Source organism: Microcoleus sp. Pol7_A1, from assembly GCF_036701085.1.
Lineage (GTDB): Bacteria > Cyanobacteriota > Cyanobacteriia > Cyanobacteriales > Microcoleaceae > Microcoleus > Microcoleus asticus.
Map to the genome: position 1 here is coordinate 1 of NZ_JAUBQD010000050.1, position 56,048 is coordinate 56,048.

44 protein-coding genes are annotated in these 56,048 nt (G+C 45.8%); 23 read left to right on the forward strand and 21 right to left on the reverse strand.

The window, feature by feature from the left end; translation table 11 throughout:
- Nucleotides 1-461 (forward strand): WD40 repeat domain-containing protein (locus QUA20_RS23490; RefSeq protein ID WP_445304703.1); only part of this gene is annotated, 461 nt, incomplete at its 5' end.
- 213 nt (nucleotides 462-674) lie between these two features.
- Here the strand turns inward: QUA20_RS23490 and thrB are convergent.
- From thrB to QUA20_RS23510, 4 genes are all read right to left on the reverse strand, one after another.
- Nucleotides 675-1,742: a homoserine kinase gene (gene thrB, locus QUA20_RS23495; protein ID WP_333191587.1), complete on the reverse strand. Its 1,068-nt coding sequence runs from the start codon at nucleotides 1,740-1,742 to the stop codon at nucleotides 675-677.
- A 90-nt stretch (nucleotides 1,743-1,832) separates the two neighbouring features.
- Nucleotides 1,833-2,327, reverse strand: coding sequence for a tetratricopeptide repeat protein (locus QUA20_RS23500; protein ID WP_333191588.1), 495 nt, complete (start codon nucleotides 2,325-2,327; stop codon nucleotides 1,833-1,835).
- Nucleotides 2,328-2,330: 3 nt separating this feature from the next.
- Nucleotides 2,331-2,897: a Uma2 family endonuclease gene (locus QUA20_RS23505; protein ID WP_333191590.1), complete on the reverse strand. Its 567-nt coding sequence runs from the start codon at nucleotides 2,895-2,897 to the stop codon at nucleotides 2,331-2,333.
- A gap of 222 nt (nucleotides 2,898-3,119) precedes the next feature.
- The gene (locus tag QUA20_RS23510) at nucleotides 3,120-4,355 is read right to left on the reverse strand and encodes a VWA domain-containing protein (RefSeq protein ID WP_333191591.1); all 1,236 of its coding nucleotides are present in this window, start codon (nucleotides 4,353-4,355) and stop codon (nucleotides 3,120-3,122) included.
- A 72-nt stretch (nucleotides 4,356-4,427) separates the two neighbouring features.
- Here QUA20_RS23510 and QUA20_RS23515 point away from each other — a divergent pair, with 72 nt between their 5' ends.
- The 3 genes from QUA20_RS23515 (at nucleotide 4,428) to QUA20_RS23525 (ending at nucleotide 6,639) form a co-directional block, all read left to right on the forward strand.
- Nucleotides 4,428-5,087: an ATP-dependent Clp protease proteolytic subunit gene (locus tag QUA20_RS23515; protein WP_333191593.1), complete on the forward strand. Its 660-nt coding sequence runs from the start codon at nucleotides 4,428-4,430 to the stop codon at nucleotides 5,085-5,087.
- Nucleotides 5,088-5,288: 201 nt separating this feature from the next.
- Nucleotides 5,289-5,882 (forward strand): ATP-dependent Clp protease proteolytic subunit, encoded by a 594-nt coding sequence (locus tag QUA20_RS23520; RefSeq protein ID WP_172188328.1) that lies wholly within the window; start codon nucleotides 5,289-5,291, stop codon nucleotides 5,880-5,882.
- 130 nt (nucleotides 5,883-6,012) lie between these two features.
- Nucleotides 6,013-6,639: a J domain-containing protein gene (locus tag QUA20_RS23525; protein WP_333191596.1), complete on the forward strand. Its 627-nt coding sequence runs from the start codon at nucleotides 6,013-6,015 to the stop codon at nucleotides 6,637-6,639.
- On the opposite strand, the gene QUA20_RS23530 is transcribed toward QUA20_RS23525, so the two are convergent.
- Nucleotides 6,633-7,580: a serine/threonine-protein kinase gene (locus QUA20_RS23530; protein ID WP_333191598.1), complete on the reverse strand. Its 948-nt coding sequence runs from the start codon at nucleotides 7,578-7,580 to the stop codon at nucleotides 6,633-6,635. The two genes, QUA20_RS23525 and QUA20_RS23530, sit on opposite strands and share 7 nt — an antisense overlap.
- Before the next feature lie 443 nt (nucleotides 7,581-8,023).
- Nucleotides 8,024-8,755 carry a DUF7873 family protein gene (locus QUA20_RS23535; protein ID WP_333191600.1) on the reverse strand — a complete coding sequence of 244 codons (732 nt, stop codon included), beginning with the start codon at nucleotides 8,753-8,755 and terminating at the stop codon, nucleotides 8,024-8,026.
- Between the two features lie 474 nt (nucleotides 8,756-9,229).
- Between QUA20_RS23535 and QUA20_RS23540 the strand changes: the two genes are divergently transcribed.
- The gene (locus QUA20_RS23540) at nucleotides 9,230-9,481 is read left to right on the forward strand and encodes a hypothetical protein (RefSeq protein WP_333191602.1); all 252 of its coding nucleotides are present in this window, start codon (nucleotides 9,230-9,232) and stop codon (nucleotides 9,479-9,481) included.
- Between the two features lie 3 nt (nucleotides 9,482-9,484).
- On the opposite strand, the gene QUA20_RS23545 is transcribed toward QUA20_RS23540, so the two are convergent.
- Nucleotides 9,485-10,378, reverse strand: a complete 894-nt coding sequence (locus QUA20_RS23545) for an EI24 domain-containing protein (protein WP_333191604.1) — start codon at nucleotides 10,376-10,378, stop codon at nucleotides 9,485-9,487.
- Nucleotides 10,379-10,467: 89 nt separating this feature from the next.
- On the opposite strand from QUA20_RS23545, the gene QUA20_RS23550 reads away from it, so the two are divergent.
- Entirely contained in the window at nucleotides 10,468-11,259 is a 792-nt protein-coding gene (locus QUA20_RS23550) for a 2-phosphosulfolactate phosphatase family protein (RefSeq protein ID WP_333191606.1), read from the forward strand.
- Between the two features lie 253 nt (nucleotides 11,260-11,512).
- Here QUA20_RS23550 and QUA20_RS23555 read toward each other — a convergent pair whose 3' ends face one another.
- From QUA20_RS23555 to QUA20_RS23570, 4 genes are all read right to left on the reverse strand, one after another.
- The gene (locus QUA20_RS23555; RefSeq protein WP_333191608.1) at nucleotides 11,513-12,931 is read right to left on the reverse strand and encodes a lipid-A-disaccharide synthase-related protein; all 1,419 of its coding nucleotides are present in this window, start codon (nucleotides 12,929-12,931) and stop codon (nucleotides 11,513-11,515) included.
- 459 nt (nucleotides 12,932-13,390) lie between these two features.
- Complete coding sequence (locus tag QUA20_RS23560) at nucleotides 13,391-18,586, reverse strand: PAS domain S-box protein (RefSeq protein WP_333191609.1); 5,196 nt, start codon at nucleotides 18,584-18,586, stop codon at nucleotides 13,391-13,393.
- A gap of 415 nt (nucleotides 18,587-19,001) precedes the next feature.
- A complete protein-coding gene (locus QUA20_RS23565; RefSeq protein WP_333191611.1) occupies nucleotides 19,002-20,294 on the reverse strand; it encodes an ATP-binding protein in 1,293 nt (430 codons plus the stop codon).
- A 183-nt stretch (nucleotides 20,295-20,477) separates the two neighbouring features.
- A complete protein-coding gene (locus QUA20_RS23570) occupies nucleotides 20,478-22,796 on the reverse strand; it encodes a tetratricopeptide repeat protein (RefSeq protein ID WP_333191613.1) in 2,319 nt (772 codons plus the stop codon).
- A gap of 158 nt (nucleotides 22,797-22,954) precedes the next feature.
- On the opposite strand from QUA20_RS23570, the gene QUA20_RS23575 reads away from it, so the two are divergent.
- From QUA20_RS23575 to QUA20_RS23585, 3 genes are all read left to right on the forward strand, one after another.
- Nucleotides 22,955-25,522 (forward strand): glycosyltransferase, encoded by a 2,568-nt coding sequence (locus QUA20_RS23575; RefSeq protein ID WP_333191615.1) that lies wholly within the window; start codon nucleotides 22,955-22,957, stop codon nucleotides 25,520-25,522.
- Between the two features lie 126 nt (nucleotides 25,523-25,648).
- The gene (locus QUA20_RS23580) at nucleotides 25,649-29,155 is read left to right on the forward strand and encodes a glycosyltransferase (RefSeq protein ID WP_333191617.1); all 3,507 of its coding nucleotides are present in this window, start codon (nucleotides 25,649-25,651) and stop codon (nucleotides 29,153-29,155) included.
- Nucleotides 29,156-29,228: 73 nt separating this feature from the next.
- Nucleotides 29,229-30,557, forward strand: a complete 1,329-nt coding sequence (locus QUA20_RS23585) for a GH39 family glycosyl hydrolase (protein ID WP_333191618.1) — start codon at nucleotides 29,229-29,231, stop codon at nucleotides 30,555-30,557.
- A 132-nt stretch (nucleotides 30,558-30,689) separates the two neighbouring features.
- Here QUA20_RS23585 and QUA20_RS23590 read toward each other — a convergent pair whose 3' ends face one another.
- Nucleotides 30,690-30,989 (reverse strand): contact-dependent growth inhibition system immunity protein, encoded by a 300-nt coding sequence (locus tag QUA20_RS23590; protein WP_333191619.1) that lies wholly within the window; start codon nucleotides 30,987-30,989, stop codon nucleotides 30,690-30,692.
- Nucleotides 30,986-31,525 carry an RNase A-like domain-containing protein gene (locus tag QUA20_RS23595; RefSeq protein ID WP_333191620.1) on the reverse strand — a complete coding sequence of 180 codons (540 nt, stop codon included), beginning with the start codon at nucleotides 31,523-31,525 and terminating at the stop codon, nucleotides 30,986-30,988. The genes QUA20_RS23590 and QUA20_RS23595 overlap by 4 nt, the downstream gene beginning before the upstream one ends.
- 262 nt (nucleotides 31,526-31,787) lie before the next feature.
- Between QUA20_RS23595 and rfbF the strand changes: the two genes are divergently transcribed.
- The 5 genes from rfbF to QUA20_RS23620 all read left to right on the forward strand — a co-directional run bounded on the left by rfbF (nucleotide 31,788) and on the right by QUA20_RS23620 (nucleotide 36,538).
- A complete protein-coding gene (rfbF, locus tag QUA20_RS23600) occupies nucleotides 31,788-32,564 on the forward strand; it encodes a glucose-1-phosphate cytidylyltransferase (RefSeq protein WP_333191621.1) in 777 nt (258 codons plus the stop codon).
- Nucleotides 32,565-32,763: 199 nt separating this feature from the next.
- Complete coding sequence (locus QUA20_RS23605) at nucleotides 32,764-33,828, forward strand: acyl-CoA dehydrogenase family protein (RefSeq protein ID WP_333191623.1); 1,065 nt, start codon at nucleotides 32,764-32,766, stop codon at nucleotides 33,826-33,828.
- Between the two features lie 84 nt (nucleotides 33,829-33,912).
- Entirely contained in the window at nucleotides 33,913-34,644 is a 732-nt protein-coding gene (locus QUA20_RS23610) for a cyclase family protein (RefSeq protein ID WP_333191624.1), read from the forward strand.
- A gap of 47 nt (nucleotides 34,645-34,691) precedes the next feature.
- On the forward strand, nucleotides 34,692-35,438 hold the full coding sequence (locus QUA20_RS23615) for a DUF1995 family protein (protein ID WP_333191626.1): 747 nt from the start codon (nucleotides 34,692-34,694) through the stop codon (nucleotides 35,436-35,438).
- Between the two features lie 329 nt (nucleotides 35,439-35,767).
- Complete coding sequence (locus QUA20_RS23620; RefSeq protein ID WP_333191627.1) at nucleotides 35,768-36,538, forward strand: metallophosphoesterase family protein; 771 nt, start codon at nucleotides 35,768-35,770, stop codon at nucleotides 36,536-36,538.
- 183 nt (nucleotides 36,539-36,721) lie between these two features.
- Here the strand turns inward: QUA20_RS23620 and QUA20_RS23625 are convergent, their stop codons facing one another.
- Entirely contained in the window at nucleotides 36,722-37,573 is an 852-nt protein-coding gene (locus QUA20_RS23625; RefSeq protein WP_333191652.1) for a M48 family metallopeptidase, read from the reverse strand.
- A gap of 379 nt (nucleotides 37,574-37,952) precedes the next feature.
- On the opposite strand from QUA20_RS23625, the gene QUA20_RS23630 reads away from it, so the two are divergent.
- The gene (locus QUA20_RS23630) at nucleotides 37,953-38,477 is read left to right on the forward strand and encodes a DUF4330 domain-containing protein (RefSeq protein ID WP_333191629.1); all 525 of its coding nucleotides are present in this window, start codon (nucleotides 37,953-37,955) and stop codon (nucleotides 38,475-38,477) included.
- 389 nt (nucleotides 38,478-38,866) lie between these two features.
- Here QUA20_RS23630 and QUA20_RS23635 read toward each other — a convergent pair whose 3' ends face one another.
- Nucleotides 38,867-39,772 carry an alpha/beta hydrolase gene (locus tag QUA20_RS23635; RefSeq protein WP_333191630.1) on the reverse strand — a complete coding sequence of 302 codons (906 nt, stop codon included), beginning with the start codon at nucleotides 39,770-39,772 and terminating at the stop codon, nucleotides 38,867-38,869.
- A 529-nt stretch (nucleotides 39,773-40,301) separates the two neighbouring features.
- Between QUA20_RS23635 and QUA20_RS23640 the strand changes: the two genes are divergently transcribed.
- A complete protein-coding gene (locus QUA20_RS23640; RefSeq protein ID WP_333191631.1) occupies nucleotides 40,302-40,919 on the forward strand; it encodes a hypothetical protein in 618 nt (205 codons plus the stop codon).
- Here QUA20_RS23640 and QUA20_RS23645 read toward each other — a convergent pair.
- Nucleotides 40,887-41,819, reverse strand: a complete 933-nt coding sequence (locus QUA20_RS23645; RefSeq protein WP_333191633.1) for a hypothetical protein — start codon at nucleotides 41,817-41,819, stop codon at nucleotides 40,887-40,889. The genes QUA20_RS23640 and QUA20_RS23645 overlap by 33 nt on opposite strands.
- Nucleotides 41,820-42,213: 394 nt before the next feature.
- Between QUA20_RS23645 and QUA20_RS23650 the strand changes: the two genes are divergently transcribed.
- The 4 genes from QUA20_RS23650 (at nucleotide 42,214) to QUA20_RS23665 (ending at nucleotide 46,648) form a co-directional block, all read left to right on the forward strand.
- Nucleotides 42,214-42,432: a hypothetical protein gene (locus tag QUA20_RS23650; protein ID WP_333191634.1), complete on the forward strand. Its 219-nt coding sequence runs from the start codon at nucleotides 42,214-42,216 to the stop codon at nucleotides 42,430-42,432.
- 784 nt (nucleotides 42,433-43,216) lie between these two features.
- Nucleotides 43,217-44,125 (forward strand): MBL fold metallo-hydrolase, encoded by a 909-nt coding sequence (locus QUA20_RS23655; protein WP_333191654.1) that lies wholly within the window; start codon nucleotides 43,217-43,219, stop codon nucleotides 44,123-44,125.
- Between the two features lie 236 nt (nucleotides 44,126-44,361).
- Nucleotides 44,362-45,576, forward strand: a complete 1,215-nt coding sequence (locus tag QUA20_RS23660) for a bifunctional riboflavin kinase/FAD synthetase (RefSeq protein ID WP_333191636.1) — start codon at nucleotides 44,362-44,364, stop codon at nucleotides 45,574-45,576.
- Between the two features lie 163 nt (nucleotides 45,577-45,739).
- Complete coding sequence (locus QUA20_RS23665) at nucleotides 45,740-46,648, forward strand: MoxR family ATPase (RefSeq protein ID WP_333191638.1); 909 nt, start codon at nucleotides 45,740-45,742, stop codon at nucleotides 46,646-46,648.
- Nucleotides 46,649-46,805: 157 nt separating this feature from the next.
- On the opposite strand, the gene QUA20_RS23670 is transcribed toward QUA20_RS23665, so the two are convergent.
- Nucleotides 46,806-48,005 (reverse strand): glycosyltransferase, encoded by a 1,200-nt coding sequence (locus QUA20_RS23670; protein WP_333191640.1) that lies wholly within the window; start codon nucleotides 48,003-48,005, stop codon nucleotides 46,806-46,808.
- Nucleotides 48,006-48,700: 695 nt separating this feature from the next.
- On the opposite strand from QUA20_RS23670, the gene QUA20_RS23675 reads away from it, so the two are divergent.
- On the forward strand, nucleotides 48,701-49,027 hold the full coding sequence (locus QUA20_RS23675) for an MgPME-cyclase complex family protein (protein ID WP_333191642.1): 327 nt from the start codon (nucleotides 48,701-48,703) through the stop codon (nucleotides 49,025-49,027).
- A gap of 65 nt (nucleotides 49,028-49,092) precedes the next feature.
- Nucleotides 49,093-49,761: a hypothetical protein gene (locus QUA20_RS23680; RefSeq protein WP_333191643.1), complete on the forward strand. Its 669-nt coding sequence runs from the start codon at nucleotides 49,093-49,095 to the stop codon at nucleotides 49,759-49,761.
- 67 nt (nucleotides 49,762-49,828) lie between these two features.
- Here the strand turns inward: QUA20_RS23680 and QUA20_RS23685 are convergent, their stop codons facing one another.
- The 3 genes from QUA20_RS23685 to QUA20_RS23695 all read right to left on the reverse strand — a co-directional run bounded on the left by QUA20_RS23685 (nucleotide 49,829) and on the right by QUA20_RS23695 (nucleotide 53,371).
- Entirely contained in the window at nucleotides 49,829-51,970 is a 2,142-nt protein-coding gene (locus tag QUA20_RS23685; RefSeq protein WP_333191644.1) for a tetratricopeptide repeat protein, read from the reverse strand.
- A gap of 54 nt (nucleotides 51,971-52,024) precedes the next feature.
- On the reverse strand, nucleotides 52,025-52,318 hold the full coding sequence (locus QUA20_RS23690) for a hypothetical protein (RefSeq protein ID WP_333191645.1): 294 nt from the start codon (nucleotides 52,316-52,318) through the stop codon (nucleotides 52,025-52,027).
- A 111-nt stretch (nucleotides 52,319-52,429) separates the two neighbouring features.
- Nucleotides 52,430-53,371: an NAD-dependent epimerase/dehydratase family protein gene (locus tag QUA20_RS23695; RefSeq protein WP_333191647.1), complete on the reverse strand. Its 942-nt coding sequence runs from the start codon at nucleotides 53,369-53,371 to the stop codon at nucleotides 52,430-52,432.
- A 415-nt stretch (nucleotides 53,372-53,786) separates the two neighbouring features.
- On the opposite strand from QUA20_RS23695, the gene dnaG reads away from it, so the two are divergent.
- A complete protein-coding gene (dnaG, locus tag QUA20_RS23700; RefSeq protein WP_333191649.1) occupies nucleotides 53,787-55,814 on the forward strand; it encodes a DNA primase in 2,028 nt (675 codons plus the stop codon).
- Between the two features lie 40 nt (nucleotides 55,815-55,854).
- Here the strand turns inward: dnaG and QUA20_RS23705 are convergent.
- Nucleotides 55,855-56,048, reverse strand: a 194-nt coding sequence (locus QUA20_RS23705; protein ID WP_333191650.1) for a hypothetical protein, incomplete at its 5' end; no start/stop codon positions are given.

The following is a 56,048-nucleotide window of genomic DNA, read 5'->3' on the forward strand; positions in this document are numbered from 1 at the left end:
CGGCCTTGAGCGTCGCGTTTAGTCCAGATGGCTTGACTTTGGCTTCTGCAAGCAGTGACCACACCATCAAACTGTGGCACCTGCAAACCCAAAAACCCATCGCTACCCTCACCGGGCATAGCAATTCGGCCTTGAGCGTCGCGTTTAGTCCAGATGGCTTGACTTTGGCTTCTGCAAGCAGTGACCACACCATCAAACTGTGGAACCTGCAAACCCAAAAACCCATCGCTACCCTCACCGGGCACAGCGATTCGATCTGGAGCGTCGCCTTTAGTCCAGATGGCTTGACTTTGGCTTCTGCAAGCAGTGACAAAATCGTCAAGCTATGGATTTGGGATGTTGATAAACTAATGGCATTAGGCTGCAATTGGATTAGCGATTATCTTAGAACCAACCCGAAAGTGACAGAAGAGGATAAACAGATGTGTTCTGATTACCTCAACCAAGAGTCAATCAAATAGGATTTAGGGAAAAAATGCGGCTGTGGTTCCGGCAGAAGAAGGCGAACTTTGCGAATTTGTCTTAATCCTGGCGATAAAGATACAGCAGGGGAACCGATTTCAATCTTTCCTGCGGTTAATTGATAATTGATGGTTCTGATGCCGTATAGTGCGGTTATTTTTGCCCCTACAAAAGGCGCTTATATAGATGTTGTGCGTCCAGGATTGGAATAATTAAGTCGAGACTTGTGCTCCTTGGGTGTCGAGATCGATCGCCCTTACATCAGCCTTTACCCCAAATTCCATCCAAGCAGCCGCCATTTCCCTCACAACCGCATCAGCATTAGTAGCATCCGTTAAAGCCAAAAGCGTCGGCCCGGCACCGCTAATGACCATTCCACAGGCCCGTGCATTCAGGGCCGCTTGTTGCACCGCTTCATATCCCTTAATCAGAGATTGCCGGTAAGGCTGGTGAATTTTGTCTTGGAGGGCGCACCGCAGCCAGTTTTCATTGCCCGTTTCCAAAGCCCGCAACAGCAAACCGAGGTGTGCGGCATTAAAAATCGCGTCAGCCCTGCTGTAATCTGCGGGCAAAACTCGGCGCGCTTCGGCTGTAGAAAGTTCAAAATCGGGGATGGCTACGACGGGCACAATATTCGGATGCCAGGGAATATCGCAAATCTGCCAAGAACCCCCCCCCTGCCCCCCCTTGCTAAGGGGGGGTGATGGTAGAATTTCCGCATCTAAATCTAAGGGTGATTGTTCTGTTAGCCCCGCTTCACGGAGGGGGAATTCTTCTCTTAGCCCCCCCTTAGTAAGGGGGGGTTGGGGGGGTGTATTGCTAGCAGCGAGGCGACATCCTCCCAGTAAAGCGGGGACAACGTTGTCGGGATGTCCTTCAAGTTCGATCGCCAACTGCATCACTTCCACCTGACTCAAAGGCGCACCGGCTAATTGATTTGCACCGACTAACCCGCCGACAATAGCTGTAGCGGAACTTCCCAAGCCTCTAGCCAGCGGCACTTGCATATCTATATGTATGGCTACGGGCGGCGGCGATTTTTGGAGGCGATCGTATAACTTGAGAAAAGCTTGATAAGCGAGATTGCTGTCGTCTGTCTTGACTTTGGCGGCTTCTTGGCCTGTAACTGTAATTTTTAGTTTCTCGGTTGCTGAGGGTTCGAGTCGGGAGAATTGGAAGCGGTTGTAGAGGCTTAAAGCGGCACCGATGCAGTCGAATCCTGGGCCTAGGTTGGCGGTTGTGGCGGGTACGGTAACGGTGACGGTGGAGATTACGGACATTTTTTGAATAGTTAATTTGGAGTGTTTAACCGCAGATGAACGCGGATGAACGCAGATCGAAGGATATTATACTATGTTTTCAAAAGCACTCTATTTTTGCAGACTTTCAAGATGCTGTATGGCATCTTGATAATCGTTGGTATTGCCATCTTTTTGATAGAGTTCGGCTGCTTTATGATAATCGGCGATCGCCCCCGGCTTGTCTTCTAAGAACTCGCGGACTCTGGCGCGGTTGTAGTAGGCGTCGCCGTAGTTGGGGTTGATTTTAATGGCGCGATCGAAATCTGCTTTTGCTGCTGGATAATCTTTGAGGTTGCGGGCGCGAATTATGCCCAGTTTGTTGTGGGCTTTGGCGTAGTTGGGGTTGAGGCGGATGGCTTCGGTGTAATCGGCGATCGCACCTTCAATGTCTCCAGCCTCTGATTTGGCTAAAGCACTATTGAATAAATCTTCAGCAGGATTTTGAACAATCGTTTTTTGAGCTATTAATATTGCTGAGGATTTAGCAGATACAGCCGGGAATATATTACCAAATATAGTAAAGATTACTAGAGTAGCAATTAAATTGTAAAATGATGATTTCATAATTTAGGCAAAGATTTGAGCGACTGAACAACTAAAACCGGGCAACAAAGGCGAAGTTAGTTCATCATTGCTCAACAGCGTAGCAATCAGCCTTAAACTTGCTTGTTCCCTGCGATAAACTTCTATTTGCTGCAATTGCCAATTCACAACCCAGTATTCCTGTACTCCTCGCACTGAATAGAGTCTGAGTTTCAAATCTCGATCGCGTCTCTGATTGTCTGCACCGGGGGATAATACTTCAACAATTAACTCGGGTGCGGCGGTTAAATGGCCTGCTTCGTCTAGCAAGATAGCCAAGCGTTCATTGCTCGCCCAAACTACATCAGGTATGACATTATCAGCATCAGTGAAAATAAGACCCGGATTGATGGCGGCTCGTCCCAAACCAGTAGACATCGACCAAGTATCAAGGCAAGAAAAAAATCTGCCACAAGTCTGTTGATGCCCCCAATGGGGTGCTCTAGTTATAAATAGCTCCCCATCAATAATTTCATAGCGATCGCCGTTATCGGGCAATAGTTCTAAATCGGCGGTAGTCCAGCGTACTTTATCAGATATTGTCTGGTTCATACAAGCACTCTTGATAGGTGATACAAACATTCTAAACGATCGAGCTTCTACACGCTCCACAGCTTGAAACAATCGGGCTACACTGACTTTCGCTTTCTGCTGGCGAAACTCAGAATATTGAAACCCGCGGCCAGGCGGGTTTCGTTTTTGTAGAGGCGATTTCGCATCGCCAAATTGTCCGATCGCCCAATTTAAAATTATTTAAAATTTTAAATCGCCGGATTACTTCAAAATAGTTTTAGAAGCAATCCGAGTTTTCTTGCGATCGGCTTCACTCAATTGTTCGCCAGCCTGCAAACGAGTAGCAGAGGTTTGGAGCACAGTTGCGGCACTTTTATCGCCCATTTGCAGAGCAGTTTTCGCAGCAGTTTGCAGCATCGTAGCCGCGCCGGCTCGATCGCCCTGTTGCAATCTAGTTTCTGCCAGTTGAGTTTGGCGGTATTTAGCCAAAGCTAAAATGTGCTGCTGCACAGTCGGGTTAAGTGCTGGCTGATAAACTTTTAAGACATTAGCAGAAACTGCAACGGGATCGGAAAGCAAACTTTGACCGACAGTCGGATCGTCGTAGCGAATTTGCAATTGCCCGATCGCCTGTGTACCTTCGGGCAACTGTCCAATATAAATATTAGCCAAAACTACTCGCTCTATATCCTTCATTAAATCTCCCAGGCGCACCATAAAACGATCGCCCTCTTGCTGTACTGGCAATTCGATCGTATCCGGGGCAACTTGGGCGATCGGTTTGAGTTCGGCTAACCGCACTTTTGGCATCAGTGAAAATAGCAAATAAGCATTAGTCAAACCTACACCTTGGATGCGAGTAAATAGTTTGCTAAACTCGTCAACCGCATCTTCGGGACGCTGAATGTGAGCCAGAGCACCGCCGCCAGCATCAGCAATCTTTTCCAAAATATCCTGGTTCCAGTTATCGCCAAATCCCAGAGAATTTAAAGTCATGTTGTAGTCGGCAGCCAATTTAGCCAACTTCAAACAGCGGCTGTCGTCGCCGTGTTCGTTTTCGCCGTCAGTCAGCAGAAACGCCTGAGATATAGCTTCTTTTTTGCCTTTGCCCAACTCTTCAATACCTAACTTAATGCCCTCATCAATTGCTGTGCCGCCGGCCGAGCGCAATTGCTCAATTTGCCGTTTAATGCTGCTGGGATCTCCCACAATTTGATTGGGGACGAGGACTTTGGCTTTATGGTCGAAAGCCACCGCGCAAAAGCGATCCCCGGGCTTCAACCTGTCGAGCAACCGTCCGGCAGCTTGTTTGACGGTTTCCAAGGGGCGTCCGCCCATCGAACCGCTGTGGTCTAGAATCAGGCACAGGTTTAAGGGTACGCTGGAGTCGATCGAGCTTGCCGTCGCAGACACCGAAATTGCTAGCTGGCGCTGCGTTGAGGGCGCGGCAGCGTCAAGGTTAGGGTCGTTTAAAACCGGGAGCAAACTAACTTTCATGCGGGATACCTAAAGATTGCGTTACTATTTCTTTAAGAATAGCTCCATCAGTTCAGGCAACATTTCGGTTATATGAACACACCAATTAAAGCTGTGCAATCGCCATACTACGGGGAAGGGAACTCTCGGACGCCACCTCCCGATTTGCCATCCCTGTTGCTGAAGGAGCGGATCGTTTATCTGGGTATGCCTCTAGTGCCTGCGGTAACAGAACTGATTATCGCTGAACTGTTGTTCTTGCAGTACGAAGACCCCGAGAAGCCGATCAAAATCTACATCAACTCGACCGGCACTTCTGGTTACAGTGGCGAACCCGTCGGCTTTGAAACAGAAGCCTTCGCTATCTGCGATACGATCAGGTACATTAAGCCGCCCGTACACACTATTTGCCTCGGTTCGGCAATGGGGATGTCTGCGATGCTGTTAGCGGCTGGTACAAAAGGCTTTCGAGCGAGTTTGCCCCACGCTTCTATTGTGTTGCACCAACCCAAGGCTTACACGCGGGGTCAAGCAAGCGACATTCAAATTCGGGCTAAGGAAGTGCTGGCAAATAAAGCGACGATGCTTGATATTTTTGCAAGCTGTACTGGCCAACCGATCGAAAAGATTACTAAAGATATGGATCGGTTGCTGTACATGACGCCTTATGAAGCTAAAGAATACGGTTTGATCGATCGCGTTCTTGAAAGTTCGGAAGAATTGCCGAAACCGCTGCCGGCTGGAGTCATCTAACTGGGAATGGGGAATGGGGAATGGGGAATGGGGAATGAGTAAGAATTAAGGGTTAATGGCTAGTAGTTTCTACCCTGATTAGTTATTCAATAGTCTTTTTATGACTAACAATTCCCAATTACCAATTCCCAATGCCCGATGCCCGATGCCCGATTCCCAATTGCCCGATCACCAATTATCAACTAAACGGAGTTCCGAATTATGCCTATAGGTGTGCCAAAAGTTCCCTACAAAATGCCGGGTGGTTATGATACTCAGTGGATTAATATCTACGATCGCCTCTACCGGGAACGAATTATTTTCTTGGGCAGGGACATTGACGATGAAATTGCCAATCAAATCATCGCTGTGATGCTCTATCTCGATTCGGAAGATTCAGGTAAGGATATTATTTTGTACATCAATTCCCCAGGCGGAATGGTGTCGGCAGGCATGGCTATTTTTGATACCATGCAGCACATTAAATCGGACGTGGTGACGATTTGTGTGGGCTTGGCTGCTTCGATGGGTTCTTTCCTGTTAGCTGCCGGTGCGAAAGGAAAACGGTTAGCTTTGCCTCACTCGCGAATCATGATTCACCAGCCTTCTGGGGGCACGCGGGGACAAGCAACAGATATTCAGATTGAGGCGAAAGAGATTCTGCGGCTGCGCCACGAACTCAATAATATCTATGCTAAGAATACTGGCAAGCCGATCGAGAAAATCGAGAAGGACATGGATCGCGACTATTTCATGTCCGCTGAGGAAGCCAAGGAATACGGCTTGATTGACAGAGTGATCGAAGATCGTCCGTAAGTTATTTTTTCGCGACCGTAGTGCGGGCAACCCTCGCACTACAACGTAGTTCGCAGTAAATTTTGGCAGAATCTTTACATTTAAGGATTCTGCCATATTTAATGGTATTATCAACGCTCATTCATGCTAAATGGATATTGCAGATTATTACCGACAGTTAGGACTGAGGTCTGGTGCCAGTTTATCGCAAGTTAAGGCCTCTTATCGGCAGTTAGCGAGACAGTATCACCCCGATGTGAATCCGGGAAACGAACAGGCTAAGAATAAGTTTATTGCTATTACTGAGGCTTATAAGTTCTTGGTGAATATTGCCCCCCACCATGTTGCGGAGTCGAAAGTTGCCAATTCAACTGTGCCGCCTATTTGGACACCGCCGGATCTGGAGGTGAAAGCTCAACCGCAGGCAGTTAAAGTGACTCGAAAAGAGGCTGCGGTTCAATCTAATGCGGATCTGTCGGCGGTAGAACAAAAGTTAAAGCAAGATGCTTATTTTGAGTTGCAGCAGTTGCTGAAATATCAGAGGTTTCCGCGGGCGATCGCCTTGATTGAGGGTTTGGCCCAGCGGGTTCCTGAAGATTTGGAGGTGCGTCAGTGGCAGGCGATCGCCTATCAGCGCTGGGGACGGCATTTGATCGGAGAAAAGCAGGTTGATAAGGCGAGAATTTATTTGAAAAAGGCTGTGAAAACTGACCCTCACAATCGGGCTTTGTGGGCGGAAGTCGAGCGCGATTTTCGCAGGTTGGAACAGATTTATTGAAGCGATGTTGCGTCCCCCTTTTGCAGGGGGTCTGCGTCGTGAATTTTTAATTTTTCTAAAATAACTTGGGTATTTTCAGGTCGGTTTTCCGGTAGCGGTTCCATTAATTCGTCGATCGAGTCTAGGAGTAACGGATCAATATCTACAGCCTGGTTCCTCCAATTAATTTTACCAGTTTTTCCATTAACGGGAAAGTCGATCGGCTGTATGCCTGTTAATAAATGTACAAAAGTACGCCCCAGGGCAAAAAAGTCCGATCGCACGCCTGCTTTACCTAAAATTTGTTCCGGCGCGCAGTATCCAGCAGAACCTATGGCTGCGGTATCTCTCTCTGCTTCTGTTGCAGCGCCGAAGTCAATTAATCTCAATTTCCCATTGGCTGAAACCATCAGGTTGGATGGCTTAATATCCCGATGTACTAAATGATATTTGTGGATTTCCTGCAAAATATGAAGCATTTGTTGCAGCCAATCAAGAGCGAGCGTTTGAGAAACGGACTGGTTTTTCTGTAAGAATTCTGCCAAGTTTTCTCCGCTAATTTTTTCCATTACCAAACAAGACAATTTCTGGGAGTTATTGGGCAGTGGTATCTGGAAATAACCGTCAGGTTCCACTTGGGGAACACGGCCTTTTCCGGCCAGCCAAATCAAAACTCGCGCTTCTTGCTGGAACAAGCGAAGTAAATCGGGATTGTGGGTGTGTTTCAAGACTTTTAAAACTTTGACAGTCCCCCATTCGTTTTCCCCTGTTCCCAAATCTTCAACTTCAAAGATGTCAGTGGGGCGTGCGGGATTGGGCGATCGCACTGATTTAAGGATGCGGTAGCGATCGGCAATTAACAAATCCGTGCCGCAAGCCTGACAATTTTGAGCAGCAGCAGGATTTTCGCGTTGTTCGCATTGAGGGTTGATGCAGTAAATCATCGGCCTTGATACGTCCACAACTGACGGATTTAACAAATTGATTCAATTATTAGCATAAAACCCAGCAGTTCTGACCTTACTACTGGGTTTATATTTACCGCCCATTTGCGCACGCTATCACATTTAAGTCAAGGATTTAAGATTAATAGCATCGCGCTCTACCGATTGAGCTACCCCCCTGCGTTTGGTAGAGGGGGCTGGATATGAGCCAGCAACCTCGATGATGTGATTTTCCTGACATTCGTTTTAGCGATCGGCGGAGAATGCTGAGTTTAGAGTAATAACTTGCTGTTGAATTTGTACGCAATGCTGCCTCTGCCAATTGGGCTACCCCCCTATTTTGGGTAGAAGGGACAGGAGTCGAACCTGTACTGTCACATTTGTACGGTTTAAGTTGAAGTTTTAGATTGAACTTGTACTCTGTTTATATCTTAAACCATAACTATCAAAAAAGCAAGCACTTAGCGGAAAATAAACTGAAAAATTCGCTCTCCCACTCTCTGTTCCTCAACTTCTGAATTGTTAGCTTCTTCGCGGGCGAACATAACAGCTTGCTGCAAGATTTCCACCCTTTGCAGCAACTCATTGATCCGCCGCGCTGGCAAAGCTCCAGAAAACTTTACAGTCCGCCAATAGCCGATCGTAATATCTTCGTAATAAACATCGACTTGAGCCGGATGGTGTTCGGTAGCTTCAGCTTTAACGTGATTGCGCGGAGTTTTAAAAGTCTTGAGAGTTTGCACCGGTTCAGTTGCCCAGCAGTCTGCCGAAGCATCGAAGTTCCAAGTCTCCGAAGCATCTAAAACAGGAAGTTTTTTGATGAATGCTTGCAAATCTGCTAACTGTTTTTCAATGAATAGCAAATAGCTGACGGGAACTTGGCTCAAAAGCACGTTTCCGTCTACAGTTACGTCCGCGCGGGCGCTACAATTTGTCCAATCTTTGGTTGCGGTTACGTCGAAGAGTTTGGTCAAAACTTCAGTTGTTTTGCGGATAATCTCTTCGGCTTTGACTTCAACTTTTTTGGACTCTGGCGGCAGTTGTTCGCCTTCTTCGTCTTTGGGACGGTAAGTGCGGGAGATTCCAGAAAGCACAGCGGGCTTCTGGAGCGCTTTTTGAGCTTCTGCTAGTTCTTGGGCGGAGCGGCTTTTGATGCCTTTTTCGATCGCAATAATCTGATTTAAGCGTGCCATTGTTCGATTTTATTGACGCTGAACTCACATCAAGTCCGGTTGATTTTGATAATCAAATTGTTTGTCCTGTGGCTTTTAGGTCTTTGAGGACTTCAGTCCTCAGTACAAACCTCACGATCGTTCTTTAACCAGACTTGCTCAACTTGTAGTATTACATAATTCAATATAAATTACAAGCTTTTTTTTGTAGGCGCGGTGCCAATAGATCCCGCCGCTACCCGTGCCCAGCAATTTATCTCTCAAAAAATAGGCAAAATCTCTAGCGTCGCTGCCAAAGTGTAGCAAATATCACTCTCTGTTGGGGCTGCAACTACCTCTTGAGATAGATGCGGAAATACCTCCCAGGGCGAGTTGTCATATCGGGAAACATTTCTTAACATATAGATAACAAAGGGAATCCGAGGAGACACCAAAAATCCTTAAGCCCTTGGGGTGCCCCGTTAATCAGATTCTTCGCAAACAAGGGCTAAATCAATGAACCAGCAAAACTCCGAAGTTTTAGCATTTTTGCCCATGCTCCAAAAAGGCATTTGGCTGTTTGGGATTCTCTCTTGGATATTCGGGCTGACAGATAGAACTATTGCACTATTATCTGACGGATATTTGTCGGCGATCGATATTGTCCAGCTATTTACAGCATCATTCTTCTTCCTTAGTTGGCTGTTTTTAAGCCCCTTTTTGGGTTTTAACTCCCAGAGGCAGCCGAAGGGTGAAGCATCTTCCTAGTTTTTAATTGGTAATGTTAGTTTCTCGATCGCTCTTTGTTTCTTCTGGGGCAAAGCGGGCCGGCCAAATGCGATCGCAGAAAAACAAAGTTCCCGCCGTCACGCACAGCGGAATCGCCAACAGATTCAACAGGGGAATGCTCACCAAACCCAAACAAACCACACCAAAACTCCCGCTGGCCGGCAAACTAGCCCAAATTATCTTCAATTTCTCCTGAAAAGGTCGTCTCCGCCTCTCCAAAGGTGCATCTAAAAAGTCCAAACAGACAATAGTCGCGCCCAAAGCTACGCCACCCAAACTGCTAAGAATAGAGCCGACGCCAGGGATAAAATGCAGCAGCAGCAGGGGTATACCGACGCTCAACAAAATTTGTAGTTTTCGCAGTTCAAAGGCGATCGCCCTTTGAATATCCCGAAAACTACTCGCCAAATTCATTGGTGCTTCTGCGGGCAATTGACCGTTCCGCAGAAGTTCCAATTGTTCGGAAAGTTTGCCGTACCAAGGCGAACCTAAAATCACGCCAAACTGCACTAACAAAAATCCAATTATCAGCAAAAGTCCTGACACTAGGAGTACGCGCAGCAGCCAGCCGAAAGCAACTGTTAACACGCCGAGAAAGCTCAGCCAAGCTGGAAAACTCGCAATTAGAGCATTAAATCGGACGGACAAATCGGTAACTAAAACGTCTATCCCTGCCAAACTGGGAAATAGCAAGCTTAAATAAAGACCGATACCAATTATAAAATTTAGCACCACGGGAACTAATACATAAGTCCACAGCTTGGGAGTTTGCAAAATCAGCGTGAAAGCTCGCAAAGGATAGGTGAAACCTGCCACGAGTCCAATTGGTGCGGTAATGGCGGCCTGGGCGGGGTTTGAATTTAGCTGTTTTGACATATTTTCTGCTTTTGAGGACTCGACTCTATTTTCTATTATCCACTTTCCATTATTATTGCTGATGAGGATTTATCGCAGGTAGCCCAACAGTGAAGCTTTTTATTTACCATACCCCGGAACTTACGCCAGCCGACAAAATGCCGGCTTGCGCGATCGCAGTTGATGTGCTGCGGGCGACGACGACAATGGCAACGGCCCTGAATAATGGGGCGGAAGCTGTCCAAGTTTTCAGCGACTTAGATAAGCTGATGGCCGAGAGCGAAAAATGGCCTGCAGACAAGCGAATTCGCGCTGGAGAGCGCGGCGGCGGCAAAGTTGACGGATTTGACATGGGGAATTCCCCCTTCGACTGCACGCCAGAAAAGGTGGCTGGGAAGCGAATTTTTATCAGCACAACTAACGGTACTCGGGCTCTGCAGCGAGTGCAAGCTGCTGCAACTGTGTTAACGGCGGCTTTGATTAACCGCAAATCTGTGGTGCAGTTTTTGTTAAATAAACAGCCGGAAACTATTTGGATTGTGGGTTCGGGTTGGGAAGGGAGTTATTCGTTGGAAGATACGGTTTGTGCTGGTGCGATCGCCCAAAGTCTCCTGGCAGAAAGCGGTATTCCTGCGAGCGATTTTGCTGGTAACGATGAAGTATTTGCTGCTATTGCTCTTTACCTGCACTGGCAAGATCGGTTGCACGAATTGTTGGAAAGAGCCAGTCACGGCCAGCGCCTCCTCGGTTTAGGTGTTATTGAAGATTTAAAATATTGCGCGCAAACGGATACTTTAGATGTGCTGCCGGTGCAGCGAGAACCGGGAGTTTTGGTTAAGTCGGATTTTAAAATTCCTCAAGCTAATTTCTGGGTGCAATCTTCGGAAAAAACGGCGAATTAAATTTTTTCTGGGAGTGGTGTATTGGTTGCGACTCCAGGATTAGATGCACACTCTATTTGTAGGAATGATATAGAGGACACGGCAGTGCCGTGTCCCTACCGAAAATAATATTGTAGGGACACGGCAGTGCCGTGTCCTAATTTTGGCTAATAATTCCGATGCTACCGGAAACGATATTAGTTAGCGAACGAGATTTTTTTTAAAGAAAGTAGAATTAAAGATATTGGGTAGGGACATCACTAATGTTGTGTCCCTAGTGTATTGGAGGCAATTGAGAATTGCTGGATTCACCGCCGAACCGCTGAATTAAACACTCGGCAATTCTGGCTGCTGCACCGGGTTCTCCCATGCGGCGCCAGCCATTTTCTGCGATTAGCTGTAACCTGTCGGGGTCGCGGAGCAAAGACTGGACGGCAGCGGCAACTTCGGCGGGATGTTTGACTAAAATTAATGACGGGCCTAACAAGCGACTTTGAGCTTCTGCAAAAGCGGGAGTAAATTGCGGGCCGTTTCCGGGAATGGCGATCGCGGGTTTTCCTAAACCTACAAATTGTTCTGTAGCCGTTCCTGCCATTGCTATTGCTAAATCGGCTTCGTACAAACAATCGTTAAAACTTTGTTGAGTTAAAATCATCGTGGCGTTTCTCTGCACAAATGTCAAGGGCAATAGCAAATTAGGAGATTCTTTATGAATTTCTTGAGCGCTAGAAACAGGAGGTCGCAAAATACTTCCTTCTCGCCGCTGCGTTCTAATTTCGCCGTCTTGTCGCCAGCCGAAAAATTCTAAACTCGGTCGCAAAGCTTCTAGATTTAACTCAGGGGAAATGGCTCCAAAAAATAACAATTTGCGATCGGCAAACAGCGACAAAATTCCGGCTACTGCCTCTACTATTAGCAGCCAATTAGCATAGGCTTCCGGCGCTCTAGAACCGGGGAGTAAGGTGATGACGAGCGATCGCTCCATTTCCCGAAACTCTGCGTCAGGGCCGTAAAAACCGGCTGGATTTTCCGGTTCGAGTCCGTCCATCATTGGGTTCCCGAGATTGTAAGCCGGAATTCCCAGCTTTTGTAAAGTCTCGGCGGTTAGCGCGTCCCTGGCAAAAACGGCCCGACAGCGCGATCGAGTCATCAACCAGCGCTCCCAAGGCAAATAAACCGATCGCGGCGACCAACCCCACCCAGCAAAGGCGCGGGATTTGCGCCCCAGAGGCCCGTTCTCGTCGCGCAAATAATACTCGGACTTTGCCGTACCAACAAAGGCATAGGGCGCGCCGCTGAGCCAAGCAAACAGCAGCGGTACAATATCCCCGCAGGCTAAAATAACGCCGTCTTGATTCCCAGACTGTTGTTGCGTCCGCACCCAAGCGCGGATGGCTTTAAACTGAGCTACGGTCAACTGAATCAGGCCGCCTTTGACATCGCGCAAAAATTCCCTTCCGTCCATGTAAATAAAGCCGCCCGAAGGCATCCGCTGCACCGGGCCGATGATGCGGGCGTTTTCTAGTTGAGCGAAAGCTTGCCCTTCGCCCACTAGCGGAAACACGGCTAATTCTGGGGGATGCGGGTGCTGTTGCAGTTCCCGCAAGATGCGAAGGGCGATCGCGTCTTCTCCGTGGCCGTTACTGAGGCAAAGTAATTTCAATCCCAACTCTCTCAAAAACTCTATTGTCAAAAAATAGCCTGCAAACCCTGCGACTTCAGTCTAGGGATGGAAAGCAACTTTCCACTTTAGTTTACCAGAAAAATGTTGTTTAAAATAGTACAAAACACGGTAATATCGAACCCGATCCGCCGCTGCTCAAAATCTCTGCTGTACCCAAATATATCTGGCATTTAACAGCAGTTGCTCGGACTCTAGGAGGGCAACTTCTGAAGCGGCAAAACAACTTGTTTAATGTTGGGACTTACGATCGCCTGCACTGACAATTAATTGCCCGATCGACAATTGCCCTATCTCCGCCTAAATAACGCAGCGGTAAGCTGCTGCGCATCTAGAACGAGCCCAGGCGCATCTAAATTTTACAGTCAAGTTTGATGACATTCTTGTGGGGTGTCCCGCCCGCACAAAAATACAATTTAGATGCCCAACAGCTTATCTGTTAAAGACAAGCTCTAAACAGTGATAGTCCTACTATTTTCCCTCGATATATTGCTTTAAAATATTCCGAATTTGTTTGAGCTGAAATCCCTTAGCAAGTTGGCGCAGCTTCGAGACAAACGGCACTAATTTTGGGTCTAAACTTTCCAGCTTAGCACTCTCCTCAAAAATTTCTTCAATGTCGCCCATAGCTGCGAGTTTCAAAATTTTTGCTACCGACTCAGAAGCCGCAGGTAACAGAGAAGAATAAGCAGGCAAATCAGATGCTGGTGACAAACTGGGAGTTTTGCGTTTTTTGCTTTCCGAAGATTTTTCGTAAATCCATTCTAGTCCCAAGTGCACCCGTAACTGTTCCAAAAAGTGATTTGCTTCGATCGGCTTGGGAAGAAAATCATTGCACCCTGCGAGGATGCTCTCTTGCTGCGTCGCCTCGAAAACGCTAGCTGACATAGCGATTAACACGACATCTTTTAATTCCGCCAACTGCCGCAGTCTCCTTGCAGTTTCTAACCCATCTATTACAGGCATTCCTAAGTCCATTAAAATCACATCCGGTTGAAATTCAACTGCTTTACAGAGGCATTCGCGACCGTTTTCGACCTCTACAACTTCAAATCCCAAACGCCCCAGCAGCCTGCACAATAAATTGCGATTTAGTTGATTGTCGTCCGCGATTAGGACTTTCCGCTTGTTGCCGAAAAAACCGACTACCCAGCGTTTTTCCCTCAAAGGAGACACCTCTAAGTACCGTTTGGCTGCGGGCAATTCTACATCTAACCAAAAAGTGCTGCCTTTTCCCAAATTGCTGTTGACGCGAATTTCGGTACCCATTAGTTTCGCTAATTTCTGGCTGATCGAGAGTCCGAGACCCGTACCTTCAACAAAGGTATTGCCTCCTACTTGGTGGAAGGGCAAAAATATTTCTTCTAACTTGCTTCGGTCTATTCCTGTGCCGGTATCCTCGACTTGAAAGCGGATTTTTAAAGCGTGTTGGGCTGCGATCGCATTGTGGGCGAAGCGCATATAATTTTCTTTCAGTTCCGCACTCAAAATCGATAATTCATAATTTTCGCCTTGCCCTCGACTCCAGGCTCCTGTGCCGACATAGCCGACTTTAAAAGTCACACCGCCGCTGTTAGTAAACTTAACGGCATTGCTGAGTAAATTTATGAGGATTTGGCGCAATCTTTTTTGATCCACACGGACGGAGCTAGGCAGGGGAGATACTTGTTCGTAATTGAAGGAAATTTGTTTTTGCGATGCCCGCATCTGAAAGAGATCGGCAATGTTTTTCGTGAATTTTTGAAAATTTAACTCTTCCGGGTAGAGTTCCATTTTTCTAGCTTCGATTTTGGAAAGGTCTAAAACATCATCGATTAACATCAGCAGGTGTTGACCGCACTGTTGAATATTGCTGAGACTTTCTTGCTGATCTGAGCTTAAGTCTTTATCTGTTTTCAAGATTTGAGCGTAACCTAAAACGCCGTTTAAAGGCGTGCGAAGTTCGTGGCTCATGTTGGCTAGAAATTCGCTTTTGGCGCGGTTGGCGCTTTCTGCGGCTTCTTTGGCTTGTTGGAGGGCCGATTCTGCAAGTTTGCGATCGGCAATTTCGGTTTGTGCTTGTTCAAATAGCGTCGATTGCTGGATCGCGATCGCCAATTGGACGCACAATTGCCGGAGGGATTCTATTTCTGAGGCATCCCAGGGACGGGGGCCTCTGCAATCCTGGGCGATCAGCAGTCCCCAGAGCTGATTTTGGGCGGTAGGTTGGGCTTGGGAAATGCTTTCTCGTGGTTTTAAAATCGGCACTATTAAGTTAGCTTTTACTTCAAATCCTTCGAGAAATTTCATGTGGCATTCCGTCAAATTTTCCCGATAAATATCTTCCATAGATCTAATACAGCCTTGCTGATAAATATCAACAAATTTCTCTTTAAAACAGCCATCAACATTGTTAAAATTTAGCAGCGAAATTCTATCTTTTGCCACGGATTCCACAACGACATAGCCGCTCCAGTCGGGATTAAAACGGTAAATAACTGTGCGGTCTGTTTGCAAAAATTGCCGCACTTGTTCGACAGCAGTTGTCAGGACTTCTTCTAAATTGAGGGAGGAGCGAATGCGATCGAGCATGGCAACTACCAGCCGTTCTCGCTTTAATTGTTGCAGCAGCGCCATCTCAGCTTGTTTGCGATCGGTTATGTCGGTAATTACTCCCACTAGCCCGATTAAATTGCCAGTTTCATCTTTAATGCAGTCGGCACGAAATAAAGTCGTTACCACTTCGTTGCTTTTAGTTTTGATTTGGAGTTCGCCTTGCCAAGATTTGCCTTTACGGACTGTTTTAAACATTTCTACCAGCACTTGACTTCGGGGGTAAAGTGCCGTTGCTCCGCCTGCTGTGTGTAGTTCTTCTGCTGTGTAGCCGTACCGCTGAACAAAGGCTTGATTGTGGTAGATCGATCGCCCTGTCAAGTCAGCAATGCCGATCGCGTCGCTGGTACTTTCTACGGCTTGAGTAACTCGCAGCAAATCTAATTCTGCTTGTTTGCGATCGGTAATATCAGTAATCGTGCCGATATAGCCTTTAATTTCCTGCTTGTCTCCGATTTCGGCAATTGCCTGACCGATCACCCAGATTACACGACCGTCTGGACGCTGAAAGCGGTATTCGGATTTAAAAGGAAATTTCTCAATAATTGCTCGATACCATTCATTTTTTACCCGCTCCGTATCATAGGGATGTATGGCCTCCATCCAGCCAGTTTCTGCTGCTAATTCTGCGTTTAATCCCGTGATTTCACTCCACCGCTGATTTACATAAAGGCAATTTCCCGAGGGGTCGGTGTGGAATATACAAACTGGCGATGCTTCTGCTAAAGTTTGGTAGCGGCGCTGGCTAGCTCGCAGTGCTGATTCTACCTGCTTTCTATTAGTGATATCGCGGACGATCGAAATTATCTCGCCGCCTGCAAGCATTGTCAGCGACAATTCTTGAGGGAACTTAGTACCGTCGCGGCGCTGGCCGCTCGCTTCTATATTGCAGTACCCTTTTTGCAGGAGCATCGGCATTATTTGTAGTTCAAAAAATATATTTTCTGCTTTGCTGTAGAGCATTTTCCATTTCTTCCCATACAGTTGGCTAGTGCTAGCCAAGCCGTACATTTTTAGATAAGCGTCGTTTGAATAAATACATTCTTTATTATTATTAAAAATGGCGATACCATCATAAGCAGCGGCCATTGCTACTGCTTGTCGCTGGAGTTTGGACTCGGCTTGTTTGCGATAGGTAATGTCGTGACCGACTGAGTAAATTAAACCTTCTTCACTAAATGGCGATGACGTCCACAGCAGGCATTTGTAAGAACCATCTTTGCAAAGATAGCGGTTTTCAAAGGAGATACTGGAAGTACCGGCTATTAGTTTTACCCCTTCGGCTGCGGTAGCTTTTCGATCGTCTGGATGCACAAATTCGATCATCGGCTTGGCAAGAATTTCAGCACTACTGTAGCCTAAAACCGTTGACCAAGCAGGGTTTAATCGTTTAAAATATCCGTCGAAACCGATAATGCAAAGCAAGTCTAAGGAGATGGTAAAAAAGCGATCGCGCTCTGTTTGTGCCTGCTTTAATTCAGTGATATCCATCACTAAACCGTCCCAGAGAATATCGCCTTCGCTCCCAGATTTTGCCTCATTATTGAGCCTTTCCGGTCTCGCTGCTCCTTGCAGCCACTTAACTTTTCCCGATTGCAGGGTATGCCGCCACTGCTGCTGCCAAGGTTCCAGGGTAGCGGCTGAAACTTCGATCGATGCTTCAAAATCTAAGATATCGTCTGCATGAATTCCGCTGAAAATTATTTCTGCATTTTGCTCTATTACTTCTGGCTCTAATCCGTAGATTTGGCGACTACTTGAAGATACGTAGGGAAAAGACCTTTCTCCAGTTGCTGAGATTCGGAATTGATAAATTATTCCCGGCATATTAGCTACCAATTTTTGAAATCGAGCTTCGCTTTGTTTCAGGGCTCTTTGCTGCCGTCTCTCTTCGGTAATATCTCTAATTGTCCCTACTATTACTTTACTGCCGTCTGCTATTTTAAAAACGCTTTTTTTGGTAGAGATGATGTGTTCTTTCCCGGCGGTGTCTGTGAATTTTTCTTCAGTTTCCAAGCAGACCCCCGTTCTCAATACTTCTTCATCTTTTGTCCAAAAAACATCAGCTTCTGATTTTGGGAAAAAGTCATAATCTGATTTGCCGATCAGTTCTTGCCGCGATTTACCGATCAACTGACAAAAAGCATCATTTAATATCATCCAGCGGTGTTGCTCGTCTTTGACAAAAATTGGGTCTGGCGTAGCATTTATGGTGTGGTTTAAAAATTCTTCTGACGCTTTCAGTTTGGCTTCGTAGCGGTAGCGATCGCTCACGTCCAACACTACTTCGATCATCCGGTCGATCGACCCGTCCTCGCGGCGGATGCAGCGCAGGGAAACTCGCGTGTGAACTATTTCGCCGTCTTTTTTGAGCCACCTTTTGTCTAAGATGTAACCGTCGATCGTACCTGCTAACATCTGAGAAATTTTTTCAAAATTGGCGTCTAAATCCTCTGGATGAGTCAACTCCAGCCAATTCTTTTGCACGAGTTCGTCGCGCTCGTAGCCCAGCAAATTGCACAGCGCATCGTTAACTTCTATCCAGTTGCAATTTTGAGGGATTTCGCGGTCAATAATTGGAGCGATGATGGCAATTCCGATCAGGAAATTTTCTACCACCGATCGATATTTTTCTTCGCTCTTTCGCAAAGCATCTTGACTGTTCTGGCGTTCTATGGCGTAACGGATCGATCGAATTAACAGTTCGCTGTCAATTTTTCTTTTGACTAAATAATCCTGGACCCCGACCGAAATCAACCGCAGGGCAAGCTCTTCGTCGTTTTGGGCGGTCAGAACTACGATCGGCACATTTAGCCCGTACTCTTGTACCCGAGCCACCGTCTCGATTCCGATACTGTCTGGCAGTGAAAGGTCTAATAAAATTATGTCAAAAGTTTCTTGATTCAATCGCTGCTGCGCTTCGCTGAGGCGCTCTACTTTCGTCAGTAGTATACGCTGCACGCCGCCAATTTCCGACAGCAAATCTTCAATAAGCTCAGCTTCCTGAGGGTGGTCTTCTACTAACAGAACTTTCAAGAAGACAGGAGCCACAGCTAAGTTAAAAACTGCTTTCATAATAGTTATTAATCAATAAAAATGTTAAACTAACTTGGGTTTTATCTTTTATTTCGGGGGCAATAATTTAATTGCACCTACAGATACATCTGCGATCATCTAGCGGTGTGAGCGCTAATAACAAAAATTGTGTTTAATACTTATAATTATATCACGCACTAACTCGACTGTCAACGCGAAACATTTTTTATTCTAACTTGCAATTTATACCACTTAAACAAAAAAAGAATGCACCTGTAGGTAATATTCCAACACAGATAGTCACAATCATTCCCAATTATTTAATTCTTTAATATAAAAGATTAAATAGTATTAAATTTTACCTTTTACCTTCTAGCTTCTGCCTTTAAATATAGGATTTAATTCAGCTTCCGCTGCCTTCTAGCTTCTACCTCTTGCAGAAAGGATGTGTCGATTAAGCGAGAGTAAAGTTAAAAGTTGAACCTCGATCCGGTTCCGAATCCACCCAAATACATCCGCCGTGACGTTCCACAATCTTTTGACAAATTGCTAAACCAATACCAGTCCCAGAATATTCTCTTTGAGTGTGCAAGCGCTGGAAAATTTGAAAGATGCGTTCTTGATGCTGCGTCGCAATCCCAATTCCATTATCCGAAACAGAAAATAACCAGTCTTTCTCGTGTTTGCAAGCCGTAATATGAACCACAGGCGGTGCATCGTGGCGATATTTAATCGCATTGCTGACTAAATTTTGAAAAAGCTGTACGAGCTGAGAAATATCCCCCATTACCGCTGGTAATTCATTGTAGGTTACAACTGCTTGAGTCTCGCGGATCGCCCCTTGCAGGTTTGCGAGAGCTTGCTCGACTGCGTGATTGCAATTTGTCAGTTGAAAAGGTTTCTGACTCCGGCCAACTCGCGAATATTCGAGCAAATCGTCAATTAAAGTTTGCATTCTCGTGCAGCCCTGAACGATATTGCCGATAAACTTACTAGCTTGGCTGTCGAGTTGGTCTTTGTAGCGTTTTTCTAAAAGTTGAGCGTAACTGGCAATGGTTGCTAAAGGCGCTTGCAAGTCGTGAGAAGCCACATAAGCAAATTGTTCTAGTTCGGCATTTGAACGCGCCAATTCTTGGTTAGATTTTAAGAGAGCCGATTCGGCGTGCTGGCGGTTCGATATCTCTTGTTGGAGGAGCAAATTTTGCTCTTGCAGGGTTTGTTCAACGGCACGACGGGTTCTGATTTCTTGTTGCAGGATTTGGTTTTTTTCGTGAATGGTTTTTTCAACAGCTAAGCGGCTAATGATTTCTTCTTGAAGCAGCACATTTTGTTCTTTTAGCTGCTTTTGTAAATTCCGCAGGCTGAGGTGACTTTCGATGCGGGCGAGCACTTCTTCAAACTGAAATGGCTTGCTGATATAGTCAACTGCTCCCACAGCAAATGCGTTTACTTTGTCAAATACTTCATCTTTAGCGCTGATAAAAATTACCGGAATTTCGCGAGTTTTAGGTTCTAATTTCAAGTGCTGACAGACTTCGTAGCCGTTCATTTCCGGCATCATTATGTCGAGCAAAATCAAATCTGGTGGATTAGAATTGCAGGCTCTCAGAGCCATTTTTCCGTTAATCACGCAGCGGGGGGTGTACCCTCTCTGATTTAACATCGTAGACAACAGACGCAGGTTTTCTGCTGTATCGTCTACTACTAAAATATTTCCTAACCGCGTCCTTGGTTGCTGATTTTTCATTGATTATTTCCCTGTTCCTGTTTTATTCACAAAATATGTTTGCAGCTATGTTATTTAGGACTTACGGAAAACACCCGGTTGATAGTAAGAATATTGGGGAAACAAAACGAGTAATCGGCTCATAAATCGGGTGTTTAGCCGTTTGTGCACAAGCAAGTCCTGTTATTGTTCGTTTACAAACCCTCAAATCCCCAGCAGCAGAGTCAGAACATTATTGTCCCAAGCCAATTCTTTGTCTAAAACCTTAAATCCCGCGACTTTGCACATAGCTTCTAAAGCAGTAGCTGTAGGCAGCCACCAGCACGCCGCAAAATTGTTCATCTCAAAAACTGCTTTTTCAGTTATCCCTATAAGTGGGTTGCTGTTGAGGAAAGGCTGCCAGTACGCTGTTAAAATAGCTCGTTCTGCGTCGTCCAAAGCTGGAATAAACATTACTCCAGAAGCGGGAAGTTCATAGCGTCCTAACTCATTCTCTATAACTTCTTGGGTGATAGCTGAAGTGAAAACTAAATGCTCGCCAGTTATCTGACGCAAGGCAACTAAAATCTGCAACGGATGGGGGTGATGGTACAAAACTCCTGCACAGTGAACTACATCGTAAGGCTCGCCAATTTCTGCAAGCTGAATCTGAGTTATATCTCGATTGATACAATTATAATTAGCAATATTTAAACTTGTCATCCGATCGTGAAAATCTTGCCACCAGTCGAGGTATGCCGGCATGGCATCAATCATTGTCAGAGAAACTGCACCGTATTTGCTAGCTACAGATACTTTTTCGCTGACAGTTCCCCACAAGCCGCCGACTTCTGCAAAAGTCTTGCCTTTGACTACTCGGGCAATGTAGCGATCGCGAATATCATTAGCATCTAACTCTAATAATAAAGTTGATTCCCCTGTTTGACGCTGTTTTTCTAAAATATCCTCTAATTTTTGGGATATTTCTGGATCTTTTGGTCTAATTTCTAATGCCATCAAGTACAACATTATGGCTTCGTTAAGCCGAGCGCTATCAGCAAACTTTTGGGCTATTTCGCAGTAAAATTCAGGAGCGTGCAGCGGCTGCATTTCGTGGTGATAGTAGCTAGTTGCTACATCTGAATCTACCGGAGTTCTTTTAATTAGAGCCTCACCTAACTTTATGTAAATTCCCGGTAGAGACGGCTCGATTTGAAGCGCACAAAGGTAGGCGGAAACAGCATCGTTCCATGCGTGACATTCACTCAAAGCATCGCCTAAATTGTAATAAGACCAAGAAATACTGGGATTAAGTTCAATAGCACGTTGGTAAGCGGTAGCTGCGGCTTTCCACTGTTGGGTTTTTAACAGCGCTTCTCCTAAATTGTGGTAAGTCCAAGAGAATTCTGGATTGAGTGTGATCGCCCGCCGATAAGCGAGTGTTGCTGCTGCAAACTTTTGAAGTTTCACTAAAGTCAAAGCTAAGTTATAATGAGACCAAAATAAATCCGCATCGAGTGCGATCGCCCGGGAGTATGCAGCCTCAGCTTCTGACCATTTTTCTAGTTTAAAAAGAGCATCTCCTAACTTGTGAAAAGCTGCACCAAAATTCGGGTCAACTTCAGTAGCGCGCTGGTAAGCAGCGGCGGATTCCGACCATTTTTTTAATTGACCGCAAGCTTCCCCGATGCTGTAGTAAGACCAAGAAAAATCCGGGTTAATTTCAACAGCCGTGCGGTACGCAACGATGGCTTCTTGCCATTGGGTTAACTTGAGCAGCACACTACCTAAATTGTAGTAAGACCAAAAAGAATTGGGATTTAACTCAATACTTTCCCGGTAGGCAGCCTCCGCTTCGCGCCAGAGTTCCTTGGCTTGCAAAACATTGCCTAATTTGTAATGAAACTCCGAAATGTCCGGCTGGAGTTGAATAGCTTTGCGGTAATGAATCATAGCTTCGTCCCACTCTTTTAGCTCGCTAGCAGCTTCGGCTAATTGGCAGTAAGCTTCGCAAAAACTAGGGTTTAAATAAATCGTGCGGTGGTAACAAGTCCGCGCTTTTTCTAGCTTATTTTGCGCTAATAAAGTATTGCCTAAATCGAGGTATTCTTCGGCTATTTCTATCGGTTCCACCATGAGTGCTTGATACCAACAGTCTGCTGCGTCTTCAGCTTGACCGACTTTGGTAAATATCCGGCTCAAATTTCGGTAAAATCCTGCAAAGTCCGGTTGGAGGGAGATGGCTTTTTGGTAACAGACGATCGCCTCTTGCCACTGTTCCAATGTAGCGCAGAGAGTGCCGAGGTTAGCAAAAACTTCGGCAAAATCAGGTTGCAGGGCGATCGCAACTTTATACCAATACCTTGCGTCTTCTAGTTTACCCTGAGCTTGCAGCGCCTTCCCCAAGGTCTTGCAAGTCTCGGCGGAATTGGGGTGAGATGCCAAAACTTGCTGGCAAAGTGCGATCGCCTCATCCAACTTCCCTAAAGCTAAATATATTTCTGCCTGTTGTTGAAAATCAACCGCTGCTGTTTCTGAATTCACTTCTTACGTTCCTGTTGAGTAATAATTCCATGTATGATTGTATGGTACAACTTGTCAAAGTTCAAATTCAAGTAAATACATCTGCCGAACGGCAAATAGTGCTAAATGTCAGCGACATTAATATAAACTAGACAGTAAGGTTAACAGCGAGCTCAATAATGTCAACAGTCAATCCAACACCCCTAATCAGCGTAATTATACCTGTATATAATGGCGCTCGCTACATCGTGCAAGCGGTAGAAAGCGCCCTAGGTCAAACTTTTACTAATTTGGAGATTATAGTTGTAGACGATGGTTCAACAGATCGCACGCAGCAAGTATTGCAGCCTTATATTGACAGAATTCGCTACATTTATCAGAAAAATCAAGGAGTAGGAGTTGCCCGAAATCAGGCTTGTCAGCTAGCCAGAGGCAAGTTTTTAGCGTTTCTAGATGCCGATGACTATTTCTTACCATCCAAGCTAGAAAAACAAATAGCTTGTTTTGACGCTGACCCCACATTAGACATGGTGCAAACAGGTTGGCTGCTAGTCGATGAAACCGGGAGAGAAATTTCTGCTGTCAAACCTTGGCAGCAAGCACCAGAATTAGATTTAGCCAGCTTTATTATATATAAATGTGTGCGTCCGAGTGCGATGATGCTGCGCCGAAACTGCTGGGAAGATTTGGGTGGTTTCGCTTCTCACTTTCGGCTAGCCGAAGATTTAGATTTTGCCTTGCGTTTGACTTTAAAGGGGTACAAAGCAGTTTGGTTAGAAGAGATTCTTACCTGTTATCGCCAGCACAACTCTAATATCATGTCAAGCGGTTTGCCGCTCCTGAAGAATACAGAAATTTTGATGAAAGAATTCTTCAATAGACCTGATTTGCCTGAGTCAATCCGGCAGTTAAAAAACCAGGAACGCTATCAATGCTTAAAGTGGCTGGCATGGCGGATGTATCGCGACGGCCATCTAACAGAGATGGCTCAGTGTTTGGAAAAGTCATTGCAATATACGCCTTTTTCGCCCACAAAAACAGTCTTGAATTGGCTGGAAGGTTTTCAGATGGCTTCTGAAGAATATGGTGAAAATTTTGATGCTTATTCGCTGAGTAAGTTAGCGGAATGGCAAGAGATAATTCTGATGGTGATGACTAATCCACCCCAATCTCAACAAAGTTCTATTCCCACACCTTCACCAGCGCGTGAAGCGAAGCTATCCCGTCGGGAAACGCACATTCTACTCTACAACACCGATGATCCGGGCGTGGGAGGATTAGCGCAGTACAATCATGCCATTCTTTGTCAGTTAGCCTTGTTAGGCTATCGAGTCACTTGCGTGCAAACCCAACATTCTAGCCCCTTGCTTAAGCGAGAACGAGAGTTAGGTATAGAGCATTCGTGGCTGGATTTTAGCGGTCATAAAGATTTACAGCGGGTGTTAAGAAATACTCAGGATGCACGAGAGCTTTTTGCTAGCAATCAACCGGATATGATTATTTTTAGCGATGGTTGGCCATTTTCCAATTTTGCAGCTAAACAGGTAGTTATTGAAATGGGAATACCATACATGATGGTGATTGGGTTAGTTATGCCAGAACACGCAACTTTTGCCTGCGGGGATGTAGTGCCTTATGTAGAAGGAGTGCTTCACCACTGCCTACAAGCTAGAGCCTTAATTGTTGGCGCTTACGAACATTTGAATTTATTGTGTCAACATTTCAAGTTGCCCAAAGAGCGAGGACAAGTGATTTACTTGGGGCGTTCTCCTGAATATTTTTTACCTCCTAATGCTGCGGCTCGTCAACGCCTGCGACAAGAAATAGAAATTCCTGAAGATGCTATTGTCTGTTTCACATCTGCTCGATTGGCATCGATTAAAGGGCATCGATATCAGATCGAAGCAATCAAGCAGTTGCAGCAGTCTCCTGTGTGGTCTAAACTGTATTTTGTGTGGGCAGGAACTGGTGAGGGAAGCGCTGACAATGTAGAAGTAGAATTGAGGGAAACTATTAAAGAGTTAGGGGTGAGCGATCGCGTAAAGTTGATCGGACAGCGCTGGGATATCCTAGATTGGCTGGATGCTAGCGACATATTCATTTTAACTTCTCTAGCAGATGCAGCGCCTTCTTTTTCAGTAATGGAAGCGATGGCTAAGGGATTGCCGGTAGTTGCAACGGCTGTCGGCGGTATTCCTGAAGGGCTTAGCGATACTGGGAAATTGTTGCCCGATCCGAATACCGATCCAGAGGGAACCGCGAGGGAATTGGCGAAAACTGTAGAAGCTTGGGCAATGAATTCACAATTGCGACATCAAATCGGTCAAGCTTGCAAGCAGCGGGCCGAGAAAGTGTTTAAAGAGGAACGGATGTTGGCAGAGTCGATTGAGGCGATCGAAAAAGGTTTACTTTGCGATCGCCAAACAGATCCATTTGTTACTCAAAAAGAGGTGCAGAGGTCAATGGCGAAGATACAAAACCGGGTGCACTACAGCTCTTTAGTGTGGAATGCTTGGCAGGCTTACTGTCAAGAAGATCTAAGCGGAATGCAGAACTCGCTTTTAGAATCTTTGAAGTACACACCTTTTTTGACTACAGAAACACTGTTAAACTGGGTAGAATATTTTGGCAATTTTTCCTCAATTAAAGGGCATAATTTAGATACATATTCTCTAATTAACTCAGCCGAATGGCAACAATTAGTCGAGGAATTACAGGGAATTGAATCTGTATTTTATGCACGCTAGAATACCAGATTTACCTTTCAAATTCGGATGCTATCAACAGTAGAATTGCATCTGCCTTCTGCCTGACCTCCGTTCGATCCGTTTCAGAATCCGTTGCCGAACCCTTCCTTATCATCGATAAAATTCATGTCAATAGCAAATCCGGCACCGCTAGTAAGTGTAATTATTCCAGCATATAATGGCGATCGCTACATCGCGCAAGCGGTAGAAAGCGTCATCAGCCAAACCTATAAAAACTGGGAAATTATCGTCGTAGACGACGGCTCAACCGACGACACTCGCCAAGCATTGCAGCCTTATTTGGACAAAATTCGCTATGTTTATCAGGAAAACCAAGGAGTAGCTGCCGCGAGAAACCGAGGAATTCAAGAATCCCGAGGTGAATTAATTGCTTTTTTAGATCAAGATGACTTTTTACTGTCAGATAAGTTAGCTGGACAAGTTGCGTTATTTGACGCTCAGCCATCACTAGGGATTGTTAATAGTGGCTGGCGAATGGTTAAAGAGCAAGGCGAAAGTATTTTCGATGTCACACCCTGGGAATACTTGCCTCAGCTAGACTTAAAAACCTGGATTGTTTATATGCCCCTACTTCCCAGCGCCATGATGTTTTCGCGGCAGTGGCTGGAACGAGTGGGTGGCTTTGATTCTCAGTATGATTCAGTAGATGATGCCGACTTAATCTTGCGTTTAGCACTATTGGGCTGCGAAGCTGCTTGGTTGCCTCAAGTGACTGTATGCTATCGGCAGCACGGGCAAAATGTGTCCATCCAGAGAGTGCAGAAACAAGCAAATCTTGCTATTAAATTAAAGCAAAATTTATTCGCCACATCGGACTTGCCAGAGGACATCCGTCAATTGGAAAAGCCGGCTTTTTATGAGATTATAACATGGATGTCGTGGCAACTTTACTACAGCGGCTATCCGGTGCAAGCAGTGGAGTATTACCAAAAATCTTTTCTTTATACTCCTTACTCGCCAGAAAAAACAGTAATAGATTGGCTTGCTCGTCTGACTGCAATTTCTAAATCTTACGGAATTGACCCCGACACTCAATCTTTAAGAAACTTACCAGAATGGAAAAAGTTAATGGTTAGCATACTTACCAAAAAAACAGCGCGAGTCAGCGTAATCATCCCCACTTACAACTGCGAGCGCTACATTTTAAAATCCATAGAGAGTGTTCTTAGCCAGACTTATCAAAACTGGGAAATTATCGTCATAGACGACGGTTCAACTGACAACACTCGCCAAGTTTTAGCACCTTACCTCGATTTTATTCAATACATCTATCAAGATAACCAAGGAGCAGCAATTGCTCGAAATAGTGCTTGTAAGTTAGCAAAAGGGGAATTTTTAGCTTTTCTAGATGCTGACGACTTTTTCCTACCAGAAAAACTAGAAAAACAAGTAGCTTGCTTTGATGCTGACCCCACATTAGATATGGTACAAACAGGTTGGCAGATAGTTGGGGACAACGACGAAGCCATTTATGGAGTAAAGCCTTGGGAAGAAGCACCAAAATTAGATTTAGAAGCCTTTGTTTTCTACAAATCAGTGCGTCCCAGCGCCATGTTGCTGCGGCGCGAGTGGTGGGAACGCTTGGGAGGTTTCGATCCTCGCTTTCCGCCAACCGAAGATTTAGATTTTGTCCTACGTTTAGCTTTAAAGGGGTGCAAGTCAGTTTGGTTAAAAGAGATATTAACCTGCTATCGTCAGCACGACAACAATATCATGTCCAACGGCTCCAAATTAATGAAAAATACGGAAATAGTGATGGAGCAATTTTTCGCGAGACCTGATTTACCTCAGCACATTCACGACTTAAAACGCGCGGAACGTTACAAGTCTTTCGTATGGATAGCATGGCGGATGTACCGCGACGGATATTTGGCAGAAATGGTCGAAAGTCTGGAAAAATCTCTGTATTACACTCGTTTGACAGGTACTGAAACTGTTTTTAATTGGCTGGAAACTTTTAAGGGGGTTTCGGAACAGTACGGCTACAACTTTGATGCCTATGCCTTAACCAATTTACAGGAATGGCAAGACATAGTGGCGATCGCTGCTAATAATCCTTATCAGTTTCAATCGGCTCCCAGTTCGATTGATCGGCAGCAAACAAAGCACGTACTCCTGTACACAGAAGACTCAGGAGTCGGCGGCTTGGCTCAGTTCAACCACTCGCTGATGTGTAAATTAGCGCAGGATGGCTACCGAGTTACCAGCGTTCAAAGTCAAGCTTCTAACCCTTTAATTACCGAACAAAAACAGCTAGGTATCGAACATATTTGGCTAGAGTTCGACACGATGAAAGAATTTTTGCGAATTGCTTACAATTTAGGGGATGCTAAAAAGATTTACACCCAGGCTCAACCGGATTTAATTATATTTAGTGACGGCTGGCCGATGGCTAACTTTGCAGCAAAACAAGTTGCGGTCGAGCAAAATATACCGTACATAATCAGTCTGGGTTATATCAACCGCAATTATGAAACCTTCGATCGCGGCGATCAAATCCCCTATTTCGATGCAGTTGCCTACCAGTACATGGTAGCCAAAGCAGCAGTAGCAGTTTCCCACGAAAATTTAAACTTGTTCCGAAGTCTATTTAAAGCGCGTCTAGAACGGGGAAAAGTAATCTATTATGGCAGACCGAATAGTTATTTTGAGCCGCCGAATCTTTCCACTCGCCAACGCCTGCGTCAAGAACAAGGAATCCCCGAAAATGCTGTCGTTTGTTTTACGGCGGCGAGATTGACTCCAATTAAAGGATATCAGTATCAATTGCAGGCGATCGCCCAACTGAAAAATCGTCCAGTTTGGCAGCAGCTATACTTTGTGTGGGCCGGCCCCGGTTCTACCACTCACGACAATCTGGAACCTGAATTAAGAGCAACTGTGAGAAAATTGGGAGTAGAAGAACAGGTTCAATTCTTAGGACAGCGCTGGGATATTGCCGATTGGCTAGACGCCAGCGACATCTTTATTTTATCTTCCCAAGCTGAGGGAATGCCGCTAGCAATTATGGAAGCAATGGCGAAAGGATTGCCCGTAATTGCCACAGCAGTCAGCGGGATTCCTGAAGAATTGGGAGATACGGGAAAGTTGCTCCCCGATCCTACAATCGACCCAGAAGGAACAGTAAAAGAGTTGGTAGAAACGGTGGAAATATGGGCAGAAAATCCCGAATCGCGCCGACTTGCAGGACAAGCGTGCAAAGCGCGAGCCGAAGAACTATTCAAAGAAGAACGGATGCTTCGGGAATATGGAGAAATAATTGAACAGGCATTTGTAAGTGACGATGAGAGCGACAGTTTCTCTATTACTCCGAAACTCAAAAAGCAGGTACAGCAAGTGGATAGCCTGCTGAAATACTATTATTTAGTGTGGAAAGCTTGGGATGCTTACAATAACGGAAATATGTCCGAGATGGTGAATAATTTGCAATCTGCTTGGGCCTACACGCCTTATTTTACCACAGAAACTATCTTTGATTGGGTGAAAAATTTTGGTATTTTTGCTGCGGAAAAAGGAGTTAATTTCGATACCAACGAGCTGATCGACTCCAGATCGTGGCAACAAGTGATAGAATCAATACAGGGTTTTGAAGTGTTTTCATCTGTTCGTTAAAACTGATCTCTTGCAGCATTCTTAGGAATGGGCTCTCCGGCCCGTTCCACAAAACATCAACCAAAGAAAAAATATGCAATTTACATTCAAGTTCCCACGTATTAATAAACTGCTGCCAATTTGTTTAGCTATTGTCACTGTTCTGTTAATAGCCTATTTGGGACAGCCAAGAGCGATCGCCCAAGTTCGATCGAACGTCGCAGTTGATTTTGGACAGCCAGCCACCGGTACAATTTCCATGAGCGGCATCCTGCACGGAATCGACACCGCAAAACCGCCCGATAGTTCTATCAAACCCTTGCAGCCGAAACTTTGGCGGGCGGGGAGACTCGATATTTACGATCGAGTAATCGCCAGCGGAGCCGAGTTTCAACTTGTAGTCAGCGACTTGTGGGGCTACGCTAGCAATCCCAATGGCTGGCCCTATCAAAATTACCCCGCGTGGGAAGCATTCATCCGACAGTTAGCCCAGCAAAATAAAGGCAAGAAAATTATTTGGGATGTATGGAACGAACCTGATTTAAAAAATCCGTTTTGGAATGGAAGCAGAGAACAATTCTTTGAAACCTACAAAAGAGCTTACAAAATCTTGCGGGAAGAATTGGGGCCGTCAGCTATGATTGGCGGGCCGAGCATTACAAACTACAACAAAGAATATCTCGCCGCTTTTTTGAATTACTGCAAAGCGAACAAACTGGAAGTAAATTTCCTAGCTTGGCACGAGCTAAACGATAGCAAGATTTTATTTGTGGACGATCATGTCATCGATGCTAAACGCAATTTTCAGCAAAGTCCCTCTTACAAGGAACTGAAATTGCAAAAAATTTACGTCAACGAAATTGTCGGGGACTTAGCGCAGTACCAGCCGGGGGAAATCTTAGGTTATTTGTATAATTTAGAGTATGCAAAAGCCGACGGTGCTTGCAGAGCTTGTTGGGAGACTAAAGGGCCAAATAAAGTTAGCAATTGTTTCAACAATACGCTGAGTGGGATGGTGACGCCTAATACTTTTGAGCCGAGAGCAGCTTGGTGGACTTACAAAGCTTATGCCGACGGAGTTAATTCGCGGGTGCTGAGTCGCTCAGATAACGATCGCCTTGTCGCTTTAGCCAGCAAGTCAAATCCAGAAGGTAAAGCACAGATACTTTTAGGTTATTTCGACCGCAATTATTCCTTAGCAACAACGGTAACATTAAACCTCGGAAATTTGGAGCAGCTAGGTATTCAGAAAGGTCAGAAAGTCACTCTAAAGTTAGAAAAAATTCCCAACAATCAAGAAGGATCGGTGCAGAAGCTGGTCACGGTTAAAGAAGAAAACTTGTCGGTGGGTAGCGGCAGCTTGGCTTATGTTATCCCTAATTTCAACGTCCACGAAGGCTACTTATTGACTGTTAGCAAGTGATATAGTTTCTGGCTGCACCGGAATTATATAGAGGACACGGCATTGCCGTGTCCCTACCCGGATTAATTGTAGGGACACGGCAGTGCCGTGTCCCTACAAATATATAGCCGTGTTCTTACAAATATATAGAATTTAGCTGGGATTTTTCAAAGATTTTTGCACGGCTCCCAACCATTCTCTGACGGTTTGATTTTCTGAATTTGGGTCGTAGTAACACCCTAATTCATCAAGGATGAATGTTTCTAAATCGGCTGGGGCGATCGGCATTTTTAGCAGTTTGTCGAGTTCTTGCGATGCAGCTTCAACACTTGCGGGCGGTTCACTGCTGCGGTAGTTGTTCACTACATCGCTGGGAGTGTCAGCTTCTAGCGGCCAGTCTTGGTGAAAGTAGGAACTGAAAAATTGGGTTAAATGAGGAAATTGATTTATCATTCGGGATAGGCTGTGAGAATAAAGTATCCGGGAGGTAATTTGGCGCTGCGCTGGAGGACGATTTTCAGGCGAGATGCTGAAGTTGCTTTGGATGCGCGGCGACGCAGAGTAATGCCAATTCTTCTGTTGGCGTTGTAGTCGATCGTATAACGATTACCTCGACTTTTCACCCAGGAGTCGATCGCATTTTGATTTCTGTTCATTGCTTCTCCAATGGCCGCTTCGGCGACGGAACGGTCAGTAAAGGAAGATGCGGCAGAAATTCTCGTTTCGCTTGCGAGTCGCTGTGCTAGTTGTGCTTCTGTTTTCCCAACGTGTCTCTCTAAAGTGTGTCCTCCCGCTGCTTCGTGAAAGTCTAATCCGCCGCCCGGTATGTTGGGAACAAAAGCTACAGTGGTTTGTGGTATGGTTGAGATTTCCGGTGCAACAACCGTGGCGTAAACACCAGGGATTGCCGATTGGAATAATATAATTATTGAGGCGATCGCACAGAGGATACCTAAAAACTTTTTTAGGCGATCGAGTTGATTTTTCATTGCTGTTGAATCTCTTTCTTAGATTTAGTATAAATGATTGCTGTTTTTTTGTCTATTTTAGAATCTACCATTCGTAAGTTATAAATTGCGCGCAGCATTCAAATATACGGTGCGCACCGAACACCCTACGATTATTTATAATAGTTCGTGATTTTTGTAGTTTACAAAGCTTTACTGATTATGAGAAAATATTAATAATTCTTTGAAATAATCACTAATGATTGATGATAAATTAATTTATCATCTTTAAAACTGTGAAAAAATGCAAGTAGTTATCCTAGCCGGCGGTCTCGGTACTCGTCTCAGAGAAGAAACAGAATTTCGTCCCAAACCCTTAGTTGATGTGGGGGGGCATCCGATTATTTGGCACATCATGAAAATCTATGCCCACTACGGTTTCCAAAACTTTATTGTGTGCTTGGGCTATCGCGGCAACATGATTAAAGAATATTTCCTCAATTATGAAGCCATGAACAATGACTTTACTATCTGCTTAGGCCGCAAAAATACCATCACTTATCACGAGGAACATCTCGAACAAGATTTTAATGTTACCCTGGCTGAAACTGGCGCGGCAAGCCTGACGGGAGGGCGGGTAAAACGGATCGAAAAATATATCGATCGCGAGAATTTCATGGTGACATACGGTGATGGAGTAGCTGATGTCAATATTGACGCCTTAGTCGATTTTCACAAGTCTCACGGTAAGCTGGCAACTGTCACTACATTTCGCCCGATTTCTCGCTTTGGAATTTTGGATGTAGACAGCGATAGCCGGGTAGTACAATTTTCTGAGAAACCTCAAATCGACGGCTGGATTAGTGTTGGATATATGATATTTAACCGCCGGGTATTTGAGTATTTGGGGGGAGATGATTGTATTTTAGAACAAGAGCCGATGCAGCGTTTAGCCGCAGAGGGACAGTTGATGGCTTACCGTCATGAGGGCTTCTTCTTTGCGATGGATACTTATCGAGAATACAAGTATTTAAACGAACTTTGGGATGAAGGGAAGGCTCCTTGGAAAGTTTGGAAATAAGTTATTTTTGGGGCGGGATATTCTGCCCGCCCCACAGAAGTTTGAATAAAATTACTCTGAAATAACATCATAAATTTGGTGATTAGTAGATTTTTAATGATGACTCATGCAGCTCGTAAAAACTGGGTTTATCTACCTATGGATCGGAAATGAAACTTCCGAAATAATAGTTAAACTTAATATAAAATAATTATATAAAATGGATTGCCAAGATATTCTTAACCGCACAGAAATTTACCTACAAAAGTGGGTTGCACCCCAGGCAGAAATTATCGACAGCGACTCAGAAGCACTGAAAACAGCAGTTGCTGGATTGGAAGATCGATCGCTCTTAGCATTGCGAGTTCCCCAAAAATGGGGCGGGGCTGAAATTGCACCGGAGATTTTTTACGAATATCAGGAATTGACGGCTCGATATTCCGGCGCTTTATCTTTCCTGCAAACTCAGCACCACAGCGCAACTGCCATGCTTGCCAACAGCGACAATGAAATGCTAAAAAGCAGATACTTGCCCGCGATCGCCCAAAAAGAGTTACGCTTGGGTGTTGGGTTTTCGCATTTGAGGCGCTCGGGCAATCCGGCCGTCACCGCAACTCCCGCAAAAGATGGCTACTTATTGTCAGGAAAAGTTCCTTGGGTAACAGGTTTTGGATTGTTTCAAAAGTTTATTGTAGCTGCGGTACTTCCTGACGAGCGCGCTGTTTTCGGTTTGCTACCTTTTGTCAATATTGAACGCGAATATGGTAAAATAGCGTTCAGCGAAATCATGCAGTTAATCGCCATGAACTCGACTAATACTGTGACAGCAACTCTCGATCATTGGTGGCTGCACGAATCGGAAATAATTTCGGTTAAACCTGTCGGGTGGATTTCGGAAAACGACAGCAAAAATATACTGAATTCTGTTCCGGGTACTTTTGGCTGTATTCGAGCGGGATTGGATGTAATTGCAGCAGCGGCGGCTGCTAAAAATTCACCTTTTATAGCTGCAGCTTGTCAAAAACTACAGCAAAAGCTCGATCGGCTAAAAGAGAATTTCCAACAATCTCAACATAGCTCGAAAGCAGAACAATTAGCGCTGCGAGCTCAAGCTATTGATTTAGCGGTGCGCTGCGGGCACGCTGCGGTTGCAGTTTCTAGCGGTGCTGCTAACGGTATTGTGCACCCGGCCGGGAGAGTTTATCGAGAAGCTTTGGTGTATACTGTTTCCGGGCAAACAAAGGATGTGATGGCAGCAACGCTCGATCGACTAAGCGAATTTTAGATTTTAGATTTTAGATTTTAGATTGAACTCTCAGAAGGTCAAAAACTCAACTGTGTTTAATAAATAATAGATATATTTAACCTGATGACAAACAACTTTAAGTCAAATAACTTAAAAACGATCGCCTACAGCCAAATTATAGACTTAAGCCATTCAATCCATCCAAATATTCCTATATGGCTGGGCGATCCAGCGACCGAATTTGAAACATTATCTCAAATAGAAAAACACGGCTATTTCCTGCGAAAATTCTCAATGGGAGAACACAGCGGCACTCACATCAACGCACCCAACAGCTTTTATGCAGGAGGCGCGAGCATTGATAGTTATTCGCCGCAGTCGCTAGTTTCCCCTGCAATTGCGATCGACATCCGAGAGCAAAGTCTTGCCAATCCCGACTACACTTTAACAATTGATGATATATTGACTTGGGAACGGCAGCACAAACTTATAGAACCGGGAAATGTAATTTTGTTGTATACTGGCTGGCAAGAAAAATGGGATGACGAGCGAGCATTTTTCAACCGAGACGATCGCGGAATTTGCCACTTTCCCGGATTTGGCAAAGCAGCCACTCAATTTTTGCTAGAAGAACGCTCGATCGCCGGAGTGGGAACCGACACTCACGGAGTAGATACCGGGCGAGATGAAAGTTTTGCCGTTAATAAACTGGTATTGGAAAAGCAGCTAATAGTCCTGGAAAATCTGACTAATCTCGACTTTTTACCTACCGCTGAAATCACTTTAGTTATCGGAATATTGCGCCTTTTGGGAGGTTCCGGCTCGCCTGTGTCGGTGTTAGCTTTTGTTGCTTAATGCGGTAAAATAGGAGTGAGAAAAGTCTAGCAAAAATAATAAGATTAATGACAGAACTGCCCAAAGATCTCAACGAGGCGATCGCCCAATCCCGCATTGCAACCGCCGCCGCCCTCTCGGACGGCAAAACTCTACTGCAAGTCGAATTAGTATTTCCAGAAATCGCCCTGCAAGCACAGTCTATCACCCTACAATTCCTCCCAGAATTTGAGGAAATCTACCCCGGAGTCAAAGTCTTTTTTCCCGACACCGGTGCTGCCGCCCTCGCGCGCCGCGACTGGGGAGAAACACCTTTTAAAGTCACTGATTTGGGCAGCAGCCGCACGGCTGTTGAAGAGAAAATAGCACCGGAAGACGAATTGTTCCTGCTGGTGAACCCGGCGGCTGTAGAAGTGGCCCAAGTCGAAAAACTCTACATAGCTGCGGCCGATCGCCCAGTTATTTTACTCAATCCGCGCCTCGAAGATGTTGCCACCATAGGTATAGGCTATGCGGGCCGCCAACTGCGCGATCGATTCCTCAGCAAAATCGAATCCTGCTACTACATCAGACCCCTAGACACTGCGGCTTTATTCCGCTGCTACCCCCAATCCTGGCAAGTCTGGCTGGAAACAAACGACGAATACGAACTAATTTCTGAAACTGCCCAAAAACCTGTGGGAGACGATTTAGAGCGGATTTTAGCAGCTTATCTCCCAAGCGCCGATCCTGACTCCACCACACCTGCAAAACCTGTAAAAAAGAAAGGTTTTTTGGCAGAGCTCCAGACATTCCTCAAAGCTTTGACTCAGTGACAGCAGTTAAAGCTCGATCGTATTGTAGGGTGCGTCAGCTAGGATTATTTTCGACTTAATCGATCAGCTAATCGCTGACGCACCCTACAGCCTGCAATAACTCAAAGCTTTGGCTCAGTAACAGCAGTTGCAGAAGCACAATTAACAGCTTGCCTGTATTTCTCTCACTAGCTACGCAAACAGATACTGGCGATCTTTACAGGATATTTATACAAAGCAGTATAATGGGTGACACCCCTCCACCGTAAAAGAGGGGAGGCAAATAGCAGCAAAATCAGATGCTATAAGCTAGAAATTTGGCTTTTGAGTCAGGGAAGCGGATAAACACAATGGAGCACCGGCGCATTGTTATCGGGGACGTACACGGGCATTACGACGGCTTAATGACCCTGCTAGAGGCACTTGCCCCCGGCTCGGACGATCGCGTCTATTTTTTGGGAGACTTAATCGATCGCGGCCCCAAAAGCGCTCAGGTATTAGATTTTGTCCAGCAAAGCCCCTACCAAACTCTGTTGGGCAACCACGAACAACTCATGCTGGAGGCTTTGTCGGGGGTGCCGATGGATATGCGAGCGTGGCAATCTTGGCTGTACAGCGGCGGCGATGCGACAGTAGCGAGCTACAGAGATACAGGGATGATGCCGTACAAACACTTAGAGTGGCTGCGATCGCTCCCCACGCACCTGGACTTAGGGGACATCTGGCTGGTTCACGCCGGCGTTGACCCCCATCTGCCAATTGAGAAGCAGTCGATCGAACAACTCTGTTGGATTCGCAGAGAATTTCACACCATGTCGAAACCCTATTTTCCCAATAAATTAATTATCACCGGTCACACGATCACCTTTACCTTTGAGGGTGTCAGGCCAGGCGAATTAGTCAGGGGCGAAGGGTGGTTGGATATTGACACGGGTGCTTATCATCAGAAAAGCGGCTGGCTGACAGGATTTGACCTCAGCTACCGCAGAGTTTATCAAGTAAATGTCTTTAACAATCAAGTCCGAATTTTGCCGTTTGACGAAGTTGTCAGACAATTGAAGCCGAAGCAGATTGCACCCCCGGAACCTGCGAGCGATCCTGTTGTTCAACAGCAGTATTAAATCAATTTGTAGTTTTAGGGTGCGTCAGTTTTAGTTCGATCGATTAAATCCAAATTGACCCGATCGCTGACGCGCCCTACGAACTAGATTGATTTTTTAACGAACCGCGAAGACGCGAAGATGACCGAGTAAGATCGGTCATCCCAATCTAAAATCTCAAATCTAAAATTGTATGACCTTTTGCTACGAACCCAAAAGCCTGCGGATTTCTAACCTGTAATCCTCATTATTCAAACCTTCACCGCTAGCGAGTTCCGGGTCTATCGCCTGCGAGATAGCAGCAATGCGATCGGCAGTAGCCGGGTGAGTGCTCAAAATGCTCGGAGGAGAAGGCTTGTTGAGCAACTTTTTCATAAAATCAACCATCCCAGATTGAGCGTAGCCCGCTCGCCCCATAGTTTGCAATCCCAACCGATCCGCTTCATATTCAGCTTGGCGGCTGTGGGGGCGCCGCAAAGCCAACTCCACCCCAATCTGAACCGCCTGAGATCGATCGAGCCCAGTCGCCGAAGCTACACCAGAAGCGATCGCCATTTGACGCATTTGTTGAATTGCGTGGCGAGCACTAATGTGAGCGATTTCGTGGGCGAGCACACTTGCCAATTCGGCCTCATTGTCCGCCGCCGCCATCAAACCTTTATTCACATAAACAAAACCGCCCATTGTTGCAAAAGCATTAATATTGTCGTCGTCAATCACTTGAAAAGTATAAGGAATATTCGGGCGAGTGCTTTCCTCGGCCAGTCGCTGACCGATGCGGTTGATATATTGTGTCGTGGCGCGATCGCGGTCAATATTAAACTCGCTGTTCGCCAACTGCTGATTAATTTGTCGGCCAATAGTCACCTCTTGGCTATCGGACATATTCGACAATTGGATAACTTGAATGCCCCGAAAAATCAGTTCAGGCAAAGAAAATGCTTGAGTCTGTTCCGGGGTAATCACCCAGATACCCGCAGCCACAATCAGCGACAGTAACAGATAAATCCCCCGGCCGCAGGTACGCCGGCAAGTCAACCAAAAACTTTTTAACATGATTGATACGTGGCAGAAGTTACGTAAATTTTTAGAAAAAACTCGAAAAGTCACTAAATAGGCAGACGCAATTTGACGCTGCTTAGTTGCTATTCTAGCTTTTTGCAAATTTTTAACTGCGCCGCCAGCCTCCGGGCGATCGACCACTGCCCGACCAACCGCCCTCAACTGCCTTTTGCCTTCTGCTTTAAGTGCCCAAGTCATGCGGATTTTGGGCGATCGTTGTGGTAATATCTTTTAGCTTCAGGACTTACGCATCAATAACGTATGTCATTGCGAGCGGTAGCCAAGCAATCACAGCATCTGTTTTTAATCGATGTCTGGGTAAGTCCTGAGCTTGTAAACATACTCCTGTCGCTATCAGTTAATTAAGCGATTTATGAAAATTTTGGATTCTCAAGGCCGACTGTTCGGCAAACTCAGCATCCTAGACGTAGGTGCCGCTCTGATCGTACTGCTAGTTGCAGTCGGAATCTTCTTCTTTCCCGGCACTTCTGGCGGTTCCGTCGCCCAAGTCGGCACCAGTGTCAAACCTGTAGAGATTGATGCAATTGCGATCGGTCTCAAAGGGACAAACGTTCAAGATTTGTTCAAAGCAGGCGATAAAATCAATGTGGTGATCCGCAATCAACCCTCCGGTCAGATTACCATCAAATCTGTCAAAACTCTCACCAGAACCCTCGCAGTTCCTCAGCCCAACGGCACTCTGAAAGCTCTCCCCGATCCCAGAGAAGAAGAATCCTTCAGCAAAAATATGATGTTTACCTTAGAGGGAAAAGGTCAACTTACTGAAAATGGCCCGGTTTTAGGTAATACGAAAGTCAAAATTGGCACTACGCTAGAGCTTGAAGGCAAACAGTACATTTTTAACGCCAGCGTCATCGATGTGCGAGTCAAAGAATAGTCAGTCGATTTTAGATTTTAGATTTTAGATTTACTTCACAGATGAATCTGGGATCTCAAACTTCGGTCTAAAATTTTGGGATAGACCCTCAGTCGATTTTAGATTTTAGATTTACTTCACAGATGAATCTGGGATCTCAAACTTTGGTCTAAAATTGTGGGATAAACCCTCAATAGCGTCGGGGGCTTGTGCCTGCTTTTGGGCGGGAGAATTGGGAATTAGGAATTGGCGATTGGGAATTGGGAATTAATCTTCCTTCTTCCCTCTGACTTCTTCCTTCTTGCCTCAAACCTCGCACCTCCATCCGTTACATCCGTTACATCCCGTACATTGCTCGTTGCCGAACCTGCATCCTTTAAATCCGTTAAAAAATCCGTTGCCGAACTTCTTCACCCTTCCGAAAGCAATTTTAAATATTGCCGAATTAAGCCAATAGTCACAGCGGGAATTTCTAACTGCGGAGTCAAACCTACGTTTTCCAGACATTGAAAAACTTTGATTGCTTCGGGGTTGAGGTTGGCTAACCGCTGGCCGATATCGGGTCCGGTAAACTGCGATTTTTCTCCCCAAATAATCGCTGTCGGTGTTGTTAGCTGAGTGATGTACAGCGACAAATCAAAGCACAAATCTCCCCGCACAAAAGACAGGGCGGCATATTCTGCATTTGGTTCTAAAGCAGATTCGAGGTAAGCGTCTACAATTTCTTGGTAAACGCGACGGGAATCGGAAAATTGGCGCTGTTCTAGGAAGCTACGGATGCCGCCGTCTGTGGCGATTCCGGTACTGTAGAGCAATTTGTCTAAAATTGGGGTGTTGACTAGCTTAGCGAAGAAACTGCTGCCGTAATCTTGTCCGAAGTCCGACAAACCGCTGGGTATCGTCAAAATTAGGGATTTGAAGAGATCCGGCCGCGCGATCGCAGCTCGAATCGCGATCGCCCCCGTCAGAGAAGAAGCGATCGCATCTGTCGGACTGTCACAAGTTTTTTCGATAAATTCGATCAAAGTTGTGATATAATCTTCTACTTGATAATTTCTCGGCGGATGTTCCGATCGCCCCCAACCGATTAAATCAGGTGCTAAAATTCGATATTCGGCCGCAAAAGCCGGATAAACTTTCGACCATTCGTAGGCACTCGACCCGCCCCCAAAACCGTGAAAAAATACTAAATTCGGTTTATTTTCCGAAGTTGAGGTCGGCAACCCGATCCAAGGCATTTTTTCAGCCGTGTAGTAAACCATTCTGCCGAGAGAAGTAACTATCGATCGCTGACCGAAGCCGAGGGGTACAAGCATAAATAAACCTCTATCACTGTTATATTTTAGATTTTTGTCCGCCGCCCCGTCTTTGTTTGAAAAAATGGCAAAGCAGGTGGCGTTTTTGTAAAGATTGAGTAATGATTTAAATCTATTTTAGTACAGGTGAAGCGTGAAACTACAGACAGCAAGTAAGTTTTGCGATTTGGGCAATTCGGCGGTGTAGTTATCCTCACCCTTGCAAACTACCGCCGATCGGAGATAATAGCAAAATGATGGGTAAGACCCCTCAACGCAATAGAGTCTGTTCGCCAACCCGGAAAGCAGGCGCTCGGAAAGCAGGAGTATTAGAACTGGCTTTCAGGCAGGCGGAAGGTTAGCCGACGCTCGCCAATCACGAATAATTAATCACGATATTTTGCGGAGCAGTGGCTTTTGAGGTCGAAAGTCTTTGTTGGAGGGGGGCGATCGGGTTTCGATTCCTAATTGCAGGTTTGGCAATCACGGGCCTCGCCGTTATCACTTCCAAAACAGAAGAAACAACTAATCTCAGGGAGGTCTACAAAAAATGCAACTGCTCAGGAAACGGGATCGCGAGGGTTTTATGGTTGATGCGAAAAGTCTTCAATCTGACGGGTTTGCAGAATTTGATACAGCCTATCGAAGCATGGATTTAAACGGCAAAAAGTCTGTAGTCGCCACTCCAGAACGCTCAGGCGCAGGGTCAGAGGTGCGATCGCGCGCCGCCACCGTACCGGCGATCGTCCGCCTAGCTTTAGAAGATTTGAAATGCTTTGAAGTAGTAGAGCACCAGTTTGCACATTGGGGGGTTACTTTTACCAATGCCGTCGCCATCCAACCTTCAAACCCAGCATTTTTCACGGGTTCTGGGACAACAGTGTTAATGGGAGCCCCAAAAAGCGGACTGATAGAAGTAACTTTTAAGCATCCAGTTCGCTGGGTGTCAGGACTTGTTACCAGTTCGCGGCGAACTGTTTTATCTGCTTGCGACATCGACGGCAACCCAATTGTTCAGGATGAAATGCCGGCGCCCAATCTGGCCGGGTCTAATTCTCCGATCGCTCCTAGCGCTCCCCTGCGCGTAAAAGCTCCGAATATTCATCGAATTACTTTTTACGCTTTTGACGGTCAGCTAGTAGTCGATGACTTGATTTTTGGATTTTAGAGCAAAGCCATAAGTAGCGTCCCAAGTCTGCAAACCTTCGAGAAGGGCATTGCGGACTAAAGCTTCTGGTTCCCGACTCAGCATCAGGCGAAAGCACTCGGCAGCGCGGGAACGGGCGATCGAACTTTTGACAGAGCTCACAGGGCCAAACCCACCCTTATTCACCAAATCGGTCATTTGCCGCACTGCAATCAAACGCTTCACGGGGTCAGGATCGGTCAAATCTGCCAGGATGCGATCGAGCGCCACTTCATCTTTTGAGGCGCCCAGACTCAGCGCTTGTCGCAGCAACAGCCCTGCAATCGCGATCGTGCCAAAGTTCTGCAAAATCAGGCTCAAAGCCATCCAGTGGCTCTCGGAGTCCGCCCAAATCGCCAAACTCATGTAAGCGCCCAAGGTTGCAATCCCGCCGGTGCCCACGGCTAAAACAAATCGGCGGTTCGGGCCCTCCCAAAATTGCTCGCCTTTCGATCGCAGCAATTGCCAGTCCCACGACTGCCCTCGGTAAACCACCATCATCGCTGCTATCCCCAGGCCCGTGGAAAACAGCAACTGACTGTTCCACCACCCCCAAACTGCTGCCAGGGTGACAACTGCCAGCCAACCTTTCGATCGAGTCAAACTCTCTAGCAGCCACTTGAGAAAGGCAGTAGAAACCACAGGCGATCGAGCCCGGGAAGTCTTGCCATCTACTCTCCGGCGCTTTGTTGCGCCAGTCTGTCCTGTCGCTGCTGGGGTTCCCGGCGGGCGATCGTCCGAACTAAATTCCCTCAAAGCTCGGGCTTCAGTCATTTCTAAGGACAGCTCGCTCGACGGGTGCAGATCGAATTCCAAAGTGCGATCGGACACTTTCACTGGCGATCGATTCAGCTTGGTTGTAGTTTTTTTAACTTGATCCATACTGACTTTTTTGACAAATAACTTTAACTTATACCCGTTTCAATAAACTCTGCAACTGTCGGCCTGTTTCAAACCATTACACAATCAGTCTTTACCGATCTAAAATCTAAAATGGTACGATCCAGGCTTTTTTACCACTGATTTAGATTCTCGGAAACCAAGAGTCTTAGACTCTATAATACCAGAAATTTAAACTCGCGGTGACTACGGCAACTTGGTAGAATTCCGATAAATCATTACCAAAGATAGAGTAATTGAAGATTGTTGAGAAAAGCACAACAGTTCAACAACGAATAATATTTCTGAATCGCTCTTGAGGCCCAAGGGCGATCGGAGTTGGCCTGAGGGCAAAAAACCGAAAAATTTTTAATTTCAGGAAATAGGGCTATTTTGGGTGATTGAATTCGTCCGCCGAGAAATGCGCGAGGAAAATTTAGGTTTTTGCCCGCAGCCCCGAACGATCGCTGTCCCCGGCTGTCAAATGATGCTCGGTTCACAGCTTGACCCCGCCCAAAAACGGATACAAGTTTCCGACACTCGCGGTGCAGAAGCAAAAATTTTAGACTCTCGTTCAAGGTCCCAGATTCATCTGTGGAGTAAATCGAAAATCTAAAATCGTTCGACTGAGCGCGACTCGACGGCTCGACTCGGCTGAGCGCTCGCCGAAGTCTAAAATTTAAAATCGACTGAGGGTTAGCTGGACGGACAGCAGTCTCCGGGCAGGCCGAGAATCCAGACAGTATTGTTTGATAATTAATAGCAGGAGCATTCCTAAACTGCTAAGATTTTGGAATTAATGGGAGTTGAGTTAATTAAATCGGCTTCTTGTTAAAAGGAGTCCCCGATCCTCATAGGTAGGGGTTCGGTGGCGGGAGCATATCAAGTCCGGTAAATTAACCGTAATTATTTTAGGGGCCGTCCCGTCACGCCCGATCGGCAATATCAGCCAGATATCGGCGTCAACCCGCCCCGGCGTCTGGATATTATGGTCGATCGACCCGATTAGATCGCAGGAAGGGCATCATCCGGGTTCAAACCCGTGAAGCAGCAGCGCCAACAATCAACCGCGCGATCCAGTTCGGCAAGTGCGGAGGCTGGAAAAACAGCGGCTTTTGACCAAACTCAGGCACAACTTCTGCGCCAAACTGTGTCTGCGGAGGTTAGGCTAGTGAAGAGAAGAAAAGAAAACTTACGATCGAGACTTGATTAGTCTACCTTGTAATTTCTTGCTCAGTTGTCAAGCCCAACAGTTTTGCATTCTCTGGCAAGCGAGACTCTTGGCACTTCCAACAAGTGCGTTTCTCGACCGTCAAAGAGCTTGGGTTTGATGGTAAAGCCCCTACCAGTATGTAAACACCTTACCGATGGCTCGCCGGAACAATCTTGCAGGAAAACCCATATCTAGTATGCAAAATCAATTCACGGTTCACTTCTGGGGCGTTAGAGGTAGCATAGCCTCTCCTGGGGCTGAAACAGTACGTTACGGGGGTAACACGCCCTGTATAGAAATGCGAGTGGGTGACAGTCGCCTAATTTTCGATGGCGGTACAGGATTGCGGGTTTTGGGACAAACTCTCCTGTCCCAGATGCCCGTAGAAGCTCATATGTTTTTTACTCACTCTCACTGGGATCACATTCAAGGATTCCCATTTTTTGTCCCAGCTTTTATTAAGGGCAATTGTTTTCATATCTATGGGGCAGTTGCTCCTTCTCCTAATAACGCTACTATCCAGCAGCGGCTCCACGACCAAATGCTCCACCCGAATTTTCCGGTGCCCCTGCAAATTATGGGGGCAGACCTGAAATTTAACGATATAGAAGTGGGTCAACCGCTGGAAATCGGAGATATTAAGGTGGAAACTGCTTTGTTGAACCATCCCGGGGAAGCTGTAGGCTACCGCGTAAACTGGCGGGGGTATTCGGCTGCTTACGTGACTGATACCGAACATTTGCCCGACCGTTTGGACGAAAATGTGCTGTATTTGGCCCGCGATGCTGAGGTGCTGATCTACGACGCTACTTATACCGATGAGGAGTATTATGCGGAGAAGAGCAGCAAGGTCGGCTGGGGACATTCGACTTGGCAGGAAGCGGTGAAGGTGGCAAAGGCTGCTAATGTCAAAAAGTTGGTGATTTTTCACCACGACCCGCTGCACAATGACGAGTTTTTAGACAGGGTGGGAGAACAAGTGGCTCAAAGGTTCCCCAACAGTTTGATGGCGCGGGAAGGTTTGTCGTTACAGTTGCTGCCTCCCGATCGCGATTTGTCTCAAGAGTCGGTGCAAGCGCCTAAAGTGCCTGTCTGATGGATTTGAGATTGCCAGATACTTCTGAAATCTTGAGGTCGGAAATCTCAAATTTAAGTTAGGGCTGACCTCAAAGACGCATACAAGCCTCCGACTGCTGTTGTGGAAAACCAAAAAGTTTAGACCAAAGTTCAATCTCCCAGATTGCATCTATGGAGTCAATTCTAAAATCTAAAATCTAAAATCTAAAATCGACTGGCGATCGCAATCTGGCTAAGTATGTCAAAATATTAAGCGTGTGGGTAACTTCTTCTTGTACGGCTGCTCTGACTCCAACTTCTGTTGCCTTGGGAAACTTTGACGGTTTGCACCTAGGGCATCAACAAGTCGTGCAGCCAATTTTAAATCGATCGCCTGGGCCAAATTCTGCGACGGTTTTTGCGTCGGGAGAAAACTTGCGTTCAAACGCTGGCACAGATGAAAATTTGGAAAGCAAACCTCCGGCGACCTGCTACAACGACTCAGCAGCACCGCCGGATATAGCCGGCAGCCGCGATAATTTCGAGGGTTTGATAGGCCCCAGGGCAGAGGGCAACAGCCTCTCTGGTCGCGATGATGATGGGGTCGAACGACTTTACAGCACTGTGGTGACCTTCGATCCCCACCCGCAAGAATTTTTTACGGGTCAACCGAAAAAACTGCTGACGCCTCTGGCAGAAAAGGTAGAATTGCTCGCAGCAATGGGCGTCGAGCAACTTGTGCTGCTGCCGTTCGATCGAGAATTGGCGGCTTTGACTGCTTCTGAGTTTGTCGAGAAAATTTTGGTGCAACAACTACAAGCAAGTCGAATTAGTGTGGGGGTTGATTTTCGGTTTGGACGGGGACGCGCTGGGACGGCTGTGGGTTTGCAGTCGATCGCCTCGGGTTACGGTATTGATGTTGCTCTTGTACCCCTGCACAATTGCGGTGAGGGCGATCGGATCAGCAGTTCTGCAATCCGCGAAGGTCTGGCATCCGGCGACCTCACAAGAGCGAATCAGTTGCTGGGGCGACCTTACAGTTTAGTCGGGACTGTGGTTGGCGGACAGCGGCTGGGCAGGACGATCGGATTTCCTACGGCTAATCTCGAACTGCCGCCGGAAAAATTTTTGCCGCGTTTTGGCGTGTACGCGGTGCGAGTCTCGGTGAAACATGGATGGGAAAAGATGAAAGATGAAAGTTCTTCCTATCAGCGGGAAAACCCCAAATCTGTAATCCCCGACACAGCATCAAATTTATTTTTTGTCAATGGGGTGATGAATGTTGGCTGTCGCCCGACGGTAGACGGCCTGCAACCCACTGTGGAAGTTCACCTGTTAGATTGGTCTGGGGATTTGTACGGTAAAACCTTGAGCGCGAGTTTGGTAGAGTTTTTGCGGCCAGAACAAAAATTCGCTTCTCTGGATGCTCTCAAAACTCAAATTCAGGCAGATTGCGATATTGCTAGAAGCCTCTTAACTGCTAAAGTCTAATAATTATGTGATCTAGAACGGGCGATCGGTTTTAAAAATGGTGCAAGATGAGTCAGACTAAATTCTAGTTGGACAAATCGGAAGTCCGCAAGGCAAAGACTCAAGAATTTGGCAATTTGATGTTCGATCAACAATTAGCAATTAGCAATTAGCAATCAGGGATATGAGACAACATATTGAGCGGCTCAAACAAAATCTAGGCAAGACTATTGTTGGCAAAGCTGATGCTATTCGCTTGGTGCTGGTAGCCGTGCTTTCGGGTGGGCACGCGCTGCTGGAAGATGTGCCGGGTGTGGGAAAAACTCTGCTGGCGAAGTCTTTGGCGCGATCGATCGATGGGAAGTTTCAGCGGATTCAGTGTACTCCCGATTTGTTACCGACGGATATCACCGGTACTAATATTTGGAATCCGCGCAGCGGAGAGTTTGAGTTTTTGCCCGGGCCAGTTTTTGCTAATGTTTTGCTTGCCGATGAAATCAATCGGGCGACGCCGCGAACTCAGTCAGCTTTGCTGGAGGTGATGGAAGAAAAGCAGGTGACAGTAGATGGAGTTTCTCGGAATGTTCCCGCGCCGTTTTTTGTGATTGCGACTCAGAACCCGATCGAATATCAAGGCACTTTTCCGCTACCGGAAGCTCAAATGGATCGGTTTACTTTGTCTTTGACTTTGGGCTATCCCGCTGCATTGGAAGAGTTGCAAATGTTGGAACGGCTTTCTGATAGTTTTGCTGTTGAAGATTTGCAGCCTTGTATTTCTTTGGAAGAGGTGCAGGAATTGCGCCGTTTGTGCGCTGGTGTGAAGGTGGAAGGCTCTTTGAAACAGTATATTGTAGATTTGGTGCGATCGACCCGGGAAGATGAGGAGATTACTCTGGGAGTGAGTCCCCGGGGTGCGGTGGCTTTGCACCGGGCTTCCCAGGCTTTGGCGTTTATGGAGGGCCGGGATTATGGGACTCCTGATGATGTGAAATATTTGGCGCCGCACGTACTGTCTCACCGATTGATTCCGGCGGGGGGAAGGAGGGCTAAGGCGATTGTTGACAAGTTGTTGCGGTCTGTTCCTATTCCTTAAAAAGTTTGTAAGTAGGTTGCTTTAATTAAAGGAACAGGCAAGCTGCCTGTTCCACAAACAATTAATTTGCCTGTGGGGTGGGCAGGAGATCCCGCCCTTGAAAGACTTATTAATAATGGTGCAAAATGTCAGTTAATCAATAGGTTTTGCACCATTTTCAAGCACTCTCAAACAGCGCGACTAATTTTTTTGCCTCTAAATCAACATTGTGTTGTTGAGCAACTCTCTCGGCTCCTGTTTTCCCCATTTTTTCTAGCTTTTCTACAGGTGCTTCCAATACCGCACGCATTGCTACGGCTAATGCTTCTGCGGAACCGGGAGGAACTAACCAACCGCAAACACCGGGTTCTACGAGTTCCGGGATGCCAGCAACATAAGTGCTAATTACGGGCCGATTGAGAGCGAGGGCTTCCATAATTACGACGGGCAAACCTTCAGCAAAACTCGGCAATACCATTGCCCGCGAAGCTAAAATCTCTTGCTGAACTCGATCGCCACTGGCCCAGCCGGTAATTTCTATATGATTTTGCAGACCGAGTTGCAGAATCTGCTTTTCAATATCCGATCGCAGCGGCCCGTCTCCTACGAGTACCAACTTAAACTCTAAGCCTTGAACTGCTAGCAAGTTAGCAGCTTCTAGCAATAACAAATGACCTTTTTGTTCGCTGAGCCGGCCAATGCAAGCTAAGCGGGGTGCTGCGGGTATGGGGACGTAGGGTGCAGCTAAAAATGCAGCATCTACGCCGCAGTGTATGACGTGAATTTTTGACCAAAAAGTGCGATCGCACCACCGAAAAAGCTGACTTTTACCGAAGGAACTAACCGCTGCGACAAAGGTCGATCGTTTAATTTTTTCGTCTAAGGAAAGAAGTGTGGCTTTATCAAATTCTTCAGGCCCGTGAACGGTGAAACTGTAAGTCGGGCCGCCAAGCACGCGGCACAGCATAGCGACTGTTGTCGAATTTGTCCCGAAGTGAGCGTGAACGTGTGCTGTACCCGATTCTGCAAACCAATTTAAAAGAATGCAAGCTTCTGCTAAATAAGCTAGATGCAGCAAAATCCCCCGTTCCGAGTGCCAGCCAACTTTGAACATTAACCGCACAGCTTCGATGAATCGAATCGGTCTAGTTGCAGCAACGCGGAGCAAACCCCACGCTAACCCCTGTACACCAACTCCTAAAATTACTTTAGTCAATTCTTGCTCTAGTTTGTCGGCCCCATCAACGAGTTCTGATTCGCAGGATCGGATGGAAAAACGTCCAACTTTCATGCCGCAATTTTCAACGGCTAGCACTTCTCTGCGGACAAAGCTGTGGCTGACTTTGGGATATTGGTTAACTAAATAAGCGATGTTCATGAACGGGGAGAAAATTTTATGGTAAAACTTAGATTAGTTTAGCCTTTAGCTGCATTCCCTGGGCAATAAATTTAGCTGATTTGTTGAGCTTATTTGAGCATGGGTGGAGGGCGATCGCTTTTGGCGGAACAGGGGAAGTGACAGCGGGGCGAGCGCTATTCCGGCGCGAGCAAATCCATCCACACATTTTACATTTTTAATACAATAGTCAGGAATGTTTTTAGGTAGTAGTCACAAACCCTTCATTTTCACCCAGGCAGCTCGATCGCCCAATCGCCATGAAAGCCTTATTTTAGGGTTGGCAATCAAAAACTGTCCGAAGTGTTTTCATATGCAAACTACTCCCAATTAGGTTGAAGAACCCCCTGATTGTCTCAATAATTGGTAATTATTCAACGTGCAATTCCATCTAATTTCCTATTGTCACCTAAATTTTCCACAAAATCACCCGCCAGGAAAATAATCGCCCAAATCCCCAAACAACCCGCAACTCCCCCAACTCTCACCACCAAAAATTTTTATGAGGCGACTTGCTCTGCATCTACCCAAGATGACAGCAAATAAGGTAAAGTAAACGGCACAAGAGTCTAGAACTCTCCAACGACCGCAACTCGGCAAACCCGCCCCTGACCAGCAAAACTGGTCGGTACAGGCGGCATTAACCACTAACCGTCAACCCCTAACAAGCGACCAAAATGCAAACCTACTACTACGTTTTAGCCAGCCAACGCTTTTTGCTAGAAGAAGAAGCCCTAGATGAAGTGTTTAAAGAAAGAACTCGCAACTACAATGAACAAGAAAAAGAAATAGACTTCTGGTTGGTCAAACAGCCCGCTTTCCTAGAAGCACCGACAATGGCAGAAGTTAAAGCAAAATGCCCTCAGCCAGCCGCCGCTATTATTTCTACCGATCCAGTCTTCATCACCTGGTTGAAACTGCGATTAGAATATGTACTGACAGGTGAATTTCAAGCACCATCACCAACTATTCCCGATGCCCTAGCCTCCCTACAGACAGCATGAATAAAATAGCCAAATCTCGGATAAAACAACTAACAACAATTAGGGGTAAACTCTACAAATTTATTTTGTCTATACCCCTATTTTCTGCAACTTCGACAGCCCTTTTAGTCTTAACAATTTTATCGAGTTCTGTTAAAGCTCAATCGAGCTGCCAACCGCCGCAGTCCGATGAATATCTACTGTTAATTGTCACCCGAACCCCCGAACAGCAAGAAAGAGCAAAACGCTCTTTCCCAGGAAATACTAACAACACAGTTTGTCGGTACATTAATGACACGGTGACGCGAGTTGGTGGCTTTCGCGACTCGCAAATCGCCAGCGATTGGGTTAAATACATCGAGGATGTTGTCGGATTGCAAGCTTACGTAGTACGATCGCCCGCAGCGGCACTACCCCAAAATTTGCCAGTCTACAACCCTCAGCCAGCGCCCGATTCTGAACCAATCACCAATCCTCCAACGGGCAATCTTGCCTTCAATCCCCAACCCCTGGGCCCTGGTTATGCAGTGTTAGTAGATTACTTCAACCAACCGGAATTAGCCGCCCAAGTCAGGGAAGCATTAGGCACGCAAATAGGCTTAGCTTCCTACGGCCAGCGTCCCTTTTTATTCGTCGCTTATACAACGGATCAAAACGCCGCTACTGCTGCAGTAAAAACATTGAGCGATCGAGGTTTTTGGCCGATGTTAGTAGACAGCCGCCGAGTTACCGTAATTGCTCCCGCTGTTCGCTAAAAGATAAAACTTGGCAATTGAAATTGCTTATTGTCAAACAAAGCCCGCCTCAGCGAGTTAATAACAATTATTGTTGTTGTTGGGATTCTAGCGGGCTGCTTCCTAGCTGACTTTCTGCCCGCTTTTTTGCTTCCATTGCCGCTCCGTAATCCGGTTTGTAGCGAATTGCTTTGTCATAGGAGGCGATCGCATCTTCGTATCTTTTTACCGCCACAAGTGCATTGCCGCGGCTGTACCAGGCTTCCGAGTAGTCAGGCTTGACATAGACGGCTTCATTGTAAGATACTATCGCATCTTCGTACCGCTTTAAATTGTACTGAGCATTGCCTCTATTGTACCACGCTTGATATTCTTTCGGGTTTAAATCTAAGGCTCTGTTATAACACTCAATTGCTTGTTCGTACCTGCGCAATTCGTGGTAAGACCAGCCTAAATTATACCACGCTTGATAATAATCCGGTTTTAATTTAACAGCTTTTTCGTAAGCTTCTACCGCTGCTTCATGTCGGCGCATTTTCAGCAAAGCAATGCCTTGACTGTACCACGCTTGATAAAAATTTGGCTGAAACCGCACGGCTTTTTCGTAGGCTTCAAAAGCTTCTTGGTTTTTGTTTAATTCTAGGAATATATTGCCTAAATTGTACCAAGCTTCATAATTATCGAATTTGATTTCAAGTGCTTTTTGATAGGATTCTACGGATCGATCGTACTGTTTTAATTTTTGGTAAGCTTGTCCCAGATTGTACCAAGAATGGTACAAAGTGGACTGAAATTGTACAGCTTTTTCGTAGGATGCGATCGCTTCTTCGTACCGCTGCGAATCTAACAGAGTATCGCCTCTGCCTTCCCACGCGGAGGCATAGTCGGGCTGGATTTTCAAAGCGTTATCAAAAGATGCGATCGCCTCTTGAGACTGTTGCAACTTATCCAAAGCATAACCGCGTCCCGTCCAAGCTTCCAAGTATTCCGGCTTTAATTCTATGGCTTTATCGTAAGCTGACTGCGATTCTCGATATTTTTTCAATTCATATAAAGTTTTGGCTTTTTCCTGCCAAACTTCCGCGTAGTCCGGCCTGAGATTTATTGCTCGCTCGTAAGCTGCCAGAGCTTCTTCAAATCGGCTTAAATTGTAAAGAGTATTACCTCGGTTGTACAGGTCTGTTGCATTTGCAGCATTTAAAGTATTTACACCATAAATTGATGCTATAATACTGATGCCAATTAAACTAACGATCGACAATATTTTAAAATACAGTTTTTTTCGGGATTTTACAGACTTATTCGCAGCAGCAACCGGAGGCAATACAGGAACCGTACTGCTGAAAGAATTTTTTAATTCTTTAATAGCTTGCAGCGTTTCGCCGGCACTAGAATAACGTTGCCGAAAATCGTACTTTACCATCTTATCTAAAATCTTCGCAAATTCAGGACTGACTGATGTTTTGTCCTGCCAAATAATTTCCTCTGTATCGGGATTTTTGGGCATTTGGTGAGGATTTATGCCAGTGAGAAACTGAATTGCGATCGCACCTGCGGCATAGATATCGCTGCTGAGTTTTGGGTTGCCGTGAGCTTGTTCGCTGGGCATATAACCGGGAGTACCGATGCTGACACTCAAGCTATTCTTGGGCTGAGGATTGCTGATTTGAGTAGTAATTTCTTTGACTGCGCCGAAGTCAATTAAAACTAATTTTCCGTCTCTATCTCTGCGGAGGATATTGCGGGGATTGACATCGCGGTGAATCACATTTTGCTGGTGTACAAAGTCTAAAATTTCGAGAAGTTCCTGCAATATACAAATGACTGCATCTTCCTGCATGACTCCCGCAGCCCCCCCTTGGTAAGGGGAACCCGCCCCAGCCCCCCCTTGGTAAGGGGGGCTTTGGGGGGGTATAATTTCTTGACTTAAATCGTGACCTTCTATAAATTCTTGAACTAGATAAAACTCTTGATTCTCTTCAAAAAAAGCAAAAAGTCGGGGAATGCGATCGTGATTTCCCAACTTGTACAAAACTTGTGCTTCGGTATCGAATAAACGTCTAGCTACCTGTAGAGTTTCGGGATCAGTTGCTTGAGGTTTAAGCTGCTTGACGACGCAGAGGTGATTGCCTGGTAGCTGCTTATCTTCAGCTAAATAAGTTTGAGCAAATCCGCCGCCTCCCAAGTGACGGATAATACTGTAGCGATTGCCGAGTGTTATTCCAAGCATGAAATTCACCTAATATTTCCTAGTCTTTTGGAGAATTAGCTTCCAACCAAGCTGTCAAATCTTCCGCGTTTGAAAAATATAACATGGCTTATCTAAATTTTTTAATTGGTCGAGCAACAACTGGGGAGTCCGGATTTCAATAAAATAAATTACAGGTGGGAATCCCTTGTGCAATTCTTCAATCATTAATTTAGTTCCATCAGTTGTTGCTGTATTGTACAAAGCTAGCTTGCCCAATGTCTGCCAGTTTAGAACTTGGATTTCAATAATTACCGACCTGTCGTTGTTGAGTTTTGCTATAACCTCTAAGTAGCTATCTTTTGCTCCGATGTAAGATGCGCAGTGCAAACTTTACTGTGACAGCCTGTTTGCTTTCTTTCTTGTTCCCTCCCCTTAGTAAGGGGAGGCTTAGGGTGGGGTTCTAGATTTTTGCTGGCGTTGGGATGCTCCTACTCTAACTTAACTTTGAACCGATTTCAAAATTTCATCATCGACTGAAAAATCTATCTCAGCTTTGTCCCGCCCCGAAACTACATAATCATTCTGAAAAGAATCTTTCAATCCCGAAAGTAAGTCAAATTCCGGCTGCCAGTTAAGCTCGGTGACAGCTTTATTAACTGAAGCGAAAAAGTGCTGCAATCTCATCGGAAAAGCTTTCTTTTTGCCGAAGTCAAATTGTTTCGGATCGTAGTGTACAATCTTAATAGCATCAGGAGATTTGCCTGCCGCTTGAATGCAGGCACGGGCTAAACCGTCAAAGGTAACAAATCGATCGCCCGAAACGTTGTAAATTTGCCCGATCGCCCTTTCGTTACCCAAAACCGCCGCCATTGCTTTAGCCAAATCCTGACAGTGCCCCAACTGCGTGAAGTGCATTCCGTTACCGGGAATCGGAATCGGTCGATCGCGCGCAATGCGATCGAAAAACCAAGCCTCCAAATCGTTATAATTTTGTGGCCCGTAAATGTAAGTCGGGCGAATAGAAGTCCAAGGCAAACCCGATGCGGCCAAGTAAGTTTCGGTTTCGCATTTACCCAAATGTCGGCTTTTAGGATCGGTAGCGTCCCCTTCCATATGAGGCATTTGATCCGACTTCAAATAAACCCCCGCAGAGCTCATGTAAACAAAGTGCTGCACCCGCCCTTTAAATATTTCAGCTAAAGGCTTTGTATCGCTGAGTTCGCGACCGTTGTTGTCAAAAACAGCGTCAAACTCGACCGTCGATAACTTTTCTTTTAGTTGTTCGACATTTGTGCGATCGCCCTGAATCTGTTTCACGCCCGAAACTGGTACCGGCTTGTTGCCGCGGTTAAACAACACCACTTCATGCCCTTGTGCTGCTAAAATCTTAGTAAGATAAACCCCGATAAACCGAGTACCGCCCATCATTAAAATTCGCATTATTTTCGATGCTCCTTACAGTTAGTGTAAATATCTTACAATAAACTTATGCCTTACGGAAAAACAGGGTTTTTTACGAAAAAATATGGTAACAGCCATCAGCCCTGGTATAAAAACCCGGAACGCTAGAGTTTTTGTGCGCAAGTCCAGAAAGTCAGTTCTGTGCTTTACTAAAGTGCGATCGCTCAAAATAAACATATAGCAATCTTTAAGACGATTCACACTTTCTCACTTGCTAAAACCCTGGCTTTTCTTCCTTCTTCCTCCTGTTTACCCGATGATCGCAAAGCAGAAGGGTCTTCTTCTTTCTTTCTTCCTTCTTCCTTCTTCCTTCTTCCTTCTTCCTTCTTCCTTCTTCCTTCTTCCTTCTTCCTTCTTCCTTCCGCTATACTTTCAATTTCCCTAAAATAGCCCTATGCAAGTTCCCCGGCTGCATCCAGAAACAATCGAAGAAGTCAAACAAAGAGCCGACATAGTAGACGTTATTTCCGGTCGCGTCGTCTTGCGTAAACGGGGGAAAGAATTCGTAGGTTTGTGTCCATTTCACGACGAAAAATCTCCCAGCTTTACAGTCAGTCCCGGCAAACAAATGTATTATTGTTTCGGCTGCGGTGCAGGCGGCAATGCTTTTAAGTTTCTCATGGAATTGGAGAAACGCCCTTTCAGCGAAGTAGTATTAGAATTAGCTAAAAATTATCAAGTCCCCGTCAAAACTGTCGAACCAGAACACCGACAAGAATTGCAGCGGCAAATTTCTCTGCGGGAACAACTCTATGAAATCTCAGCACTAACAGCCAAGTTTTACGAACACGCTTTGCGGCAAACCCAAGGAGAAGAACCCTTAGCATATCTCAAATCAGAGCGCAAGCTTAGCGAAGAAACTATCCAAAAATTTCAATTAGGTTATGCGCCCCAAGGTTGGGAAGCACTTTACAGTTATTTAGTAGAACAGAAAAACTATCCGGCGCAATTAGTAGAACAAGCTGGATTAATTGTACCCCGAAAAAATGGCGGCAGCGGTTATTACGATCGCTTCCGCAATCGGATTATGATTCCCATACGCGACACCCAAGGCAGAGTCATCGGTTTCGGCGGCAGAGCTCTCGGCGACGAACAGCCGAAATACCTCAATTCTCCCGAAACAGAACTCTTCGATAAAGGCAAAACTTTATTTGCCTTAGATACGGCGAAAACAGCCATTAGCAAAGCCGATCGCGCAGTGGTTGTAGAGGGGTACTTTGATGCGATCGCACTTCAGGCCGCCGGCATCTCCAACGCCGTCGCTTCCCTCGGCACCGCCTTAAGTTTAAACCAAGTGCGACAGTTATTGCGCTACACTGACTCCAAACAAATTATCCTCAACTTCGACGCCGACAAAGCAGGAACTCAAGCAGCAGAACGCGCTATTGGAGAAATAGAAAAACTCGCTTATCAAGGAGAAGTACAACTGCGAGTGCTCAACATTCCCGACGGCAAAGATGCCGACGAATACCTCAAAACATACTCCCCTGAACAATACTTAGAATTGCTAGAAAATGCTCCGTTGTGGCTCGACTGGCAACTTCAACAAATGCTCGTCAATCAAGATTTGAAGCAAGCCGATACTTCCCAGCAAGTCACCAAAAAAATCATTAATTTATTAACCAATATCACTGACGACAATCAGCTAGCACATTACCTGCAAAAGTGCGCCGAAATTCTTAGCAAAGGAGATTATAGACTCACCAAAATGCTCGCAGAGAACTTGCTCAATCAAGTAGGCAGCGATTGGGCAAAGCGGCAAAGTCAAGACGAATCTTTGACAATGCCCCTGTTAATAAGAAACAAACTGAAGCCGAAAAAACAATATAAAAAGCAGCGTGCAAGCGGCGAAAACAAAAGCTCAAAATCAAGTTTATCTGCCGTAGCCCGCAGTCTTTTAGAAGAAGCTGAAGCGCAATTATTGCAGATTTATTTGCACTGTCCCGAACACCGCCAAGATGTCAGAGAAGCAATAGAAGCTAGAGACGTGCAGTTTAGCCTTTCTCACCACAGATTTTTGTGGCATCAGATTGTGAATGCAGAAATATTGCACAAAATGTCTTTACAAGTAGCGCCTTCAGAGTTAATATTGAAATTGCAAGATAGCTTCATTGAATATCCCAATCAACTCAATCAAATCTCGCATTTATTTCACTTAAACGAGTTCTCAGAAAGAAATGTTTATCGCGCACCTCTAGTAATTAGATCTGCCCTCGCCTGTATCGAGCAAATTATCAGCATGAAGCGGCGCCGGATTGCACTCAATATGTGGGAAAAAGCCAAGGCCGCTAGCAGTGGCGAAGAGGCTATAGAATATCACCAACAATTCTGTGCCGAACAAGAATGGCTCAAGGAATTAGAGCGGCTGCGTCAAGTTAATTTTTACGATTTAACATCCGTACCTTGGGGGGTAAATTTCTAGAAGTTCAGGACTAAATTCCTTGTTAGGAACAATCAAAAATCTAGGACTTGATATCGTTTCCGGTTGCACCGGAATTATATAGAGGACACCGCAGTGCGGTGTCCCTACCCGGATTAATTGTAGGGACACTCTTGCACTCGCGGTCTCGAAAGCTGTGGTAAGTAGGTCGGCGGGAAAATCCATAAGTATGTAACAAAATATTAAGTAGGGTGACTGGACTTGAATTTAATACGT

What these genes read in the sequence shown, in the direction of transcription:
- QUA20_RS23535 (WP_333191600.1), bottom strand. Translation starts at nt 8,755, where the DNA reads ATGGCACGCTTAAATCAGATTATTGCGATCGAAAAAGGCATCAAAAGC.
- QUA20_RS23540 (WP_333191602.1), top strand. Translation starts at nt 9,230, where the DNA reads ATGAACCAGCAAAACTCCGAAGTTTTAGCATTTTTGCCCATGCTCCAA.
- QUA20_RS23675 (WP_333191642.1), top strand. Translation starts at nt 48,701, where the DNA reads ATGCAAACCTACTACTACGTTTTAGCCAGCCAACGCTTTTTGCTAGAA.
- QUA20_RS23625 (WP_333191652.1), bottom strand. Translation starts at nt 37,573, where the DNA reads ATGTTAAAAAGTTTTTGGTTGACTTGCCGGCGTACCTGCGGCCGGGGG.
- QUA20_RS23590 (WP_333191619.1), bottom strand. Translation starts at nt 30,989, where the DNA reads ATGATAAATCAATTTCCTCATTTAACCCAATTTTTCAGTTCCTACTTT.
- thrB (WP_333191587.1), bottom strand. Translation starts at nt 1,742, where the DNA reads ATGTCCGTAATCTCCACCGTCACCGTTACCGTACCCGCCACAACCGCC.
- QUA20_RS23630 (WP_333191629.1), top strand. Translation starts at nt 37,953, where the DNA reads ATGAAAATTTTGGATTCTCAAGGCCGACTGTTCGGCAAACTCAGCATC.
- QUA20_RS23560 (WP_333191609.1), bottom strand. Translation starts at nt 18,586, where the DNA reads ATGAAAGCAGTTTTTAACTTAGCTGTGGCTCCTGTCTTCTTGAAAGTT.
- QUA20_RS23500 (WP_333191588.1), bottom strand. Translation starts at nt 2,327, where the DNA reads ATGAAATCATCATTTTACAATTTAATTGCTACTCTAGTAATCTTTACT.
- QUA20_RS23640 (WP_333191631.1), top strand. Translation starts at nt 40,302, where the DNA reads ATGCAACTGCTCAGGAAACGGGATCGCGAGGGTTTTATGGTTGATGCG.
- QUA20_RS23525 (WP_333191596.1), top strand. Translation starts at nt 6,013, where the DNA reads ATGGATATTGCAGATTATTACCGACAGTTAGGACTGAGGTCTGGTGCC.
- QUA20_RS23545 (WP_333191604.1), bottom strand. Translation starts at nt 10,378, where the DNA reads ATGTCAAAACAGCTAAATTCAAACCCCGCCCAGGCCGCCATTACCGCA.
- QUA20_RS23670 (WP_333191640.1), bottom strand. Translation starts at nt 48,005, where the DNA reads ATGAACATCGCTTATTTAGTTAACCAATATCCCAAAGTCAGCCACAGC.
- QUA20_RS23605 (WP_333191623.1), top strand. Translation starts at nt 32,764, where the DNA reads ATGGATTGCCAAGATATTCTTAACCGCACAGAAATTTACCTACAAAAG.
- QUA20_RS23635 (WP_333191630.1), bottom strand. Translation starts at nt 39,772, where the DNA reads ATGCTTGTACCCCTCGGCTTCGGTCAGCGATCGATAGTTACTTCTCTC.
- QUA20_RS23665 (WP_333191638.1), top strand. Translation starts at nt 45,740, where the DNA reads ATGAGACAACATATTGAGCGGCTCAAACAAAATCTAGGCAAGACTATT.
- QUA20_RS23505 (WP_333191590.1), bottom strand. Translation starts at nt 2,897, where the DNA reads ATGAACCAGACAATATCTGATAAAGTACGCTGGACTACCGCCGATTTA.
- QUA20_RS23510 (WP_333191591.1), bottom strand. Translation starts at nt 4,355, where the DNA reads ATGAAAGTTAGTTTGCTCCCGGTTTTAAACGACCCTAACCTTGACGCT.
- dnaG (WP_333191649.1), top strand. Translation starts at nt 53,787, where the DNA reads ATGCAAGTTCCCCGGCTGCATCCAGAAACAATCGAAGAAGTCAAACAA.
- QUA20_RS23580 (WP_333191617.1), top strand. Translation starts at nt 25,649, where the DNA reads ATGTCAATAGCAAATCCGGCACCGCTAGTAAGTGTAATTATTCCAGCA.
- QUA20_RS23565 (WP_333191611.1), bottom strand. Translation starts at nt 20,294, where the DNA reads ATGAAAAATCAGCAACCAAGGACGCGGTTAGGAAATATTTTAGTAGTA.
- QUA20_RS23575 (WP_333191615.1), top strand. Translation starts at nt 22,955, where the DNA reads ATGTCAACAGTCAATCCAACACCCCTAATCAGCGTAATTATACCTGTA.
- QUA20_RS23610 (WP_333191624.1), top strand. Translation starts at nt 33,913, where the DNA reads ATGACAAACAACTTTAAGTCAAATAACTTAAAAACGATCGCCTACAGC.
- QUA20_RS23515 (WP_333191593.1), top strand. Translation starts at nt 4,428, where the DNA reads ATGAACACACCAATTAAAGCTGTGCAATCGCCATACTACGGGGAAGGG.
- QUA20_RS23595 (WP_333191620.1), bottom strand. Translation starts at nt 31,525, where the DNA reads ATGAAAAATCAACTCGATCGCCTAAAAAAGTTTTTAGGTATCCTCTGT.
- QUA20_RS23685 (WP_333191644.1), bottom strand. Translation starts at nt 51,970, where the DNA reads ATGCTTGGAATAACACTCGGCAATCGCTACAGTATTATCCGTCACTTG.
- QUA20_RS23645 (WP_333191633.1), bottom strand. Translation starts at nt 41,819, where the DNA reads ATGGATCAAGTTAAAAAAACTACAACCAAGCTGAATCGATCGCCAGTG.
- QUA20_RS23695 (WP_333191647.1), bottom strand. Translation starts at nt 53,371, where the DNA reads ATGCGAATTTTAATGATGGGCGGTACTCGGTTTATCGGGGTTTATCTT.
- QUA20_RS23615 (WP_333191626.1), top strand. Translation starts at nt 34,692, where the DNA reads ATGACAGAACTGCCCAAAGATCTCAACGAGGCGATCGCCCAATCCCGC.
- QUA20_RS23620 (WP_333191627.1), top strand. Translation starts at nt 35,768, where the DNA reads ATGGAGCACCGGCGCATTGTTATCGGGGACGTACACGGGCATTACGAC.
- rfbF (WP_333191621.1), top strand. Translation starts at nt 31,788, where the DNA reads ATGCAAGTAGTTATCCTAGCCGGCGGTCTCGGTACTCGTCTCAGAGAA.
- QUA20_RS23520 (WP_172188328.1), top strand. Translation starts at nt 5,289, where the DNA reads ATGCCTATAGGTGTGCCAAAAGTTCCCTACAAAATGCCGGGTGGTTAT.
- QUA20_RS23585 (WP_333191618.1), top strand. Translation starts at nt 29,229, where the DNA reads ATGCAATTTACATTCAAGTTCCCACGTATTAATAAACTGCTGCCAATT.